The sequence below is a fragment of the Halovibrio variabilis genome (genome assembly GCF_007991175.1).
GTDB classification, from domain to species: Bacteria; Pseudomonadota; Gammaproteobacteria; order Pseudomonadales; family Halomonadaceae; genus Vreelandella; species Vreelandella variabilis.
Genome location: NZ_BJXV01000013.1, coordinates 57,672 through 115,189 on the forward strand (window position 1 = coordinate 57,672; position 57,518 = coordinate 115,189).

General features: G+C 56.5%; 51 protein-coding genes and 1 pseudogene (2 of these 52 cut by a window edge). 28 read left to right on the top strand and 24 right to left on the bottom strand.

Annotated features, from left to right (window positions below; all coding sequences use genetic code 11):
* From prpF to HVA01_RS12475, 5 genes are all read right to left on the bottom strand, one after another.
* Positions 1-158, bottom strand: partial view of a 2-methylaconitate cis-trans isomerase PrpF gene (prpF, locus tag HVA01_RS12455; protein ID WP_146875735.1) — the beginning only. It extends 1,012 nt beyond the left edge of the window; 158 of the gene's 1,170 nt are visible here — the first part of the coding sequence; its start codon is at positions 156-158; the stop codon falls past the left edge of the window.
* Positions 158-2,782, bottom strand: coding sequence for a Fe/S-dependent 2-methylisocitrate dehydratase AcnD (gene acnD / locus HVA01_RS12460; protein WP_146875736.1), 2,625 nt, complete (start codon positions 2,780-2,782; stop codon positions 158-160). The genes prpF and acnD overlap by 1 nt, the downstream gene beginning before the upstream one ends.
* A 66-nt stretch (positions 2,783-2,848) precedes the next feature.
* Positions 2,849-3,976, bottom strand: a complete 1,128-nt coding sequence (gene prpC, locus HVA01_RS12465; protein ID WP_146875737.1) for a bifunctional 2-methylcitrate synthase/citrate synthase — start codon at positions 3,974-3,976, stop codon at positions 2,849-2,851.
* Positions 3,977-4,057: 81 nt separating this feature from the next.
* Positions 4,058-4,948 (bottom strand): methylisocitrate lyase, encoded by an 891-nt coding sequence (prpB, locus tag HVA01_RS12470; RefSeq protein ID WP_146875738.1) that lies wholly within the window; start codon positions 4,946-4,948, stop codon positions 4,058-4,060.
* Between the two features lie 98 nt (positions 4,949-5,046).
* A complete protein-coding gene (locus HVA01_RS12475; RefSeq protein ID WP_146875739.1) occupies positions 5,047-5,784 on the bottom strand; it encodes a GntR family transcriptional regulator in 738 nt (245 codons plus the stop codon).
* A gap of 302 nt (positions 5,785-6,086) precedes the next feature.
* On the opposite strand from HVA01_RS12475, the gene pabB reads away from it, so the two are divergent.
* The gene (gene pabB / locus HVA01_RS12480) at positions 6,087-7,442 is read left to right on the top strand and encodes an aminodeoxychorismate synthase component I (protein WP_146875740.1); all 1,356 of its coding nucleotides are present in this window, start codon (positions 6,087-6,089) and stop codon (positions 7,440-7,442) included.
* A gap of 117 nt (positions 7,443-7,559) precedes the next feature.
* Positions 7,560-8,180 carry a phosphoadenosine phosphosulfate reductase domain-containing protein gene (locus HVA01_RS12485; protein ID WP_146875741.1) on the top strand — a complete coding sequence of 207 codons (621 nt, stop codon included), beginning with the start codon at positions 7,560-7,562 and terminating at the stop codon, positions 8,178-8,180.
* A gap of 13 nt (positions 8,181-8,193) precedes the next feature.
* Here HVA01_RS12485 and cysB read toward each other — a convergent pair whose 3' ends face one another.
* Positions 8,194-9,168, bottom strand: a complete 975-nt coding sequence (gene cysB / locus HVA01_RS12490) for an HTH-type transcriptional regulator CysB (RefSeq protein ID WP_146875742.1) — start codon at positions 9,166-9,168, stop codon at positions 8,194-8,196.
* A 382-nt stretch (positions 9,169-9,550) separates the two neighbouring features.
* Between cysB and trxA the strand changes: the two genes are divergently transcribed.
* Positions 9,551-9,874 carry a thioredoxin gene (gene trxA, locus HVA01_RS12495; RefSeq protein ID WP_146875743.1) on the top strand — a complete coding sequence of 108 codons (324 nt, stop codon included), beginning with the start codon at positions 9,551-9,553 and terminating at the stop codon, positions 9,872-9,874.
* Between the two features lie 44 nt (positions 9,875-9,918).
* Here trxA and HVA01_RS12500 read toward each other — a convergent pair whose 3' ends face one another.
* Positions 9,919-11,028 carry an AI-2E family transporter gene (locus tag HVA01_RS12500; protein WP_146875744.1) on the bottom strand — a complete coding sequence of 370 codons (1,110 nt, stop codon included), beginning with the start codon at positions 11,026-11,028 and terminating at the stop codon, positions 9,919-9,921.
* 219 nt (positions 11,029-11,247) lie between these two features.
* Here HVA01_RS12500 and HVA01_RS12505 point away from each other — a divergent pair, with 219 nt between their 5' ends.
* Positions 11,248-12,117, top strand: a complete 870-nt coding sequence (locus HVA01_RS12505) for an SIMPL domain-containing protein (RefSeq protein ID WP_146875745.1) — start codon at positions 11,248-11,250, stop codon at positions 12,115-12,117.
* Here the strand turns inward: HVA01_RS12505 and serS are convergent.
* On the bottom strand, positions 12,062-13,339 hold the full coding sequence (gene serS / locus HVA01_RS12510; protein WP_146875746.1) for a serine--tRNA ligase: 1,278 nt from the start codon (positions 13,337-13,339) through the stop codon (positions 12,062-12,064). The genes HVA01_RS12505 and serS overlap by 56 nt on opposite strands.
* A gap of 280 nt (positions 13,340-13,619) precedes the next feature.
* Here serS and HVA01_RS12515 point away from each other — a divergent pair, with 280 nt between their 5' ends.
* The 4 genes from HVA01_RS12515 (at position 13,620) to HVA01_RS12530 (ending at position 21,785) form a co-directional block, all read left to right on the top strand.
* Complete coding sequence (locus tag HVA01_RS12515; protein WP_146875796.1) at positions 13,620-14,210, top strand: DUF4202 domain-containing protein; 591 nt, start codon at positions 13,620-13,622, stop codon at positions 14,208-14,210.
* 114 nt (positions 14,211-14,324) lie between these two features.
* The gene (gene ydiJ / locus HVA01_RS12520; protein WP_146875747.1) at positions 14,325-17,426 is read left to right on the top strand and encodes a D-2-hydroxyglutarate dehydrogenase YdiJ; all 3,102 of its coding nucleotides are present in this window, start codon (positions 14,325-14,327) and stop codon (positions 17,424-17,426) included.
* A gap of 133 nt (positions 17,427-17,559) precedes the next feature.
* Positions 17,560-18,621, top strand: coding sequence for an efflux RND transporter periplasmic adaptor subunit (locus HVA01_RS12525; RefSeq protein ID WP_246129609.1), 1,062 nt, complete (start codon positions 17,560-17,562; stop codon positions 18,619-18,621).
* Positions 18,622-18,638: 17 nt separating this feature from the next.
* A complete protein-coding gene (locus tag HVA01_RS12530) occupies positions 18,639-21,785 on the top strand; it encodes an efflux RND transporter permease subunit (RefSeq protein WP_146875748.1) in 3,147 nt (1,048 codons plus the stop codon).
* 11 nt (positions 21,786-21,796) lie between these two features.
* Here HVA01_RS12530 and trpC read toward each other — a convergent pair whose 3' ends face one another.
* From trpC to HVA01_RS12545, 3 genes are all read right to left on the bottom strand, one after another.
* Positions 21,797-22,600: an indole-3-glycerol phosphate synthase TrpC gene (gene trpC, locus HVA01_RS12535; protein WP_146875749.1), complete on the bottom strand. Its 804-nt coding sequence runs from the start codon at positions 22,598-22,600 to the stop codon at positions 21,797-21,799.
* Between the two features lie 98 nt (positions 22,601-22,698).
* Positions 22,699-23,718, bottom strand: a complete 1,020-nt coding sequence (gene trpD, locus HVA01_RS12540; RefSeq protein ID WP_146875750.1) for an anthranilate phosphoribosyltransferase — start codon at positions 23,716-23,718, stop codon at positions 22,699-22,701.
* Between the two features lie 37 nt (positions 23,719-23,755).
* A complete protein-coding gene (locus HVA01_RS12545; RefSeq protein WP_146875798.1) occupies positions 23,756-24,328 on the bottom strand; it encodes an anthranilate synthase component II in 573 nt (190 codons plus the stop codon).
* Between the two features lie 158 nt (positions 24,329-24,486).
* On the opposite strand from HVA01_RS12545, the gene HVA01_RS12550 reads away from it, so the two are divergent.
* Positions 24,487-24,813, top strand: coding sequence for a hypothetical protein (locus HVA01_RS12550; protein ID WP_146875751.1), 327 nt, complete (start codon positions 24,487-24,489; stop codon positions 24,811-24,813).
* On the top strand, positions 24,806-25,735 hold the full coding sequence (locus HVA01_RS12555; RefSeq protein WP_146875752.1) for a metal ABC transporter substrate-binding protein: 930 nt from the start codon (positions 24,806-24,808) through the stop codon (positions 25,733-25,735). Before HVA01_RS12550 ends, HVA01_RS12555 begins: the two co-directional genes overlap by 8 nt.
* Here the strand turns inward: HVA01_RS12555 and HVA01_RS12560 are convergent.
* Positions 25,715-26,428, bottom strand: a complete 714-nt coding sequence (locus tag HVA01_RS12560; protein WP_146875753.1) for a phosphoglycolate phosphatase — start codon at positions 26,426-26,428, stop codon at positions 25,715-25,717. The two genes, HVA01_RS12555 and HVA01_RS12560, sit on opposite strands and share 21 nt — an antisense overlap.
* A 230-nt stretch (positions 26,429-26,658) precedes the next feature.
* Entirely contained in the window at positions 26,659-27,351 is a 693-nt protein-coding gene (gene rpe / locus HVA01_RS12570) for a ribulose-phosphate 3-epimerase (RefSeq protein ID WP_146875755.1), read from the bottom strand.
* 261 nt (positions 27,352-27,612) lie between these two features.
* Here rpe and cysP point away from each other — a divergent pair, with 261 nt between their 5' ends.
* Genes cysP through HVA01_RS12590 form a run of 4 tightly spaced genes read left to right on the top strand, consistent with a single transcriptional unit; the run spans position 27,613 to position 31,418 of the window.
* On the top strand, positions 27,613-28,623 hold the full coding sequence (cysP, locus tag HVA01_RS12575) for a thiosulfate ABC transporter substrate-binding protein CysP (RefSeq protein WP_146875756.1): 1,011 nt from the start codon (positions 27,613-27,615) through the stop codon (positions 28,621-28,623).
* A gap of 22 nt (positions 28,624-28,645) precedes the next feature.
* Positions 28,646-29,500, top strand: a complete 855-nt coding sequence (gene cysT / locus HVA01_RS12580; RefSeq protein WP_146875757.1) for a sulfate ABC transporter permease subunit CysT — start codon at positions 28,646-28,648, stop codon at positions 29,498-29,500.
* Positions 29,500-30,327 (top strand): sulfate ABC transporter permease subunit CysW, encoded by an 828-nt coding sequence (cysW, locus tag HVA01_RS12585; RefSeq protein ID WP_146875758.1) that lies wholly within the window; start codon positions 29,500-29,502, stop codon positions 30,325-30,327. Before cysT ends, cysW begins: the two co-directional genes overlap by 1 nt.
* Positions 30,324-31,418, top strand: coding sequence for a sulfate/molybdate ABC transporter ATP-binding protein (locus HVA01_RS12590; RefSeq protein ID WP_146875759.1), 1,095 nt, complete (start codon positions 30,324-30,326; stop codon positions 31,416-31,418). The genes cysW and HVA01_RS12590 overlap by 4 nt, the downstream gene beginning before the upstream one ends.
* A gap of 71 nt (positions 31,419-31,489) precedes the next feature.
* Here the strand turns inward: HVA01_RS12590 and HVA01_RS12595 are convergent, their stop codons facing one another.
* Positions 31,490-32,098 (bottom strand): alpha-ketoglutarate-dependent dioxygenase AlkB family protein, encoded by a 609-nt coding sequence (locus HVA01_RS12595; protein WP_146875760.1) that lies wholly within the window; start codon positions 32,096-32,098, stop codon positions 31,490-31,492.
* A 945-nt stretch (positions 32,099-33,043) separates the two neighbouring features.
* On the opposite strand from HVA01_RS12595, the gene HVA01_RS12600 reads away from it, so the two are divergent.
* On the top strand, positions 33,044-34,012 hold the full coding sequence (locus tag HVA01_RS12600; RefSeq protein ID WP_246129611.1) for a DMT family transporter: 969 nt from the start codon (positions 33,044-33,046) through the stop codon (positions 34,010-34,012).
* Between the two features lie 111 nt (positions 34,013-34,123).
* Complete coding sequence (locus HVA01_RS12605; RefSeq protein WP_146875761.1) at positions 34,124-34,717, top strand: YajG family lipoprotein; 594 nt, start codon at positions 34,124-34,126, stop codon at positions 34,715-34,717.
* A gap of 10 nt (positions 34,718-34,727) precedes the next feature.
* On the opposite strand, the gene HVA01_RS12610 is transcribed toward HVA01_RS12605, so the two are convergent.
* From HVA01_RS12610 to HVA01_RS12620, 3 genes are all read right to left on the bottom strand, one after another.
* On the bottom strand, positions 34,728-35,360 hold the full coding sequence (locus tag HVA01_RS12610; RefSeq protein ID WP_146875762.1) for a class I SAM-dependent methyltransferase: 633 nt from the start codon (positions 35,358-35,360) through the stop codon (positions 34,728-34,730).
* A gap of 35 nt (positions 35,361-35,395) precedes the next feature.
* The gene (locus HVA01_RS12615) at positions 35,396-36,031 is read right to left on the bottom strand and encodes a TIGR04211 family SH3 domain-containing protein (RefSeq protein WP_146875763.1); all 636 of its coding nucleotides are present in this window, start codon (positions 36,029-36,031) and stop codon (positions 35,396-35,398) included.
* 90 nt (positions 36,032-36,121) lie between these two features.
* Positions 36,122-36,451 carry a DUF1820 family protein gene (locus tag HVA01_RS12620; protein WP_035583969.1) on the bottom strand — a complete coding sequence of 110 codons (330 nt, stop codon included), beginning with the start codon at positions 36,449-36,451 and terminating at the stop codon, positions 36,122-36,124.
* Between the two features lie 171 nt (positions 36,452-36,622).
* Here HVA01_RS12620 and HVA01_RS12625 point away from each other — a divergent pair.
* From HVA01_RS12625 to HVA01_RS12635, 3 genes and pseudogenes are all read left to right on the top strand, one after another.
* Positions 36,623-37,006 (top strand): annotated as a pseudogene (locus HVA01_RS12625) (carboxylate--amine ligase); the annotation flags it as partial.
* A gap of 30 nt (positions 37,007-37,036) precedes the next feature.
* Positions 37,037-39,079, top strand: coding sequence for a hypothetical protein (locus HVA01_RS12630; RefSeq protein WP_146875764.1), 2,043 nt, complete (start codon positions 37,037-37,039; stop codon positions 39,077-39,079).
* 27 nt (positions 39,080-39,106) lie between these two features.
* Positions 39,107-39,865, top strand: a complete 759-nt coding sequence (locus HVA01_RS12635; RefSeq protein WP_146875765.1) for a TlyA family RNA methyltransferase — start codon at positions 39,107-39,109, stop codon at positions 39,863-39,865.
* Positions 39,866-39,871: 6 nt separating this feature from the next.
* Here HVA01_RS12635 and mscK read toward each other — a convergent pair whose 3' ends face one another.
* A complete protein-coding gene (gene mscK, locus HVA01_RS12640; RefSeq protein ID WP_146875800.1) occupies positions 39,872-43,168 on the bottom strand; it encodes a mechanosensitive channel MscK in 3,297 nt (1,098 codons plus the stop codon).
* 195 nt (positions 43,169-43,363) lie between these two features.
* On the opposite strand from mscK, the gene HVA01_RS12645 reads away from it, so the two are divergent.
* From HVA01_RS12645 to HVA01_RS12660, 4 genes are all read left to right on the top strand, one after another.
* Positions 43,364-44,395, top strand: coding sequence for a phospholipase A (locus HVA01_RS12645; RefSeq protein WP_146875801.1), 1,032 nt, complete (start codon positions 43,364-43,366; stop codon positions 44,393-44,395).
* A 78-nt stretch (positions 44,396-44,473) separates the two neighbouring features.
* Positions 44,474-44,806 (top strand): ElaB/YgaM/YqjD family protein, encoded by a 333-nt coding sequence (locus tag HVA01_RS12650; protein ID WP_146875766.1) that lies wholly within the window; start codon positions 44,474-44,476, stop codon positions 44,804-44,806.
* Complete coding sequence (locus tag HVA01_RS12655; protein WP_146875767.1) at positions 44,806-45,210, top strand: phage holin family protein; 405 nt, start codon at positions 44,806-44,808, stop codon at positions 45,208-45,210. The genes HVA01_RS12650 and HVA01_RS12655 overlap by 1 nt, the downstream gene beginning before the upstream one ends.
* Positions 45,185-45,520, top strand: coding sequence for a YqjK-like family protein (locus HVA01_RS12660; protein WP_146875768.1), 336 nt, complete (start codon positions 45,185-45,187; stop codon positions 45,518-45,520). Before HVA01_RS12655 ends, HVA01_RS12660 begins: the two co-directional genes overlap by 26 nt.
* A gap of 33 nt (positions 45,521-45,553) precedes the next feature.
* Here HVA01_RS12660 and HVA01_RS12665 read toward each other — a convergent pair whose 3' ends face one another.
* On the bottom strand, positions 45,554-46,738 hold the full coding sequence (locus HVA01_RS12665) for a BaiN/RdsA family NAD(P)/FAD-dependent oxidoreductase (RefSeq protein ID WP_146875769.1): 1,185 nt from the start codon (positions 46,736-46,738) through the stop codon (positions 45,554-45,556).
* A 135-nt stretch (positions 46,739-46,873) separates the two neighbouring features.
* On the opposite strand from HVA01_RS12665, the gene HVA01_RS12670 reads away from it, so the two are divergent.
* The gene (locus HVA01_RS12670) at positions 46,874-47,956 is read left to right on the top strand and encodes an efflux RND transporter periplasmic adaptor subunit (protein WP_146875770.1); all 1,083 of its coding nucleotides are present in this window, start codon (positions 46,874-46,876) and stop codon (positions 47,954-47,956) included.
* Positions 47,956-51,093, top strand: a complete 3,138-nt coding sequence (locus HVA01_RS12675; protein ID WP_146875771.1) for an efflux RND transporter permease subunit — start codon at positions 47,956-47,958, stop codon at positions 51,091-51,093. The genes HVA01_RS12670 and HVA01_RS12675 overlap by 1 nt, the downstream gene beginning before the upstream one ends.
* An 84-nt stretch (positions 51,094-51,177) precedes the next feature.
* Here the strand turns inward: HVA01_RS12675 and HVA01_RS12680 are convergent, their stop codons facing one another.
* On the bottom strand, positions 51,178-51,606 hold the full coding sequence (locus HVA01_RS12680; protein WP_146875772.1) for a DUF3617 domain-containing protein: 429 nt from the start codon (positions 51,604-51,606) through the stop codon (positions 51,178-51,180).
* Positions 51,607-51,753: 147 nt separating this feature from the next.
* Between HVA01_RS12680 and HVA01_RS12685 the strand changes: the two genes are divergently transcribed.
* On the top strand, positions 51,754-51,963 hold the full coding sequence (locus HVA01_RS12685) for a zinc ribbon domain-containing protein (protein ID WP_146875773.1): 210 nt from the start codon (positions 51,754-51,756) through the stop codon (positions 51,961-51,963).
* A gap of 6 nt (positions 51,964-51,969) precedes the next feature.
* Here HVA01_RS12685 and HVA01_RS12690 read toward each other — a convergent pair whose 3' ends face one another.
* From HVA01_RS12690 to HVA01_RS12705, 4 genes are all read right to left on the bottom strand, one after another.
* A complete protein-coding gene (locus HVA01_RS12690; RefSeq protein WP_174787781.1) occupies positions 51,970-52,818 on the bottom strand; it encodes an ABC transporter permease subunit in 849 nt (282 codons plus the stop codon).
* A 38-nt stretch (positions 52,819-52,856) separates the two neighbouring features.
* Positions 52,857-53,777, bottom strand: a complete 921-nt coding sequence (locus tag HVA01_RS12695) for an ABC transporter permease subunit (RefSeq protein ID WP_146875774.1) — start codon at positions 53,775-53,777, stop codon at positions 52,857-52,859.
* 31 nt (positions 53,778-53,808) lie between these two features.
* Positions 53,809-54,987 carry an ABC transporter ATP-binding protein gene (locus HVA01_RS12700; RefSeq protein WP_146875775.1) on the bottom strand — a complete coding sequence of 393 codons (1,179 nt, stop codon included), beginning with the start codon at positions 54,985-54,987 and terminating at the stop codon, positions 53,809-53,811.
* Between the two features lie 98 nt (positions 54,988-55,085).
* The gene (locus HVA01_RS12705; protein WP_146875776.1) at positions 55,086-56,192 is read right to left on the bottom strand and encodes a polyamine ABC transporter substrate-binding protein; all 1,107 of its coding nucleotides are present in this window, start codon (positions 56,190-56,192) and stop codon (positions 55,086-55,088) included.
* A gap of 331 nt (positions 56,193-56,523) precedes the next feature.
* Here HVA01_RS12705 and ahpC point away from each other — a divergent pair, with 331 nt between their 5' ends.
* Both ahpC and ahpF read left to right on the top strand, forming a co-directional pair.
* Positions 56,524-57,087, top strand: a complete 564-nt coding sequence (gene ahpC / locus HVA01_RS12710) for an alkyl hydroperoxide reductase subunit C (RefSeq protein WP_146875777.1) — start codon at positions 56,524-56,526, stop codon at positions 57,085-57,087.
* A 158-nt stretch (positions 57,088-57,245) separates the two neighbouring features.
* Positions 57,246-57,518: the 5' end (the start) of an alkyl hydroperoxide reductase subunit F gene (gene ahpF, locus HVA01_RS12715; RefSeq protein ID WP_146875778.1), read on the top strand. The gene runs 1,284 nt beyond the window's last position; only the first 273 of its 1,557 coding nucleotides appear in the window; its start codon is at positions 57,246-57,248; its stop codon lies off the right edge, out of view.

Consider the following 57,518-nt stretch of genomic DNA (forward strand, 5'->3'; position numbering starts at 1 on the left):
TTTTCATACGGATCGGGGCTGCCCATCACCCGCAGTAGTAGCTGATCCCGCGCGACACCCGGCTGCCGAGCCGCTTCGGGTAGATCGCTGAGTTTAAAAAACACGCCCTTACTGGTACCGCCACGCATATAGGTGGCGGGGATTTTAATCTGAGGCATTAACTTATCTCCGGCTGGGCCGCTGTGGATTCAAGAAAATCCTGGGCAAAGCGCTGCAGCACGCCGCCAGCAGTGTATATCGACACCTCCTCGGCGGTATCCAAGCGGCATTTCACCGGTACGCGCTCGCTGTCTCCGCTTTGGCGGTGGATTACCAGCGTGAGCTTCGCCCCTGGCGACACAGCGCCTTCGACATCAAACATTTCGGTGCCATCCAAGCCTAATGTTAGACGTGTGGTGCCGGATTCAAACTGCAGCGGCATCACCCCCATACCGATCAGGTTGGTGCGATGAATACGCTCAAAGCCCTCGGCGGCGATTGCCTCCACGCCCGCCAGCGCGACGCCTTTGGCCGCCCAGTCCCGTGATGAGCCCTGGCCGTAATCCGCACCGGCAATAATGATCAGCGGCTGCTTACGCGCCATATAGGTTTCGATCGCTTCCCACATGCGGGTCACGTCGCCTTCCGGCTCTACCCGCGCCAGTGATCCCTGCTTTACCTTGCCGTCGGCGTCGCGCACCATCTCGTTAAACAGCTTGGGGTTGGCGAAGGTGGCACGTTGGGCGGTGAGGTGGTCGCCACGGTGAGTGGCGTAGGAGTTGAAGTCCTCCTCCGGCACGCCCATTTTGGCCAGGTACTCTCCCGATGCGCTGTCAAGCTGAATCGCGTTTGAGGGCGACAGGTGATCGGTGGTGATATTGTCCGGCAGTATCGCCAGCGGGCGCATACCCTTCAGGGTGCGCTCCTTGGCCATATTGCCCTCCCAGTAGGGCGGACGACGGATATAGGTACTCTGCGGCCGCCAGTCATACAGCGGGCTCACCTGAACGCGGGCGCTCTTGTCCAGGTCAAACATGGGAATATAGGTCTGGCGGAACTGTTCAGGCTTCACCGACGCTTTGACAATCGCGTCAATCTCCTCATCGGCGGGCCAGATATCCTTCAAGGTAACGGGGTTACCCGCTTGATCCACACCCAGGACGTCTTTCTCGATATCGAAGCGAATGGTGCCTGCAATCGCGTAGGCAACCACCAGCGGCGGCGAGGCTAGAAAAGCCTGCTGAGCATGCGGGTGAATCCGCCCGTCGAAGTTACGGTTGCCAGAAAGTACCGCCGTCGCGTAAAGGTCACGCTCAATAATCTCCTGCTGGATTTCTGGATCCAGCGCCCCGGACATACCGTTGCAGGTGGTACAGGCGTAGGCCACCACCCCAAAGCCGAGATTTTCCAGCTCGCTCATCAAACCGGCTTCTTCCAGGTACATCTTGACGGTTTTCGAGCCCGGCGCCAGCGACGACTTGACCCACGGCTTGCGCAGCAGACCCAGCCGATTGGCGTTACGCGCGATTAGCCCGGCGGCGACCATATTGCGCGGATTAGAGGTATTGGTGCAGCTGGTGATGGCGGCGATGATCACCGCGCCATCGGGCATTTTGCCTGCTGCCTCCTCTTCTTGTGCCGCTTCAAGCCCCACCGCTATACCGCGCTGAGCAAGTTCCGACGTAGGCAAGTGGGCGTGGGGATTAGAGGGCCCCGCCAGGGTACGGGTGACCGACGATAGGTTGAAGGTCAGCACCCGCTCGTAATCAACCTCGGTCAAGCTATCCGCCCAGAGGCCAGTGTGCTTGGCATAGGTTTCCACCAGCGCTACTTGCTCATCTTCACGACCGGTAATTTTCAAGTAATCGATAGTTTGGCCATCGATATAGAACATCGCCGCCGTGGCGCCGTACTCGGGGGTCATATTGGAGATAGTGGCGCGATCACCCACGGTGAGGGCATCGGCGCCTTCGCCGTAAAACTCCAGGTAAGCCCCTACTACCCGCTCTTTGCGCAAAAATTCGGTAATCGCCAGCACCATATCGGTGCCGGTAATCCCCGGCTGCAGCTTGCCGGTCAGCTCCACGCCGACGATATCCGGCAGGCGCATCATGGAGGCGCGACCCAACATCACGCTTTCGGCTTCCAAGCCACCCACGCCCACCGAGATCACCCCGAGAGCATCCACCATAGGGGTATGGCTATCGGTGCCCACACAGGTATCCGGATAGGCAACGCCGTCACGGTTCTGTACCACCGGTGACATCTTCTCCAGATTAATCTGGTGCATGATGCCGTTACCGGGCGGGATCACATCGACGTTCTCAAAGGCCGTCTTGGTCCAGTTGATAAAGTGAAAGCGATCATCGTTGCGGCGATCTTCAATGGCGCGGTTTTTCTCGAAAGCGCCCTCTTCCGACCCGGCGTGCTCCACCGCCAGCGAGTGGTCGACAATCAGCTGGGTGGGCACCACCGGGTTGACCTTGGCGGGGTCGCCGCCCTTCTCGGCAATGGCGTCGCGCAGTCCGGCAAGATCAACCAGCGCGGTCTGGCCAAGGATGTCGTGACAGACCACACGCGCCGGGTACCAGGGGAAATCCAGGTCGCTCTTGCGCTCGATCAGCTGTTTTAGCGCATCGGTAAGCAGCTCAGGGTCGCAGCGGCGCACCAGCTGCTCCGCCAGCACGCGGGAAGTATAGGGCAGCTTGGCATAGGCTCCGGTTTGGATAGTTTCCACCGCCTCGCGAGCATCGAAAAAATCCAGCGCTGTGCCAGGCAACGGTTTACGGTAATGGGTATTCATAGCAGACAGGCTCACAAGAAGGGGCTGAAAAAAGCCCGGTCGCCAAGCCACCGGGCAGCACGCGGGTCAGTCTCGCGCTTCAATCGGCACCCACTCGCTCTTCTCGGGGCCTGTGTAGTCGGCGCTGGGGCGAATAATGCGGTTGTTGGCGCGTTGCTCGAAGACGTGGGCCGCCCAGCCGGTCAGCCGCGAGCAGACAAAGATTGGCGTGAACAGCTTGGTGGGAATATCCATAAAATGATAAGCGCTGGCGTGGAAGAAGTCCGCGTTACAGAACAGCTTCTTCTCCCGCCACATGACTTCCTCAACCCGCTCGGAAACCGGGTAGAGGACTTTGTCGCCGACATCGTCAGAAAGCTTTTTAGACCAGTGCTTGATAATTGCGTTGCGCGGGTCGGAATCACGATAGATTGCGTGGCCGAAGCCCATGATTTTATCTTTGCGCTCGAGCATGCCCATGATCTTGCTTTCCGCTTCTTCCGGCGACTGCCAATTCTCGATCATCGCCATGGCTGCTTCATTGGCACCGCCATGCAGCGGGCCGCGCAGTGAGCCAATCGCCCCGGTCACGCAGGAGTGCATATCGGAAAGCGTTGAGGCACAGACCCGAGCAGTAAACGTAGAGGCGTTAAACTCGTGCTCGGCGTAGAGAATCAGCGATACGTTCATTACCCGCGCATGTAGTTCCGAGGCGGGCTCGCCGCGCAGCATATGCAGAAAGTGACCGCCTACCGAGTCGTCATCGGTCTCGGTATCGATGCGCATGCCGTCATGGGAGAAGCGGTACCAGTAGCAGATAATCGAGGGCAGCACCGCCAGCAGGCGATCGGCGACGTCTTGCTGCTGATCGAAATTCTCCTCGGTTTCTAGATTGCCTAACATTGAGGCGCCGGTGCGCATTACATCCATCGGGTGGGCGTCTTTGGGAATTTGCTCAAGCACCGTTTTCAGCGCCTCAGGTAGGCCACGCAGGCTTTTGAGCTTGGCGATGTAATGATCTAATTCACCCTGGTTGGGCAGCTTGCCTTTCAACAGCAGGTAAGCGACCTCTTCAAACTTGGCTTTTTCAGCCAGCACTTTGATATCAAAGCCACGGTAGGTCAGGCCTGAACCTGTTTTGCCTACCGTACACAGCGCGGTTGAACCAGCGCTCTGGCCACGCAGTCCTGCACCTGTCACGGGTTTATCAGCCATGGTGTGTCTCCTATCGCTACTTTTTAACTATTGTTTGCTTTTAACTGTTGTTTTCTGAATATTGCCGTTCGGCTGGGGGACTTACTGGTCATCGCCTTTTTCGGCAAACAGGGCGTCGAGCTTCTGCTCGAAGTCGTGGTAGTTCAGAAAGTCGTAGAGCTCGTCGCGGGTCTGCATGATAGGCACCACGTCTTTTTGGTGGCCGTTGTCGAGGATGCTTTGATAGACCTGCAGCGCCGCGGCGTTCATGGCGCGGAAAGCAGAGAGCGGGTAAAGCACCATGCGGCAGCCAACGTCACCAAGCGCCGTTTGCGTAAACAGCGGTGTCGCGCCAAATTCGGTGATATTGGCCAGAATCGGCGCATTAACTCGTTCACAGAAAGCCTTGTAATCATCCAGGGTGTGCACTGCTTCGGCGAAGATGGCATCCGCCCCTGCTTCTACACAGGCGTTAGCCCGCTCAATGGCCGCATCAAGGCCCTCTTTTTGAAACGCATCGGTGCGGGCAATCAAATAAAAGTCGGGATCAATCTTGGCATCCGCGGCGGCCTTAATGCGGTCGACCATCTCCTGTTGCGAGACAATCGCCTTATTGGGGCGGTGACCACAGCGCTTTTGCGCCACCTGGTCTTCCATATGCACGGCGGCCACACCAGCGCGCTGCATCTCTTTGACGGTACGGGCGATATTGAAGGCACCGCCCCAGCCGGTATCGATGTCCACCAGCAGCGGCAGCTCGGTAGCGCCGCAGATACGGTGAGCATCCTCTACCACGTCATTCATGGTCGTTATTCCCAGATCCGGCAAGCCAAACGAGGCGTTGGCCACACCGCCACCGGAAAGGTAAATGGCTTGATGGCCCACTTTTTCGGCCATCAGCGCGGTGTAGGCATTGATGGTGCCTAAGATCGGCAGCGGGCGGTTAGCTTCAAGCGCGGCCCGAAAGCGGGCGCCGGGCGTCATCTGGGACATGGGGCGTTACTCCTGTTGTTCTGGTGTGGCTCTGGCGTAGTTATGGTTAAGTTCTGGTGAAGCGCTGATTCAGTTGACTTTTTAGTTATGTGTTAGCGTTACGATTGGGGCGCTGACTGTTCCAGGGTCGCTGCATAGCGTTCCGCCACATTGGCCCGGGAAGCGCTGACATGGCGGCGCATCAGCAGCTCTGCCAGTTCCGCATCGCCGGCCTCAATGGCATCCACAATACGATGGTGCTCCACAAAGGCGCGCTGGGGCCGCGTACCACTGGCACTGAACTGGGTGCGATAAAGGCGCACAAGGTAGTAAAGGTCATCGCAGAGCAGGTTCATCAACATCTTGTTATGGCTGCCCTGAACGATGCAGTAGTGAAAATCCAGATCGCCTTCACGCTGATAGTAGGCTTCACCGCGCTTTAAGTCGGCCTGGCCTTCGTGCAGCGCCAGCACATCCCTTAAGCCCTGAACCTCTTCTGGCGACATATGCTCGGCGGCAAGTCTGGCGGCCATGCTTTCCAGTGCTTCACGCAGGTCAAACAGCTCCAACAGCTCTTTCATCGAGAGCTGAACCACCCGTGCGCCCACATGGGGAACGCGCTCAATTAGCCGATGCGCTTCCAGACGCCGCATCGCCTCGCGCAGCGGCCCGCGGGAGATACCGTAGGTTTTAGACAGCCCCGGCTCGGTAATTTTACTGCCAGGGGCGAGTTCGCCGCGAACGATGGCATTCTGAAGCTGATTAAATACCCGCTCGGCGAGCGTGCGCACTTCAGAGGAGGTCGATTCGGGCGCCTTGTCAGCGGTGCTTGATGAAAAAGTAGCGAGAGAAGCCATAGTTTATTGTCGACAATTTGAAAGTTAATGAACTTTAGCGCGTGCCAATTGAACCGTCAACTAGCCACGTTTGCTGATTTTATACCCCTTTCGTTGTATCAAACGAGGCAAACAGAGCCTACCTGTCAACAATCAAACGTTTATCAGCACGTCTCCTTTTGCCAGAGGGGTTTTTGATAGGAAGCTGATGAGCACTTGAGCGCTGGATACACTGCGTGAGAAAGGCGTCGAAGCCGTATGCTGGTGTCATTGTCTCCACCTCTCTAAAATGGCATGCCCTTAACTGGCCAGGCGTTTGCTTTATGATCAAGGCGTTATCAATAACGGTCCTGCCCTACTCTTCCGATCCGCTGGGAATCTTCGCTCGCCTGCGTGCCAGGCCCGGCGCGGTGCTACTCGACAGTGGACGCCCAGTCGCCACCGGCCGCTTTGATATCATCAGCAGCGACCCACTGGCGACATTAGAAGTGTCTGGCGATGGCGAACCGCATGTGCTTTCCGACCAGCTTAGTCCGCCGGCATACTTGGCCCAGGACGCGTTTGGCCTCCAGCAATGGCTACTGGATCAGCTCGATATCACCAATACGCCCAGTGAACTGCCTTTTCTGGGCGGGCTGATTGGCTACTGGGGCTACGATTTAGGGCGTAACACCTTGTCAATTCTCAGCGCTCAGGCGAGCCCGGTGGCACTCCCTCAAGCCCGTCTGGGGCTTTACGACTGGTGCATCACGCTAGACCACATGGCCCAGCAGGCGTGGTTAATCGCCACGCCTGAGCGCCGTGAGCAGGTGGAAGACTGGCTTACTCAAACGCCTGCGCCGACCAGCTCGTTTACCCTGGAAGGTGGCTTTAAGCCAGAACTCAGCCACGCCCAATACGCTACCCGCTTCGACGCCGTGCAGCGCTACATTAGGGCGGGCGACTGCTATCAAATCAACCTGGCCCAGCGCTTTTATGCCGACTACCAAGGCGACGAGTGGCAGGCTTATCTACGCTTGCGCCAGGCGACCCCCACGCCCTTTTCCGCTTTTATGGCCTGGGGCGACAAGGCCGTTCTCTCGCTGTCACCGGAGCGCTTTATTCAGTGCCGTGATAGACAAGTGGAAACTCGCCCCATTAAAGGTACCCGGCCACGTGGCGCAACGCCTGAAGACGATCAGGCGCTGGCTGAGCAGCTATTAAGCAGCCCTAAAGATCGCGCCGAAAACGTCATGATCGTCGATCTGCTACGCAATGACTTAGGCCGGGTCTGCCAGCCGGGCTCCATCCGCGTGCCGCAATTGTGCCAATTGGAAAGCTACCCGAACGTACACCATCTGGTTAGTGTTGTGCAGGGAACGCTGGCCGATCGCTATACGCCGTTAGCACTGCTTAAAGCCGCGTTTCCCGGCGGTTCAATTACCGGTGCGCCCAAAATTCGCGCCATGCAAATCATCGATGAACTGGAGCCCTGCCTGCGCAGCGTGTATTGCGGCAGCCTTGGCTATGTCGATGTGCGCGGCAGCATGGATACCTCGATTGCCATTCGCACCATGGTGGCCGAGGCGGGCAGACTGCATGTATGGGGCGGCGGGGGCTTGGTCGCCGACTCCCAAGCGGACGAAGAGTACACCGAGACGCTGGATAAAATTCGCCACCTAATTGGCGCTTTGGAATAAAAAGCGCGAGCTCTATATCAAAAAGGAATATAAAAGCCAAACTAAACGGTATTGGGGTTCGCTGCCTCCTGTTTGGTAGCCTAGTCAATATTATTTAATTTCCAATTAGGAGGCAGCATGTCCTCAGAGCTTGCAGCGATTAATAGAGATTTCGCCAATAATCCTCAAGGGTTAGTTGAGTGGGCGTTAGCCCAGGGCGCACGACCTATTTGCACCACCAACTTCCGCCCCTTTGAGGCGGTGATTCTGCATATGGTGAGTCAGGTGCGTCCGGATATCCCGATTGTGTGGATGGACAGCGGCTACAATACCGAGGCGACCTATCAATTTGCCGATGCGGTCATTAAACAGCTCAATCTCAATCTGGTGAGCTTTATTCCCCAGCGCACCCGCGCCCATCGCGAAGCGCTGGAAGGCCCGATGCCTGGCATCGACGACCCGCGCCACGCGGCCTTTACCCAGGAAGTTAAAATCGAGCCCTTCGAGCGCGCGCTGCGTGAAATGCAGCCCGACGTGTGGTTCACCGCGCTGCGCGCCGAAGACACGCCCGAGCGCGCCCAAATGCTGCCGGTTAGCCGCAATAGCGACGGTCTATTGAAAGTCGCCCCACTGCTACAGTGGAGCGCAAAGGATATGTACCAGTATCTTCAGGCGCACAACCTGCCCAACAACTTTGACTACTTCGACCCCACCAAGGTGGAAGAGAAGCGCGAATGCGGGCTGCATTTACAGCATTAATTCACACTACGGATTAATACTCGGGCAGGTCCAAGCCATCAAACAACGACTGTTCATGGCGCGGACCTGCGGTTAGCGCTTCGTCTACGCGGTCGCGGGTTAAATGAGGCGCAAAGCGCTCGAGAAAATCATACATATAGCCACGCATAAAGGTGCCACGCCGAATACCGATTTTGGTCGTGGAACTGGCAAATAAGTGGCTAGCATCCAGCGCGACGAGGTCATCATCGAGCGTTTCGTCCACGGCCATGTGCGCCACAATGCCGACCCCCATACCCAGCCGAACGTAAGTCTTAATAACGTCGGCATCGGCCGCCGTCAGCACCACATTAGGCGTCAGCCCCTTGGCCTTGAAGGCGTCGTCTAACTGGGAACGACCGGTAAACCCAAACACGTAGGTGACCAGCGGGTGTTCAGCCAGTGCTTCCAGCGTTAACGGGCCTTGATGGGTAGCCAAGGCGTGGTCCTTGGGCACTAGAACGCAGCGGTTCCAGCGATAACACGGCAGCAATATCAAGTCGGTAAACAGCTCTAGCGACTCAGTGGCGATGGCAAAATCCGCCTGCCCTTCACTGACCATCTGCGCGATCTGCTTGGGCGTGCCCTGCTGCATATGCAACGCCACATCCGGATATTTCAGGGTGAATTCGCTGATAATGGGTGGCAGCGCATAGCGGGCCTGGGTGTGGGTGGTGGCAATGGCAAGGCTACCGCGACGCTCATCGCTATGCTCTTGGGCCACTTGCTTGATGTTATCGGTGAGGCGCAGCACCTGACCGGCCAGCGCGATAATTGATTGGCCAGCGGGCGTTACACGCGTTAAATGCTTACCGCTGCGGGCAAAAATTTCCACACCCAGCTCATCTTCCAGCAAGCGAATCTGTTTTGAAATACCCGGCTGTGAGGTAAATAGACTTTGTGCGGTGGCTGAGACATTCAGGTTATGTCGATTGACTTCCCAGATATAGCGTAGCTGCTGTAGCTTCATATCCTCACCTTGATTATTGTCTATACAGGTCTGTGCGGAGCGCGCTGAAACACCCTCATGCATGGCCAGTCAAAGCGTTTGATGGGCGGCAGTGGCGATTTGGCGCCACACAGCACCGGATAGAATAAAAAACACCTTTATAATACTTATATATTATAAAAAAATCTTCCTAACGGCATCCTTTAATTTCTGCTATTCAGATAACTCACCCGGTAGGAAATTTGCCAGCAACCTTCGCGCCCGCTACCATCTGCTCACGACTTGTCGCGGTAAACACAAGGCGCGGTGAAACTAAGCGCGGTGAAAGAGCGCTAGTCCGCGCAATGACCGTTGCTCCATTTGAGGCAACGAAACAGTAAGAGCAACGCAAACGGAGAATCAAATGGCTAATAATGTTGATGTCACCAACGCCAATTTTGAGCAAGAAGTCCTCAACGCTGAACAGCCTGTGCTAATGAAATTCTGGGCGCCCTGGTGCGGCCCATGCAAAGTGATGGCCCCGGTCGTTGATGAAGTCGCTGACGAACGTCAGGACAACCTGAAAGTCGTTAGCGTTAATGTGGACGACGCACCTGAGATTGCCGCCGAACAAGGCGTACGCGGTGTGCCTACCGTTATGCTGTTTAAATCCGGCACCAAAGTCGCTTCCCTGGTTGGCGCGCAATCTAAATCGCAACTGACGCAGTTCATCGAACAAAACGCCTGATGTGTAAAAATAGCCGCCGACCCTGTCGGCGGCTATTTTCCTGCTTATGATTTGCCTCTGCGCTTCCAGGGCGGCAGGCTGGCATCACTCATCTGAGCGTCGTCCTTGTGGCGCTTGCCTGGCCCTAAAAGCCGAGCGATCCAACGCGTTTGCGGGTGGCTATCCAAGGCAATCTTCAGTGTCATCGTCAGCACTACCGACAGCAGCATCCCCGCCGCACCAAAGATCCACCCCCACACCACCAGCGATAAAAACGCCACGAACGTTGAGAGCCCCAGCGCCTGCCCCATTACCCGAGGCTCAATCAGGTTGCCGAGCACAAAGTTGATGCCCAGATAGGCCGCCGCCAATAGTAACGCTTGAAAAACGCCGCCATCTTGAGCGACCAGCAGCAACAGCACTGGGGGAATGGCAGCAATGGCTGAGCCAATATTGGGTATAAAGTTGAGCGCAAAGGCCAACACCCCCCACAGCAGTGGGAACTCCACACCCACAATCAGGCATGAAAGCCACACCAATGCCCCGGTTGCCAAACTAATCATGGTCTTAACGGCCAGATAGCGCTTCAGCGTTAAGCTAAATTCACTAAAGCGTTTCAAGCTAGGCGCAGGATTTTCCAGTGCCCGAGAGATTTTGTCGCGCATGTTGAGTGTTTCAAACATCATGAAGATGACCAGCAGCACGACAATGATGCTCTGCATAAACAGGTTGCCAAGCTGGCTCAACACCTCTGGCATCCAAGAGCTTCCATCTTCCATCTCGAACAGCGAGTTGATCTGCTCGGGATTAATCGCTAACCCGCGCGAAGAAAGCGCATTAAGCACGTTCCAATACTGCTCATAAAGCCGCGACTCAATTTCCGGTAGCGCGGACACAAAAGTACTAAAGCTATTGACCACCAGTAGGCCAATCAGCGATATAAACGCCAGCAACACCATTAAGGTTAGAAAAGCCGAGGCCCGCAGGCTCAAACCACAGCGATGCAGCCACTGCACCGGCGAAGTGCATACAACGGCAATAAAGGTCGCTAGCAGCAACGGTACTAACAAATCAGCGCCCGCCTTCATTCCCGCAATAATGACGACCAACGCGGCAAGTGCCAGGGTGGCGTTAAGGGGAACACTGCGGTAATCCTCATCCGACAATTTCGACATACACCTATCCCTAGTCTGTTGTCATATTCATATTGGCTGTCAACGCACTATTTCACAAACCGTGCAAACAATAAGCAACTGTTTTACTTCGACTCTTATGAGCTGAACTTTCCTGGCTAGCGCGCTTCCAAGCTCCGTCTGCACTATTTTCTGAAAACAGCTGTTAAAAATCAGGTATTAGCTTGGCGGACTCCCGCCTACTCATTAAGGAAGCCATTTATGACCGCAATACTACCTACCTATCAAAGACCATGCGTTCAAAGGCTACGTACTCAACTGCTCGGCTACGGCTTGCTAGGCGGCGCCTTACTTGCCCTACTTAGCGCCCCTTTCGCGCACGCTGCGTCTTTGCCTCCATCGCAGCCTAGCCTACATGTTCAAGCGCAGTCGTGGGTAGAAGTCGCGCCCGATAAAGCCACCCTGAATGCACGGCTGTGGGAAAACACGCCCGCCCTTTCCACCTTGGAAGAGAGCGATAGTAGCTCACTTAGCGATGCCCGAGAGCGTTTAGAGGCTCGTGCCAGCGAATTAATCGAGCAGATGGAAGCCACCGGCCTTGAACGCAGCGCTATTAATGCGGGCTCACTGAATGTCTATCCCGAACATGTTCAAGGGCCACGCAACGAAGACGGCGAACATGAAAGCCTGCAGCGCACGCGGCTTGAGCGCCCGATCACCGTTGAACTCACCGATCTGGATCAGTTAGGCGAAGTGTTAGACGCGCTAATCGCCGCTGGGGTTAATGCATTGGATGGCGTGCAGTTCGACCTGCAAGACCGCGACGCGGCCACCGATGAAGCGCTGGTTAAAGCGCTAGAAAAAGCCCAGCACAAAGCGAATCTCATGGCCGACAGCTTAGATACTGAGCTAGGCCATGTGCAGCGCATTGAAGAAACCCAATCGCCAATCTTCCAGCCGCGCATGATGGCGATGCGGGCAGAAAGCGATACCGCCGCTGGTCAATCCGGTGCTGCCAGTGATTACAACCCCGGCACCATTCGCATTGATGCCGGGGTGAGCGTTGAGTGGGCGCTTAAAGGGCCAGACGCTCCACGCCGCCCAGGTAGCGACGCAGCGGCTCAGGAATAGTCACCGAGCCATCCGCCTGCTGGTGGTTTTCAAGCACCGCCAGCAGGCAGCGACCAACGGCCAGCCCTGAGCCGTTCAAAGTATGCAGTAACAGCGGCTTTTTGGATTCCGGATGGCGATAGCGCGCCTGCATCCGCCGCGCCTGGAAATCCTCGCAGTTAGACACCGACGAAATCTCCCGGTAGGTTTCCTGGCTCGGCAGCCATACTTCTAAATCGTAGGTTTTCGCCGCCCCAAAGCCCATGTCGCCGGTGCACAGTGTCACTACGCGATACGGCAACTCCAACGCCTGCAGGATCGCCTCGGCATGACCGCGCATATCTTCCAAGGCCTCGTAACTCTTTTCCGGCTCCACGATCTGTACCATTTCGACTTTATCGAACTGATGCTGGCGGATCATGCCACGGGTATCGCGCCCATACGCACCAGCCTCGCTGCGGAAACAGGGCGTATGCGCGGTGAGTTTCATCGGCAGCGCCGCCTGCTCAACGATTTCATCGCGCACAAAGTTGGTCAGCGGTACTTCTGAAGTGGGAATCAAGTGGTACTCGCGCTCATCGTCCAACTTGAACAGATCTTCGCCAAACTTCGGCAGCTGGCCGGTACCCATTAGCGAATCGCGGTTGACCATATACGGCACGTAGCACTCTTCGTAGCCGTGCTGCTCGGTTTGGGTATCCAGCATAAACTGCGCCAGTGCCCGGTGCAGGCGCGCAATCGGCCCGCGCATTACGGCAAAGCGCGCGCCGGTGATTTTCGCCGCCAGCTCGAAATCGAGATACCCCGACTGCTTGCCCAGGTCAACGTGATCCAGCACCTTAAAATCAAATTCTCGCGGCGTGCCCCAGCGGTGCAGCTCAACGTTATCGTCTTCGCTTTTGCCTTCCGGCACGCTCTCGTGGGGAAGATTGGGAATACCGCTAATGACGTCGTCCCACTCTTCCTGCACATCGGCCAGCTCGCGCTTGGCTTTATCCAAGCGCTCGCCTAAATCGCTGACTTCATCCAGCAGCGGCTGAATGTCTTCACCATTGGCCTTGGCCTTACCAATCGCCTTGGAGCGCATATTGCGCTCATTTTGCAGCTGCTCGGTTTGCGTTTGCAGCTCGCGGCGACGCGACTCCAGCGCCTGCAACTCCGCTTTATCAAGCACAAAGCCCCGGCGGGCCAGTTGATGAGCGACCGTGTCAAGATCACCGCGCAGCAGTTTCGGATCGAGCATGAATCCTGTCCCTTGGCCTGAAAACAATAAGAGCAACGCGCTGATGCACGTGCATAAAAACACCTATTGTAGGCAAAAGCGCTGGGCGGGGCTATGGGTGGTGTGAGGTGGTATTCGTTTAGGTAGGTTGGAGGAGGGATCGGCAAACTATTTTACAGCGCCACTGCTCCGGCAAAACTGTAACTTGACCATAGCAATACTCCAGTTGTGATTCACAACGTTTCTCGGCAACCTAGTGGTTATTGTCAACGTCACCCCTTTATTAGCCGAGCACGCTGCTATGCCTACCGCTTTTGATCAAACACTCGCCGCCATCGATGCGCTGCACGCCGAGGATCCGCGTTCCACCACCCTCGCCGATGGTACTTCCATGCCCAAAGAGCTGGCCTACGCTCAGCGTATGAGTGGCTGGCTGGACAACGTTCACGAGGCGCCCGATGACGTGTTGCGACTCGCGGTTCGCGCCCAGCACTTGCAGCGCTGGTTAGTGCCACGCGAGGATTATCCCGAAGGGCGCGTGGGCTACTTAACCTGGCGGCGCGACCAGGGCAAGCGCGCGGGCGAGACAACCGCCCAGCTAATGCGCGATGCAGGCTATAGCGAGGAAGACGCGAACCGAGCGGCAACCATTATTGGCAAAAAAGGCCTCGGCCGCGACCCTGACGTGCAGGCGCTGGAAGATTGCGCTTGTTTGGTATTTCTAGAGAACTACTTTGCTGATTTCTCGCGCAAGATCGAGCACGACCATTTGGTGCGGATTGTGCAGATGACCTGGCGCAAAATGTCACCTCGCGCCCACGAACTGGCCTTAACACTGCCGATGTCGGACGCCTCGTTAGCCTTGGTTAAAGAAGCCCTGGGTGCGGAATAAGAGTCAGCCTAAGACACCGCGTAAAACGCTACCGTTAGATGCAGCCGATCAGTTGCTGCGGTAAAGTAGTGGTCTTCCTTTATCGCGCTCCCGGCACTGACGGCTAAATCACCTATGATTGCATCCCTAGACACACGTACCGCCCCCTTTGAACGCCTGGGCAGCGACTATGTACGGTTTCTACAAGCCCTCAAAACGCGGGGCTTTGAAGGCGAAATCGCCCCCGATTACGCTAACCGTACCGTGCTGGCGACGGATAACTCGATTTACCAGCGCCTGCCCCAAGCGGCGGTCTACCCCAAGCATGGCGAAGATATCGAGCGCCTCACCCGGCTTGCCGCGCAAACCACCCACCGGGGTATTGTGTTAACACCCCGCGGTGGCGGTACCGGCACCAATGGCCAGTCGTTAACCGACGGCATTGTGGTTGATGTCTCTCGTCACATGAACCGGATTGTCGAAATCGACGTTGAGAACCGCCGCGTGCGTGTCCAGGCGGGCGTGATCAAAGACCAGCTCAACGCCGCGCTCAAACCCCACGGGCTATTCTTTGCGCCGGAGCTTTCGACCTCTAACCGCGCCACCATTGGCGGCATGATCGCTACCGACTCCAGTGGCCAAGGTAGCTGCGAATACGGTAAAACCCGCGACCACGTGCTGGAACTCGACACCGTTCTAATCGGCGGAAAGCACCTGCACAGCCACGCCTTAACGCCGGACGAAGAGCAGTCGGAGCGCCAGCAGGAAGGCATTATCGGCCGTGTGCACACCACCGCCGCCGAGATTATCGACCAGCAGCGCGACTTGATTGCGGCCAAGTTCCCACCGCTCAACCGCTGCTTGACCGGCTACGACCTGGCTCACCTTCGCAATGGCGACGGTCAACTGAACCTCAATAGCCTGCTGTGCGGCTCAGAAGGCTCGCTGGGTTTCTTGAATGAAGCGGTACTCAATGTACTGCCGATTCCCAAGCACTCAACGCTGGTTAACGTGCGCTATGTCAGCTTTATGGACGCACTGCGCGATGCCAACGCCTTAAAGGCCAGCCCGGCGCTGCCCACCTCTATCGAAACCGTGGATGACACCGTGCTGCAACTGGCCATGGAGGATTTTGTCTGGGACAGCGTGGCCGAGTTTTTCCCGGCAACCGGAACGGCGCCCATTCGCGGCATTAACCTGATCGAGTTTAATGACGACGATGAGAGCGCCCTCGCCAAGCGGGTGCGCGCCTTCACCGAACACCTAGGCCAAGACGCCACCGTTGAGCGCCTGGGTTACACCCTGGCCGAAGGGCGCAGGCAGATTCAGAAAGTCTACGCCATGCGCAAACGCTCGGTGGGTTTGCTCGGCAATGTGCAGGGCGAGAAGCGCCCCATTGCTTTTGTGGAAGACACCGCCGTGCCGCCGGAACATCTGGCGGATTTTATCGCTGAGTTCCGCGCCGCGCTGGACGCCCGCGGCCTCGCCTACGGTATGTTCGGCCATGTGGATGCCGGGGTGTTACATGTGCGCCCAGCGCTGGATATGAAAGACCCCGCCCAGGAAGCGCTGATTCGCGATATCTCCGATGAAGTCGTCGCGCTGACCCAGAAATATGGTGGCCTGCTGTGGGGCGAGCACGGCAAGGGCGTACGCTCTGAGTACGGCCCCAAATTTTTTGGCGAGTTATACCCTAGCCTTCAGCGGGTCAAAGCAGCGTTTGACCCTTACAACCAGCTTAACCCTGGCAAAATAGCATCGCCTGCCGAAAGCGGCGGGCTGATCGCCAAGGATAGCGACCCCAATCTGCTTACCATTGACGGCGTTCCCATGCGCGGTCAGTTTGATCGCACCATTGATGAGCGCGCTTGGCAGGCTTACGACGCGGCGGTGTACTGCAACGGCAACGGCGCCTGCTACAACTACGACGTTGACGACCCCATGTGCCCTTCCTGGAAAGCCACGCGGGATCGCCGCCACTCGCCCAATGGCCGTGCCAGCCTGATCCGCGAGTGGCTGCGCCTGCAGTCACAGGCGGGTATCGACGTGGTCGAGGAATCGCGTAAGGAAAAAGCCGAAGGCAGCTGGGGCTTTATGAAACGCTTCCCGCGGCGGGTGGCGAACACCTTCAGCCGCAAGCAGCACCACGACTACTCCCATGAGGTTTACGACGCCATGGCGGGCTGTTTGGCGTGTAAGTCCTGTGCGGGGCAGTGTCCGATCAAGGTCAACGTGCCGCAATTCCGCTCTCAGTTCTTGGAGGTCTACCACGGCCGCTACCTGCGCCCAGTACGGGACTACGTGATTGGCGGCACTGAGTTGTTGCTGCCCACGCTGGCTAACGTAGCGCCGCTGTACAACGCGGTGATTGGCCAGCGCTGGGTGGAAAAACTAATGCGCCGCACCCTGGGCATGAGCGACTCCCCGGCGCTCTCACGCAGCAGTGTTAAAAAGCAGCTAAACGCCTGGGGGGTTGCCGAGGCAACGCCGCTCTCGCTGGCCTTGTTGACCGAACAGCAGCGCGCCAACAGCGTGATACTTGTTCAGGATGCCTTTACCACCCACTTTGAAGCCAAGCTGGTGATGGATGTGGTAGAGCTACTATCGCGCCTCAATCTACGCGTGTTTGTGATGCCTTTTTCTGTTAACGGCAAACCGCTCCAGGTGCAGGGCTTTTTGGGCGCCTTTGAGCGCGCTGCCGCCAAGCAGGCCGAGCGGCTTCGCACCCTCGCCCGCTTTGAGATTCCCATGGTGGGTATCGACCCAGCGATGACCCTCACCTACCGCCAAGAGTATGTGAAAGCGCTAGGCGAAGACGCGGTGCCAGCGGTGCTGATGCTGCAAGAGTGGCTCGCGACCCGCATCAATACCCTGGCGCCCAGCCAGCTTAAGCTCACCGACCCGGGCTTTAAGTTGCTTTCCCACTGCACCGAGAAAACCAATGCACCGGGCAGCCCAAAAGCCTGGCAGCAGGTGTTTGCCGCCTTTGGCTTAGAGCTCGAGCTAATGGCCAGCGGCTGCTGCGGTATGTCGGGTACCTACGGCCACGAAACCCGCAACGCCGCCACCTCAAAAACGATCTATGCCCAATCCTGGCAGCCCCAGGTGGAAGCCGACGAGAACGCAGGCAAACTGCTGGCTACCGGCTACTCTTGCCGCAGCCAGGTGAAGCGCTACTCGGAACAAGTGCTGCCGCACCCTTTGCAAGCTCTGTTAGCGGCATTGAAACGGCATTAGGTTGTCATAAACGCATGACGAGCAAGAAGCCGTTGTACTCAACTAGATTCTTGTCTAACGTTGATACAATTATTGGTGTGCAGTGCAAAAAACTGTCACGCTCACTATCAACGTGTACTTTTCAGGAGCCACTTTGCTGCCGCTACTCCCCTCCCTGGCCCGCTTAGGGGCAAGCGTTGTTTTAGTTCTGAGCCTCTCGGCCATGGCTGCCGCTCAGGAAAACCGCGTAGAGACGCAGCTGGTCGAAGACTCTGCGCGGATAGAGATACTGCCGCTCACAGGCAGCGTCAGCGCCCCGCGCACCTCACTGCTTTCCAGCGCTGAAGCGGGCCAGGTGAGTGAGCTAACGGTTGAGATGGGCGACATGGTCACTCAAGGCCAGCCGCTACTCTCCCTGGATACCCGCGATATTCGCCTGGAAAGCCAGCGCGCCCGCGCCGATTTGGCCCAGGCCGAAGCCGAGCGCGACGAAGCCCAGCGCTTGGTCAACGAAGCCAACCAGCTCTCGGCACAAAGTATTGCCGCCAGCGAGCGCCGCCAGCGTGAAAGCACACTGGCCGCCGCTCAAGCCACGCTGGAGGCGCGTAGAGCGGACCACCAGCTCACTCAACTGCAGCTTGAGCGTCACCAAGTGCGTGCGCCTTTTGACGCCATGGTCACCCAGCGCGAAAGCGACGTCGGCGAGTGGGTAGACCCCGGCGATACGCTACTCACTTTGGTCGATTTGTCCGCGCTTAGGCTAGATTTTTCAGTGCCGCTCTCCGCCTACCAACGCTTTGAAGGCTCTCAGCTAGAAGTGCGCTTAGAAGGCAGTGATCAATGGCACCCGGCGCGTACTCTCGCCCGCATTCCGCTCGATGTGAGCTCACGGCAGTTTCTGCTCCGCGCAACGCCGCAAGCGCCGTTGGCAATGCTCCCCGGCATGGCCGTGGAAGGCCGTTTACAGCTCATCGGCGAAAGCGGCCCCAGCGTGCCTCGCGATGCGCTGGTTCGCCGTCCGGATGGTAGCGTCAGCGTTTGGCTGGCCCGCCAACGCGATGACACTTGGCAAGCGTTTGAGCAGCGGGTTGAAATCGGCAGCAGTTACCAGGGAGAGGTCGCCGTCAATGAGGGCCTATCCGCGGGAGACCGCGTGATCGTCGTCGGCAACGAACGTCTTGAAGAGGGGCAGAATGTGTCCCTCATCGACGACTAAAGGAGCGATAGCCGCGTATGTTTGCCGCCATTATTCGTCACGGCATCTTGGTTAGCGTGATTACACTAATCCTGCTGATTCTCGGCATTGCCGCCATTTGGCGCATTCCCGTGCAGATGATCCCCGACCTGGAAACCCGGGTCGTGGGTATCGAAACCCAGTGGCCGGGGGCCACCCCCCAGGATATTGAAAAGGATATATTGATCGAGCAGGAGGAGTTCCTGCGCAACGTGCCCAACCTGCAGCGCATGGAGTCCACCGCCAGCAGCGGCAGCGCCGAAATCGAGCTGGAGTTTCCGTTTGGCGTGGATCTCACCGAAACCTTGATCCGGGTTAACAACGCGCTTAGCCAGGTGCCTTCCTACCCCAACAATGTCGACCAGCCGCGCATCGTCGCCAACTCCTTTTCCGCCAACGCCTTTATGTACTTTAACGTTGGGCCCCGGGAAGGCAATCCGCGCCAGCTCGATATGCCCGCCATGCGCGACTATCTGGAAGACAACGTACGCCCGCGCCTGGAGGGGGTCGCCGGGGTCTCGGAAGTCACGGTTTCCGGGGGCGCCGAACGCCAGATGCAGCTGCTGATCGACCCCGAGGCGCTGGCCGCCCGCGAGCTAAGCATCAGCGATATTCAAGCGGCGCTAAGGGCGCGCAATCAGGATGTTTCCGGCGGCCACCTGGAGAGCGGCAAGCGACGCTACCTGCTGCGCACCGTGGGCCGTTTTGAGGACATTCAGAGCCTTGAATCGATGATTTTACGCCGTGACGGCGACGCGATTACCCGGCTAAGCGATGTCGCCGAGGCGCGCCAGTCCTATGCCGAACTTAGCTCCCGAGCGTACAACTCAGCGGGAGACCCCGTACTGAGCGTGCAGGTACGCCGGGAGCCGGGCGCCAATGTGATTGATATCAAGCGCGCCATGCTCGACGAGGTCGCGGCGCTGAATGAAGGCCTGCTGGCTCAGCAGGGCATGCGCATGACGCTCTCCAGCGACGACGTCCGCTACGTGGAGTCGTCAATTGCCAATGTGTGGTTCAACCTGGGCCTGGGTGCGCTGTTTGCCACCCTGGTGATGTACGCCTTCTTGCGCTCGGCCCGCGCGACGTTAGCCGGGGTCATCGGCATCCCTATCTGTACCATCGCCGCCTTTTTAGGCCTGCTGCTGGCAGGGCGCACGCTCAACGTTATTTCCCTGGCGGGTGTCGCGTTCGCCATTGGCATGACCATTGATAACACCATCGTGGTACTGGAGAGCGTTGAGACCCAGCGCCGCCGCGGCTTAGCGCGTTTTGAAGCCGCATTAGAGGGGGTCAAACAGGTGTGGCCCGCCGTGCTCGCCTCAACGATGACCACTGTTTTGGTTTTTGTACCGATCTTTTTTATTCAGCAAGAGGCCGGGCAGCTCTACTCCGATATCGCCGTGGCTATCTCGACGTCGATTATTGTCTCAATGGTGGTCGCGATTACCGTTATTCCCACCTTGGGTGCGCATATCGATTTTCGCGGCAAGGAGGGCGCCTCAACGTCATCATCGCGCTGGATACGCAGCTGCCTGTGGATCGTTGAAGGCATCATTCGCACCGCTACGCGGCGATTGATTGCCATTGTGCTGGGGATCGCGGGAGGGATCGCGATATTTGTTGGCCTGACACCCCCGGCGGAGTACCTGCCGGAAGGCGAAGAGGCCAAGACCTTTGCCAGCATGAACGCCCCGGCGAGCTACAATCTGGCCACCATGGACGCGATTGCGAAAACCCTGCAGCGGGAGCTTGAACCCCATGTGGGCGCAAACCCTGAGCGGTTTGAGCGCGGCGATACCGACGTGCCGCCGATTCTCACCATGGGCATTCAGGCCGAGGCGCAAAGTGTGCGCATCATTGCCGAAACCATCGACCCCAATCATATTGAGGCGCTGATGGACGCGCTCACCGAGCGCTATAGAGCCTACCCGGACATGCGCGCCTTCGCCGCCCGCGGCTCGATTATTTCCAGCAATGACGGCGGCACGCGCAGCATCACCCTGGATATTGCCGGCAACGATTTAGACGAGCTTTACACTACCGCCAATACGATTTATCAGCGCGCCCAAACGGTCTTCGATAACCCCCGCATTCAGTCGCAGCCCTCGGCATTGGATCTGGGCCAGCCGCTGATTGAGGTCTACCCGAACTGGGAGCGCGCCGCCGAAGTCGGCTTGGACACCGATGCCCTGGGCATCGCCGTGGCGGTACTGACCAACGGGGCTTATCTGGATGATTTTTATCTCGACGATGAAAAAATCGATCTTTACGGCTACGGGCCCAATGCGGGCGATATTGACCTGGATGCCCTCGCCACCCTGCCCATCCACACACCGTCAGGGATTAACGTGCCACTCAATACCCTGGCTGAGATTCGCGAGACGGTGGGAACGGCCACGCTACGGCGGGTGGACGGTCGTCGCAGCGTTACCCTGGACGTCATTCCGCCGCGCAGCGTGGCGCTGGAAGCAGGCATTGAACGCATGCAGCGCGAGGTAATCGATGCCTTGAGCGATGAGGGCGAACTCCCCGCTAACATCAATGTCACGTTGAGCGGGGCGGGCGACCAACTGGATGCCACTCGCCAGGCGCTAACCGGCAATGCATTGATTGCGCTGGCGATTGTGTATCTGCTGCTGGTGGCGATTTTTGCCCACTGGGGCTACCCGCTGCTGATTCTTGCCACTATTCCGTTAGGTGCCGCTGGCGGGATTGTCGGGCTATGGCTGATGAATACCGTGGGCGCTCTGCTGCCGAAAATTGGTTTAAATGCCATCAGCCAGCCGTTTGATATGATCACCATGCTGGGCTTTTTGATTTTGATGGGAACGGTAGTCAATAACCCGATACTGGTGGTTCATCAGGCGAGGGAGAATTTACGCACGGCGAGCATGGGCGTTCGCGAGGCCGTTCAACGGGCAGTGGAGAGCCGTTTACGGCCTATCGCCATGACCACGCTTACCACCCTGTGCGGCCTTTCACCGCTGGTGTTTTTGCCGGGGGAAGGCACCGAGCTTTACCGCGGCGTCGGTGCCATTGTGCTGTTCGGGCTGCTTGGCACGGCGATTGTTACCGTTACCTTCCTGCCCGCTCTAACGGTTGCCGTGCTGAGTTGGAAAGGCAAAAGAGTGGCAAACAACTAAGAGTGGGCAGGTTAGAAAAACAGCTGCTTAAGCGCTAGGCCTGGGTCGCTTTCGCGCATAAAGACCTCGCCCACCAAGAAGCCGTTGACGTTATGGTCGCGCATTAGCTCAACGTCATCGCGGGTATGGATGCCCGACTCGGTAATCACCGTTACGCTGTCAGGGAGACGCGGTAGTAGCTCAAGCGTGGTGTTCAAGCTGGTTTCAAAGGTATGCAAATCGCGGTTATTGATGCCCACCAGTTTGAGATCCAGCGCCAGAGCGCGTTCCAATTCATTGGCGTCGTGAACTTCCACCAACACATCCATCCCCAGCTGTTTGGCTTGCTGATTCAGGTCACGTAGCTGCGCGTCATCCAGGGCAGCCACAATGAGCAGAATGCAGTCCGCGCCAATCGCCCGGGCTTCACACACTTGGTAGCCATGGGTGATAAAGTCCTTGCGAATCACCGGCAGCGTGCAGACATCCCGGGCCGCTATCAAATAGTCTTCATGGCCCTGAAAAAAATCAGCGTCGGTGAGCACCGACAGGCAAGCCGCACCGCCTTGCGCATAGCTTTGAGCAATATCCGCCGGATGAAAGTCTTCGCGAATCACGCCTTTTGACGGCGAGGCCTTTTTGATCTCGGCGATAATCGCCGGATCACCGGTGGCAATGCAGGTGTTCAGGGCTTCGATAAAACCACGCGGAGCGCTCTGCTTATCGCCCAGGGCGAGCAGATCGGCTTCTGAAACGGCCTGGCGGCGTTCAGCCACTTCCTGCTCTTTGCGGGCCAGAATGCGCGTTAAAATCGTCGGGGTTGCTTGTTGCGTCATGATGATCTCTTATTGTTTAAAGCTATAATTTTAAAAGCTGTCAATTTAAAAACTGTCGATTTAAAAGCGATCTGTTTACAAACTGTCTGCGTAAAAAATTACTGCTTAAAAACGCTGGTGAAATGCGAAAGCTCTTTGAGCTTCTCTAGCGGCAGCTTGGAAGCCTGGGCATCCTGGGCCACCATCACGCCCTCTTTCAACGTATCGGCCACCCCCGAACAGTAAATGGCGGCGCCTGCGTTTAGCGCTACAATATCGGCGGCAGCGCCCTCCCCGGCCAACGCGGCTTTCACCAAGCGCAGGCTGTCTTCCGCGCTGGCGGCTTTTAGCGTTGCCAAGCTCTGGCGCTCAATACCCAGCTGTTCCGGGGTAATCGTATACTGGGTAATTTCGCCATCCTTAAGCTCAGCCACCAAGGTCGGCATCGCCAGGGAAATCTCGTCCAGCCCGTCCTCCGAGTGCACCACCATCACGTGGCGGCTACCCAGAGTTTGCAGCACGTCCGCCATCAGCGGCACCAGCTCCGGCGCGTAAACGCCCAGCACTTGATTGGGCGCGCCCGCAGGGTTGGTTAACGGCCCCAAAATATTAAACAGCGTGCGCACGCCCATTTCACGCCGCGGGCCAATCGCGTGGCGCATGGCCGGGTGATGATTGGGGGCAAACATAAAGCCTACGCCCACCTGTTCGATACAGCGCGCCACTTCTTCCGGTTTAAGGTCCAGGTAAATACCCGCCACATCAAATAAATCCGCACTGCCTGACGACGACGACACACTACGGTTGCCGTGTTTAGCCACGTGGGCACCTGCGGCCGCGGCGACAAAGCTGGCGGCAGTGGAAACATTAAACAAATTAGCGCCATCGCCGCCGGTGCCGACGATATCCACCACGTTTTCGGCATCCAGTTCAACGCGCTTCATCAGCTCGCGCATCACCTCAGCGGCGGCACTAATTTCAACGGCGCTTTCACCCTTCATGGCCAAACCGACCAGCAGGCCACCAATTTGCGCGTCACTGGCATCGCCGGTCATGATCTGTCGCATCAAGGCGTGCATGGCATCGAAAGAGAGGTCTTCGCGGCGCATCACCGCATTAATCGCGTCTCGCATTTGCATGAGCAGAAGGGCCCCTAAAAGCGTGTGAAACCGGCCATTAGCCGCGTTTTAAAAAGTTGGCCAACAGCGCATGGCCTTGGCGGGTAAGAATCGACTCGGGGTGAAACTGCACCCCTTCGATGTTCAATTCGCGGTGGCGTAAGCCCATCACCAATCCGGGCGTTACGTCGTCATCGCCTGTCCAGGCAGTGACTTCTAAACAGTCGGGCAGGCTGGCTTTATCGACCACCAGCGAGTGATAACGGGTGACTTCCACGGGGCTATTTAGCCCCTCGAAGACCCCTAGGTTCGCGTGCAACACCGCCGACGTTTTACCGTGCATGACGACTGGGGCACGCACGACGTTGCCACCGTAGACTTGGCCAATGGCCTGATGGCCCAGGCAAACGCCTAAAATTGGCAGCTTGCCGGCAAAGTGTTCGATGGCAGCCATGGAGATGCCGGCCTCGTTGGGCGTGCAGGGCCCTGGCGACACAATCAGGTGCGTTGGCGCCAGCGCTTCAATTTGCTCAATGGTGATGGCGTCGTTGAGGTAAGTGACCACTTCAGCGCCCAGCTCACCCAGGTACTGGACGATATTGAACGTGAAGCTGTCGTAATTATCGATCATCAAAACCTTGTGCACTGACCGCTCCTGCAACGACTAAGTTTTTGCACCAACTGAGCTTGCGCCATTGCCTCACCTACTCCATTGCATCATGTCGACCACAGACGAAACCGCTAATACAGCGATGATACCGCAACCGAGCACTGCCTTGCAGGGGTTAAGTGTCGCGCTGGGTGAGCCGACCAGCCAATGCCTTAAGTAAACGCTTGGAAATTGCTGCGGCGAAACTAAAAAAAGAAACCGGTGGGTCAGTCATAGGGCACGCTATGCTTAAGGGTGTAATACTGTTCAGCATAGTGGCGATTGCCGATGAAGGAAATCTTCACCAGGGTCATATCACTGTCGCCGACGCTGCATGGGAGCCGGGAAATGGGAACTGGCAACGGGCTACTGCCGTCTTTATTGTCTGCCGTCTTTTTTCGCTAGCTGTTTTAAACTCAACAGCTTTAAAACAGCTATCAAGACAGTTAGGAGAGTGGGATGTTTAAGCGGGTTACCTGGTGGATGGGTACGCTGTTCTTTTTCGTATTGATGAGCGCCGTAATGATGAGCGCTGCGCCAGCCTATGCCAACCCGACGCTACGCGTCATGACGTCTTTCTCAGTCATGGAAGAGTTCGTCAAACGGGTGGCGGGTGACACGGTAAACGTCAACGCGATTGTGCCCCGGGGAGAGGATGTGCACCGCTGGGAGTTAACGCCACCCGACGTGCTCGCCCTGGAAGAGACCCGTATTGTGTTTTACAACGGCTTGGGCTTAGAACCGTGGATACGCCACATTGAAGCGATGTCAGACGACCAGCTTACCCTGGTGGCAGTGGCTGAAAAAGCCGACTACCCAGTGCTGACAATACCCAACGGCGAGTATGAAGGAGGGCCTGACCCGCATATGTGGATGGACCCACTGGGGGCTGCCGCTTATATCGATGTAATTGCTGAGACCTTGGCTGAACACCTACCCGACCAGGCCGATGCCTTTTATGCCCGCGCTGAGCAGGCCCGCGAAGCGCTGACAGTACTCAACCAGGCGATAAAAGAGCGGCTAGACGGCATCCCCCAAACCAACCGCTCCCTGCTAACCAGTGAAGCCGGCTTTGGCTATTTTGCCCGCGCCTTCGCCTTTGAGACCCTGAGTATTTGGGGCGTCAACCATGAGACCCAAGGCAGCGCCCAGGCCATGGCGAATATGAGCGAATACCTGGCCGAAGAGCGCCCGCTAGCGCTGTTTTATGAAAGCACCACCCCCGACATTCATATGGATGCCTTGGCGCGGGAGGCGTCAATCTCCCTGGCAGGCCCTCTTTATGTCGATTCACTGAGTGGCACAGAGGGCCCGGCGGCCAATTACGCCGCCATGCTGCGCCACAACGCTGAGGTGATGCATGCCGCCTTAGGCGGCGCTACCCAATAGTGCCGATAACGAAGCCAGCAGCAGGTCCGGCTGACTGTTTTCAATCGGCTCGCCATGATTGTAGCCATAGGGCAGTGCCACTGTCGCAAAGCCCGCCGCTTTACCGGCGGCAATATCGTGGCGGGAATCACCCACCATCACACACGCAGCGGGTGGAACCTGGCAGGTTTGGGCGGCGTGAAGCAGTGGCAAAGGATGCGGCTTTTTCTCCGCCAGCGAATCGCCGCCGACCCAAAGGGTAAAATAGGCCAGCAGCTCGAAGTGAGCTAACAACGGCTTAATAAAGCGCTCAGGTTTATTGGTGATCAACACTAAGATCATGCCCTGCTGATGCAGCGTCTGAAGCGCTTGCTTGACTCCCGGATAGAGCGTTGTCAGGGTGTTCGGTGCTGCGCTGTAGTGCGCTATAAACGCATCGTAGGCGCGCTTTTGGAGCTCTGCTTCTGGCTGCGTTTTTAGCGCCCAGGTGAGGGCTCTTTCGACGAGTACCGGTGCGCCATTGCCAACCCAATCACGCACCTCAGCTTCTTTCGGCGTGGGCAACCCCAGCGCTTCCAGCGCCTTTTGCACGGCCACCGCCAAGTCCGGCACGGAATCGATCAGCGTGCCATCCAAGTCAAACGCAATCAGCTGTTTATCTTGGAGTACTGAATGAAGTGCTGAATGGAGTACTGAATAAGGTTTTGTATTCACCTTCAATGTCCTCTGCGTGTGTCGCGTTAGCCTTTTTATGCCTGCCTTGTGTTAGCGCTTCTAACGACTGTTTTTAGAGGACTTACTAGCGTGAAAACGTATGCGTCGCTCTACCGTATGCACCAGCTGTCTATTCATGGAGCGCCAAAGACGGCACTCGCATGGCTCATGGATAAGCTAAACCGGCACTTCAAACCGCGTGTGAAGCTTCACTCAACAGGGCGTGCCGGTTACTTCGCCAGCGCCGCCCGCATTTGTTTGATAACGGTGTCATAGCCATGGGGGTCGCTGGCCTGGTGGGCGCTAAAAATGGCAGACCCGGCAACAAAGGTATCGGCACCCGCGGCGGCAATCTCAGCGATGTTATCCACTTTGACGCCGCCGTCGATTTCTAACCGAATAGCGAAGTCTGAGGCATCAATGCGCGCTCGCGCTTCGCGCAGCTTGTTGAGCGTGCCGGGAATAAACGACTGGCCGCCAAAGCCGGGGTTGACGCTCATCAGTAACACCATATCGACTTTATCCATGACATAATCGAGGTAGGAAAGCGGCGTAGCGGGGTTAAATACCAAGCCTGCTTTACAGCCGCCATCACGAATGAGCTGCAGCGAACGGTCAACGTGCTCAGAGGCCTCGGGGTGAAAGGTGATATAGCTGGCGCCCGCCTCAATAAAGTCGCTGATCATGCGGTCGACCGGCTTGACCATTAAATGCACGTCAATCGGCGCCGTCACACCGTGCTTGCGCAACGCTTTGCACACCATCGGGCCCATGGTGAGGTTGGGCACATAATGATTGTCCATCACATCGAAGTGGACAATATCGGCACCCGCAGCCAACACGTTGTCCACTTCTTCGCCCAGCCGAGCAAAATCAGCCGATAAAATCGACGGGGCGATCAAACAATCCTGCGCAGCGGTCATATTGCATTCCTACGTATTAAACCAGTCAACGGATACAAACGCCCCGCTCTCAACCACATTACCGCTAAGCAACAGCGGGGGCTTGCAATAACTTGGCCTATCTTACCAGAGCCTTAGCGCCAACAAACTACCCGGCGTTGCTGAACAGGTCACACTCATATTCTAAAAAAGAATATCAAACATGATTGTAATTCCACATTGTTCGATCTAACCTTGGCGGTATTGCCACATGGTGCACTTATTATTCTAAGGAGTTTACTCATGGCCTTACCTGTTATGTTTCGCCGCAGCCTACTGGCGATTGCCCTAGGCGTCGGTGTTAGCGGCACTGCAGCTGCACAAGAGCGAGAACTGCTCAACTCATCTTACGATATCGCTCGCGAACTGTTTGCCGCGATTAACCCCGAGTTCCAAGCCTGGTGGCAAGAAGAGCACGGTGAAGAGATTGAGATTAGCCAATCTCACGGCGGCTCCTCTGCCCAGGCACGTGCCCTCCTGCAGGGCTTGCGCGCCGATGTGGTGACCTTTAACCAGGTGACCGATGTGCAAGTACTCGCAGATGCGGGGCTAGTGGCGGAAGACTGGCAGGATGCGTTCGACAACAACGCGTCGCCCTACTATTCCACTACTGCCTTCCTAGTCCGTAAGGACAACCCCAAAGGTATCGAAAGCTGGGACGACTTGGTTGAAGAAGATGTCGAACTGGTTTTCCCCAACCCGAAAACGTCGGGTAACGGTCGCTACACTTATCTAGCCGCCTGGGGCTTCGCCGATAACGAATTCGACGGCGATGAAGAACAGATTAAAGACTTCATGCGCACCTTCTTAGCCAATGTGGAGGTGTTTGATACTGGCGGCCGCGGGGCGACCACCAGCTTTATCGAGCGCGGAATTGGCGATGTGCTGATTAGCTTTGAGTCGGAAGTGAACAATATCCGTAGCGAATACGGCAGCGATGATTACGAAGTGATTGTACCGCCGGTGAGTATCCTGGCCGAGTTCCCCGTTGCGGTGGTCGAGGAATACGCTGAGCGCAACGGCAACAGCGATTTGGCCCAGAGCTACCTTGAGTATCTCTACACCGAAGAAATCCAGCGCCTGCTCGCGGGCTTTAACTACCGCGTGCACAACGAGGCCGTGGTCGAAGAGTTCGCCGACCAGTACCCGGAAACCGAATTGCTCGAAGTAGATGACGTATTTGGTAGCTGGGATGAGGCCATGGAGACCCACTTTGAGGGTGGTGCGCTTCTCGATCAGTTACAGCGTCGTTAACCCCCATGAGCCAGACTGAACTATGAGTCAACTCGCATTCCGGCGCTCCGGCAGCACTCACGTGCTGCCGGGTTTTGGCCTATCCATGGGTATCAGCGTGCTGTTTATTTCGCTGGTGCTGCTGTTGCCGCTAACCGGCCTGTTCGGGCAGTTAGCGGGGCTTAGCTTCGCCGAATACTGGGCGATCATCACTGAAGGCCGCGTGGTGGCAAGCTATATGGTTACCATTGGGGCCGCGGCCGTGGCGGCGCTAGTTAACGCCGTGTTTGGCCTGCTGCTGGCCTGGGTTTTGGTGCGCTACGAGTTCCCCGGCAGGCGGCTGCTGGACGCGCTAATGGATCTGCCCTTTGCGCTGCCCACCGCCGTGGCGGGTATTACCCTGGCAACCATGTACGCCAGCAGTGGCTGGATGGGCCGTTTGCTGGAGCCATTAGGGTTTCAAGTCGCCTATACCTGGGTGGGTATTGCCCTGGCCATGGCGTTTACCAGCATCCCTTTTGTCGTGCGTACGGTGCAGCCGGTATTAGAAGACTTACCCGCCGAGGTCGACGAAGCTGCGATGACGCTGGGCGCAACCGATGGTGTGGGCTTTCGCCGCGTCATCCTGCCCCACATTTGGCCTGCCCTGGTGACCGGTACCGGGCTTGCGTTTGTGCGCTCATTAGGCGAGTTCGGCGCGATTATCTTTATCGCTGGCAATATGCCTTACGAAACGGAGATCACCGCACTGATGATTTTCGTCAAGCTGCAAGAGTATGACTACGTCGGGGCGTCGGCGATTGCGTCGGTGGTGCTGTTTGTCTCACTGACACTGTTGCTGGTTATCAACATTTGGCAGGGACGTTTCATTCGTCGCCTACACGGAGGTAAGGGGTAATGCGTCGAATTGGTGATGCACCGCTTATTAGGCGCCTACTGATAGGCGCCGCCCTGGTGCTGTCAGCGCTGTTCCTGTTGCTACCGCTGGTGGCCATTTTTGCCCAGGCGTTTTCCCAGGGCATGTTGGTGTTCTGGGAGAATGTCAGCAACACCTTTACGCTGCATGCGATTGGGTTAACGCTGATGATCGCCCTGTTAACCATTCCAGTTTGCCTGGTTTTCGGTGTTGCGCTGGCGTGGCTGGTCACTCGCTTCAGTTTTCCAGGTAGGCGCATTCTGCAAACGCTGATCGATATTCCCTTCGCCGTATCGCCTGTGGTGGCGGGGCTTATTTATCTGCTGCTGTACGGCCGCAATGGCTGGATCGGCAGCTGGTTGGACAGTTACGACATCCAGCTAATGTTCTCCTGGCCGGGCATTTTAATGGTGACCATTTTTGTCACCTGCCCCTTTGTGGCTCGCGAATTAATCCCGTTGATGCAGGCCCAGGGCTCCCGGGAAGAGGAAGCGGCCGTGACACTCGGCGCCTCCGGCTGGACCATGTTCCGCCGCGTTACGCTGCCCAATATTCGCTGGGCACTGCTTTACGGTGTCATCCTCACCAATGCCCGGGCGGTGGGTGAATTTGGTGCTGTTTCAGTCGTTTCAGGGGCCATTCGGGGTAAAACCAACACGCTACCCCTGCATCTTGAGCAGCTTTATCAGGACTATAATGCCGTGGGGGCTTTCGCCTGCGCGGCCTTACTCGCATTGATTGCCCTACTCACGCTTGCAGCTAAGGCGGGGCTGGAATGGCGCGCAGCGCACCAGGAGGCATTTGCATGAGCATTCGCTTACAAAACATTGCTAAACACTTTGGCAATACGCAAGCGCTGGAGCCGATCAACCTGGATATTCACCAAGGTGAATTAGTAGGTCTTCTCGGCCCGTCAGGCTCCGGTAAAACCACATTGCTGCGCATTATTGCCGGCTTGGAAAATCCCGATCTCGCCACTCAATCTGGCAAGATTTTGTTTGGCGACCGCGATGTCACTAACGTGCATGTGCGCGACCGGCGCATTGGCTTTGTGTTCCAGCACTATGCGCTGTTCCACCACATGAGCGTGTACGATAACGTGGCCTTTGGGCTGACCGTACTCTCGCGCAAACGCCGCCCCAGTAGCGGTGAGATTCGCGCTCGGGTGCATAGGCTGCTCGAAATGGTCAAGCTGGAGCACCTGGCTAATCGCTACCCGGCCCAACTTTCAGGCGGCCAGCAGCAGCGGGTGTCGCTGGCCCGCGCTTTGGCCGTCGAGCCGGAGGTGCTACTGCTGGATGAGCCCTTTGGCGCGCTGGACGCCAAGGTGCGTCAAGAGTTACGCCGCTGGCTGCGCCACCTGCATGACGAGTTCAATTTCACCAGCGTCTTTGTCACCCACGACCAGGAAGAAGCGCTGGAGCTATCTGACCGCGTGGTGGTAATGAGCGACGGCCGGATTGAGCAGATTGACACCCCCGATGAGCTCTACCGTGAACCCAAAAATCGCTTTGTGTTTGAATTTTTAGGCGACGTGAACCATCTGGAAGGCAAAGTAACGAACGGTGTCCTCACCTGCGGCGACGCCTACTGGCACGTTGACCTGCCCGATGGGCATCAAGAGTTACTGCTTCGTCCTCACGAAGTGCGTCTTACTGAACAACCGACGTCAGAGAGCCACCTGCCGGTAACAATCACGGCGATCTCGCCGGTAGGTGCGGAAGTCCGCGTGGAACTGGAGGCGGATTGGCTCGCCCAGCCCTGGCTGGCGACCGTACGCCACACTGACTTTGAGCACATGGCACTACGCCGCGGTCAGCGTTTATATGCCCACCCCCGCCACTGGCGGCGCTTCCCTGAAACCGAGTCGAAAACGGCAGAACAAAGCCGCGTCGCTTAGGGGCAAGATAGTTAAAACCTCAGCACTTAAAGCCCAGCAGCTAACGCTGCTGGGGCTTTAATCGGGTTAGCTCAAAAACTCATTTGCCTAAAGGTGAGACTCACCCTTGGCTCAACATCTTTCTTGGTTTTAGGCAGGCTATGCAGCCAGTTTTTCTGCGTGGTGCCTTTCATAATCAACAGGCTACCGTGCTCTAAAGTAAGCGACACACTCTCGCCTGATTGTTTATGCTTAAATGAAAACCGCCTCTCCCCGCCTAAGGTCAACGCCCCGATCGATCCATTTTCCACCAGCTCTTTCTCGGCATCGCTGTGCCAACCCATGCCTTCGTCACCCGCGCTATAAACATTACACAGGCACGAATTAAAGCTTTCTCCACAGCTGCTTTCTACTGCCTGCTTAAGCTCACCTAAAAAATCCGGCCAGACGAGCGCCACCTTGGTATACCCCGAGTACCTGTAGGCAACCGGCTCATCCGCATACCACGCCATCTTTCGCTTGGTGACAATCTCTTTCCCATAAATAAACGCACGGTCATGCTCCCAGCTCAGTTCACGGATGCACTTATCTAAGTACATAGCAGCTGTAGCAGCATCCAGGATATTGCCGTAGTAGTAGACCTCCCCATCCCGTGGCAGCAGATTAATCGACTTCATATCGTCGTTTTCAAACAGATCCATAGAAATGCCTCTTTAACATCTCCCATGCGCGAAGCCGCTTGCCATGGCCCCTCGAACCGCTAAACGACGCGTTCACGCGCCGCCTTCGTCAAGGGAGCACAGGGGCTCACGCCGATTAAATAAACCCTAACTACAATTCCATGCACGCGCCGTAGCGCGTGGTAACGAGTATGTGAGAGGAACGAACGTAACGAGGCACCCGCGGGAGGCGGCGCCAGCCGCCCCATGGCACCACACCAACCCCAGCACCGCTGCGCTGCTTTCGCACCGGGCCGCCGTCGCGGGTGCGCCGTAGGGTTACCACGCCTACAAACCCACCGATGCAGCTTCGTGGCAACCGTAGCGCGTGGTAACGAGAACGCGAGTTCAGCGAGCGTTTGAGGCACCCGCGGGAGGCGGCGGCACGACGCCCAGTGGCACCACACCAACCCCGGCACCGCTTCGCGCTGCTCCCGCGGGTGCGCTGACGCTTACACCGCGCTACCAAAACCCACCGATTAAACTCGGTGCATGTACTCGTAGCGTGTGGTAACGAGAACGCGAGTTCAGCGAGCGTTTGAGGCATCCGCGAGAGGCGGCGGCACGACGCCCAGTGGTACCACGCCAACCCCGGCACCGCTTCGCGCTGCTCCCGCGGGTGCGCTGACGCTTACGCCGCGCTACCAACCACCCGAGAGATTCCACATATCGTAAACGAGTCTGTGAGAGCCACGAACATAACACGGCACCCAAAAGGCGTGCACTAGTCACCCCGTAGCATATAACCAACCAGACACCGACAGCCGCGGCTTAATCAGGTTGGTTCACAGCATTAGCAATAGCAAGTAAGGCCAAGCTGATCCACTCAACCATGGCTAAAAGCTGCTACTTATCCAGTTTAAAAATAACCAAAGAGAGCAAGAAACGGGTTTTTCCATCGCTATCAAAAGCCAATACTGCATTGCCATGGCGCAAAAAAATCAACCATCACTTGGCGGTTACTGGCTAAGAGAAAACCTTGAAAAGGGACATAAAATGAGAGCAATAGACTATGTACGACTACTGTCGCTAGCCGCTATTTGGGGAGCAAGTTTTCTATTTATGCGAATAGCCTCACCGGCGATAGGGGCAATCAACACAGCTTTTTTTAGGGTCTTTTTCGGATTTATTGGTTTAGCTGTCATTATATTTTTTATACGCAAAAGCCTGGCGTTTCGGGGAAAGCTAAGCAAAATCTTGATATTGGGTGCCGTCAACTCAGGTATCCCTTTTCTCATGTACAGCATAGCAGCTACATTACTACCGGCTGGCTACTCGGCGATTTTAAACGCCACAACCCCCTTAATGGGTGCCATGATTGGCTTTTTCGTCTTTAGCGAGAGTTTATCTATAAGAAAATTGGTCGGTATAGCGCTGGGTATTGTCGGTATTACGATCATTACCTCTGTGGGTGATTCAAATATTGCTGGTAACACCTATATTGGCGTTGCTGCCTGTATCATAGCCACTATTGGTTACGGCTTTGCGGGATTTCTTACCCGAAAATGGATAACCCAACAGGGCGGCCTGGATGCAACGCTGGTGGCGTTTGGCAGTCAATTAGGCGCGACCCTATTTCTAGCCCCTTTTTTAGTGTGGACGATTGCAACTGGCCCAAAAGTCGACTGGCTCCAAGGTGATATTTGGCTCAGCTTACTGGCAGTCGGTTTTATATGCACCTCACTGGCTTATATCCTTTATTTTAGATTGATCGCGGATATTGGACCATTACGGTCACTCACCGTTACATTTCTGGTGCCGCCCTTTGCTGTGCTATGGGGCTACTTAGTCCTCGACGAAACGATTTCCAGGGGCTTTTTGCTGGGGTCCCTTATCGTTTTGCTTTCAGTCTGGTTAATCGTTGCTCCTGAGTCTCAAAAGCAAAAAATAGCATAGTACGTTTTAGCCAGTTGCCACGGATGAGATTGAAGCCAGGTTCAACAAACCCGTGTCACCTGAGCCGCTACCCGCGTTATACTGGCGTTTTAGCCATCGCGGAGGAAGACCATGCTTCGGCGTCATTTTTTACGGATTTCAGGCGTACTGCTAGCCAGCGCTTGGCTTGTCGGCTGTGCCAGCCCGCAATATTTGCAGCTTAGCCCCCAGCGCAGCGCAGCGGTACCGCAGGTCGGTTCAGGCCAGCAGGTCACGGTGATTGCCCAGGATGGCCGCGAGAGCGACATTATCGGCAACCGTGCTGGCGGCGGCATGTCGACGGCGCATATTACCGTGAGCAGCCACGAGCTGATTCCACGCTTACAGCAAGAAGCTGAGCGCGCCGTGCGGGACATGGGCTTTAACCCCACGAGTGAACAGGCCGAGGGTCGCCCGAGCTTAACGCTGGAACTTGCCAACCTGAACTACGCCCGTGGCGATAGCGGTCAGCCGCTGGTAGCTGAAGCGCGTCTTGAAGGTGTTTTCCGCGCTACCGCCCGTAATCAGGGCACCACCTATACCGGCACCTATACCTCGCGGCGTACCCAGGGTTATGCCTTAAAGCCCGACGCTGATAGCAACACACGTATGCTCAGTGACCTACTTAGCGATGGTTTAAACCGCGCCTTTAGCGACCCGGAACTGGGTCGGCTATTAGCACGTTAGGCCTCTTGGCTTAAAAGCGCGGCCCGCGCCGTTCGAGTGCCCACACGCTCTCCGTTCGGCCACGCTCATCCGGGCTGCCCTGCTCTAAAAAGGTGAGCGTGAAATTAGGTGTGAACAGGCTTTCAATTTCACTGGCGGGCACACTGTAAGGCGGGCCTGAGGCATCATCTCCATGGGCTAAACTAATCAGTAAGCCTTTAGCACCGGGCGGCACCAACTGCGCAAGGTGAAACGCGTAGCGCTGCCGGGTCGCCGGTGGCAGCGCTATCAGCGAAGCGCGATCATAAAAAGCGCCAATTTCAGCGGCCTGCTGAATATGCAAATGAAAAAAATCCCCGCACCACAACTCCACACTGCCCTGACGGGAAATATTGAAACCCGCCTGACGGTAACGTGACACGGGGAAGCGGCGCTGGTCTAAAAACTGTTCTATCGCCTCGGGGGCAAATTCAATCCCCAGCACTGGGTGCCCCTTATCCGCTAGCCAGCGCATATCAAGGCTCATGCCACATAATGGCACCAGCACCTTGGTGTGCGTGGCAACGCCAAGCGACTCCCAATGACGCAGCAGTGCCGGGTGTGCCTGCTGCAGGTGAAAGCCAATACGCCCCTCTTGCCAGCGCTTGCGCCACTGATCACTCATTACTCGGCTGCCTTTAGCTAGTGGTAGACGCGTTTTTAGAACCAGCGATCACGCTTTTTACGCCGACGTGGCAGGTGCGGGACAATTAACCCCACCAATAAACCTGCGCCAGCGACACCGCCGCCATACATGAAGTAACGCATCAAAAGGTCTTCTTCCTGGGTCTCAAGGCGCGCTTGAAGCCCTCTGACCTGCTGGCGAGACGCTTCTGCCTGGCTATCCAACTCTTGATTTCTCGCTTCAAGCTCTTCAATGCGGCGTTGGCGAACCTCCAGCGTTTCCGTCATTGAGGCAACACGCTGCTCCCAGGCATCGTTGATACCTTCAAGCTCGGCGGTTAGCTCTTCTACCTGGGCTTCTAACGCGGGCAGTTGCTCAACGGCGCTGGGGGTTTGCTGAAGCTCTTCGCTCAACACCCAAACCGTATTGCCGTCGCTATTGCGTACCCGGGTGTAGTTGCCGCTGGTTTCCAGCACTTCCACCTGCTCACCCGCATTCAAGGTGCCAATAATGCGGTAGCCATCGGTAGGGCCACTGCGCACATAGGTGCTAAGCTCATCGGTCACCCACGCCTGATTATCTGACTGGGCAAGGGCATCCATACTCGCCACACTGAGCAAAACGCCAGCCGCGGCGGCGTAAGATCGAAAACGAATTCTAGTTACGTGCATGACATCATGTCCTGATTAAAAACGCTGCAAGGCGGACGGAGCCAACAGCGCTTATCGCTTGGTTCAGCGGTGCGCGCCTGTCTCAAACGCTTACCCTTCTCCGCGCGGAGGCAACGGAAAGGGACGAGGAAATTCCGCTACACGGGCATCGGTTTTGACCGCTTTCAATGGCCCTTCACGCTCAACTTCGTCAATGCGCACAATGGCGTTTAACGGTAAGTAGCTACGCTTAACACCATCAAAGGTCCGCTGCAATTTTTCAGTCGCAGGATCAACGACCACCCGTGAAGCATCTTCAAAGACAAACTCCTCGACTTCAATAAAGCCCCAGAGTTCGCTCTGAAATATTTCTCTGACGTATAAATCCCAAATTTCACCCTGCTGGTGAACCACTACACGGTAGATCGGTTTGGCCGCCATCTTGGCCTTTTCCTCTTGCCATTTGTACATGAAGTTGAACCGCCTAGCTTACCATATCCGCGCCAGCGCGCCTCTAGGCAAACCTGCGTTAATGCGACGCCCAGTGCATCGGTTGGCCGACTGTACGCACCTTGGTGTATGGTGAAGAAACTGGTCAACACATTCTGTTTACCGTCCAGCTTCAAGGCATTTGACCTGTTAGCTGGCGTATACGGCTTCAACGCTTATCAAAGCTCTATGGTAGTATTCGATCTGAACACAACTAAAAGGGAACTTACTCACGTTTTCCCGAAAGAAGTGGTCGATGCCAATGGCTTTGCGGGTTGCTTTGGCGCTTGCCCACCCTGCCAGGTGGTGGGCCGTTTGGAAATTCCCGAAGAAACTGAAAATCATCCCTACTTTGAATCTCATGAGCTAACCACACCCGTAGAAGAAACCGCCACTAAACGCACCGCGTTGGGTACCCATTGGGGTATGGCCTACTTCAAAGGCGAGGATACACATACGATTCGTGATCTACTCGAACGCTCAGAAGGTCTCGACTTCTATGTATAATTCCCGTTAACGCAGGGATAAGGAGTCACCGTGAAGACAGATCAGCTCACGTCTTCTCAAGAAGATAACAAGCTCAACGAGTTATTGAGCAAATTTGATGAGGCCGTACGCCTGCTGATGCAGTCGCCCGATTTCTCAAAGGCCGCCGAACTGCCGCAAGTGCTAGACACTGCGCGGCTTGTCCTGTTGCAGGATGGCGGTTGCGAAGCATTAGAAAAGCGTACGCAAGCCTATGAACAGGCAGGCGTATTTTTAGGCTCTGACTGGGAAACGCCCCAGTATTTAGTGCCCACCCTGACGCCCTTCGCGCTCAAAAGCGCGGATGCTAACGTGGTCGTCATCGAGGCATTAAGCGAGCTTAGACTGCTGTCTGTCGCTAAAGGCGAACATGCCCATTCGCTCGTGTCTGCGGAGCATGCTCACCATTATCTCACCCAGGTGATGGCGATTAATCTCTGGCTGCTGTTCTTGCCGCCCAGCGAGGCGGAGCGCGAAACCCAGGGCCAACTTGCCACCATTCCCCGCCAGCTTTTTCAGCACTTAGCTGAGCGGATTGGCTACGAACACATTGTTGATCAGCTGATCGATGAGATTTGGCGCATTTTAAAGCAGCGTCCTATCCAGGTAGACGCGATTAAACAGATGATCACCCAGATCGCGCTGTGCCAAGCCAATCCGGCGATTGACCTTGGCGCCAGCGGCCAGGGCGCCGATCGGCTGGTTAGTTCGCTTTACGGCCCCACCCAGGCCTGCCGCGAAGACCCCGGCGTGGACATTTATCGCGATCGCTTGGAGCGCATGGACCAAGCCGCCCTGCAGGCTGAATCCACAGGGTTTGCGCGGGCCATGCACGATACCGGCTTGGTATCGCCTTATCATGCAGTGTTGCTGCGCTATCTGCTTGAAGAGGGTGATCACCTGGTCTCCGAAGCGTTGGGGCTTTCTTCGACCGGCCGTGACTGCCTGCTCTGCTACCGAGAGTTGGTCCACGCCCTGATTCGTAGCGGCGTTTACCCTGCCACTTCGCAAGCGGTCTATGGTTTGGCGCTGATGCTTGAACGCGGCATTCTCTATCAGCCACCGGTCGCACCGGCAATGTGGCGACAGCTTAATCTGCCGCTCTCCGAGTGGGCGCAGTCGCGACTTAACATGGCCTATGGCGAGAGCGTCTCGGCACGCGCCCGTTTGATAGAAGGCGTGCTGTGTATGCTGGGCCTGCCGCTGGGGGTTGGCCAAGGCAATAACCCGACTTGCCAGTCCGCCCGGGCGTTGTCTATGTGGGCGTATAACGACCCGGACTATTTGTTGCAAATGGTCGCTTGGGCGGCGCGTGACGATGAAATCGTTATGCATTTCGAAGGCCAGGCCATCTCATCAATGGCAAGCCTCTCCGGCGTTGCCACCGCTTTACCCATGGACCTCGACCCCGTTTCGCTGATCGTTGTGCCCCACCTGGACCGTATCTATGCAGAAATGGGCCGACGCTGCATTGGCCGCGAAGGCGACCCTCACCGCTGGGTGAATCCCGAGTTCCACGGCTGGTGGTCGGGCCGCGGCTTTCGTATCAATGTTGATGTTGCCACTGGCCAGCTCTTTGAGGTCGACGATTTTGTGCGTCACTTCTTCGCTTGCTACCACCCTTACTACAATGGCAACCAGCCGCTGATTCATCCGCAACCGGCGGGGATTGCGGTCACCGACAGCGCCGCGCGTTTTATCGGCTGGCACGCGATTACCATTCTGCGGGTATCGCTCGATCCGACTGACGTGATGCGGGTGTATTTCTATAACCCCAACAACGATAGCGGTCAGGATTGGGGCGATGGCGCGATAGTCAGCACTTCGGGCAACGGCGAGCGGTTTGGCGAAGCCTCGCTGACTTTTGAACGCTTTGCGTCGCGGCTGTATATCTATCACTATGACCCGCTCGAGCGCGGTGAGCTGGTGTCTGTTACTAGCGACGAGCTGGAAAACGTTAAACACTACCTGCACCGTAGCTGGGGAGCCTCGCGCCTGCCGCCTGCCGAACTTCAGGCAGACCAAGGCCCTAGTGCGCCGCCTGACCTGGGGTAACCGAACCGCTTAGCGACCTACATACTGATGATGCGACTTGACCAGCTGTTGGTCAGCCAAGGGCTGGCCAACTCGCGTACCCGCTCCCAGCGGCTGATCCGCCATGGGCGGATACGCCTCGCCGATGGCGGCTCCCCCTTAACCAAAGCGTCCGCAAAATGGCCTGACGATACCCGTTTTGCGGTAGAAGACGACCCTGAAGAACGTTATGCATCCCGGGCTGGCTTAAAGCTTGAGGCCGTGCTGACAACGCTCGCGATGCGCTTTGACGACTGCGTTGTGCTGGATATTGGTCAATCGACAGGCGGCTTCACCGACTGTGCGCTGCGTTACGGCGCACGGCATGTGATAGGCGTGGAAGTTGGCCACGGCCAACTCGCCGCTGAACTGCACGGCGACCCGCGCGTCACCTGCCTGGAAGGCTTAAACGCGCGTGCGATGAGCTGTGACGACACGCTTAACAAGGTGCTTTCCACGCAGCCCATTAATAGCGCCATCATGGACGTTTCGTTTATTTCCCAAACGTTGATTTTGCCCGAAATCGCCGCCTTGCTACCCACCGGCGGCCACCTGATCTCGCTGGTAAAACCCCAGTTTGAGCTGAATGCCGACGCGCTGGATAAGCGCGGCGTGGTTCGCGACGTCAAACGTTTTAGCCAAGTAGAAGCCAATATTCGCCGCGTTTGTGACGACTGCGGGCTGACCCTGCGCCATTGGCAGGAGAGCCCGATTACCGGCGGCGACGGCAACCGCGAATTTCTCCTTCACGCGGTAAGAGAGGCTTAAAAAACATTAATTAGCCGACTGCACGTTTACCGCCTCGCCCTGATCTGGGTGTAACCACACATCCATCTGCTCGAACGCCACGCGCACGCCCGCTTCACGGAAAAGCGCATCGACTCGGCCGTTAATCTCATCGGCGGCATACAAACGATCCATGACGTCGTTGACGAAGATCCGCAGCTCAAAATTAAGGCTGTGCTGGCCATAACTGAGGCAGAAAACCTGGGGTTCTGGGTCGGTTAGCACGCGGGGGTTTTCATCCGCCACCTGGCGTAACAGCTGGTGCACTTTGGCCATATCCGAGCCGTGGGCAACGCCGTAAGTGAGTATCACCCGCGTAATATTGTCCGACAATGACCAGTTAATCAGCTGGTCGGTGACAAAGGTTTTATTGGGAATAATGATCTCTTTACGATCGAAATCAATGACGGTCGTGGCGCGAATACGAATACGGCTGACGGTACCGTGCAAATTGCCCAGGGTAATGGTGTCGCCAATCCGAATGGGACGCTCAAACAGGATAATCAAGCCCGAGATAAAGTTAGCGAAAATCTCCTGCAGGCCAAACCCCAAGCCCACACTCAAGGCCGCCACCAGCCACTGCAGCTTGTCCCAAGACACGCCCAGCGTCGCCAGCCCCATCACGATCCCGGTGCCCACAATGGTGTACGAGAGTAGCGAGCTAATGGCGTAGGCGCTGCCCTGCTTCAACGTCAGCCGTGATAGCACCATCACTTCCAGAAGGCCGGGCAAATTGCGCGCCATAATGAAGGTAATGGCGACCACCAACAGGGCGGTAAACACATCAGAAATCGACAGCACGCTGCCTACCAAGTCGCCCTCTTGCGCCTCCCACAGCGATACATTGTCTAAATAACTCAGCACTGAGAGTAAATCCGACCAAACCAGGTAAAGCAGCACGCTGAAGCCAATTAAGACAATCAGCTTGGAAAGCCGCAGCGACTGACTATTGATCTGTTGCATATCGAGCGGCGGCTCCTCGACTACTTCAAGCCCGCCTTCGGCGCCTTCCTGAAATTGCGCATGGCGGCGAGCTAACGCACGGCGATAGGCCAGCCGTCGCGCGGCAACTGCCAGGCTTCTCACCAAGGTGGCTTCCACCACTACCCATAAGCCGAGTAGATAAAGCGTAATGGCAAACCGGCCGATTAGGCGCAGCGCGGTATATTCGTACCCCCAGACTACTAACCCAAGTAGAAACAACGGCACTGACGCCATGGTCAGCCCTAACAATAAGCGAAATAAGTGCACGCCAAATACCGGCACATGCGCCAGTATCAACTGGGCTAGCATCCAGCTCATGGCCAGCAACCCCGTTGCAAAAAGGCCTAACGCGACGGGACGCAGCGCTAACGGCGTTTCCATCTCACCCGACAACGCCGCAATTCCAATCACCGGCACAATAGCGATACCTAAGCCACCTAAGAGCTGCCTCAAACGAGCAGTGTATACAGGCGACCAGGTGAAATGGCGGACGGCTACGCCATCGTCGACTAGCAGCCTGCGCCCCCACGCCACCACTGCCCAGCTAAGCGCTAACTGCAGCAGTGCCGGGGCAACGCTGTTAGCCAGCGGCTCTGCCGTGGCCAGCAGCCCAACGCCAACGCCCGCCAGCGCCAGCGGTCCCGGCAGCGCTAATAGCACATTCAGCAGCACAGCTTTGGGGGTATGGAGCTGCGTATCGCTCTTGAGTCGCCCAATTTGCGAATGTAGCTTGGCCAAGCGCTGCTTAATCGGTCGTCGCAGCCCGATGAGTACTAGGCTAAGCACCACAAGCGGTGCCCCTTTTAGCACTTCCCACGAGAACCCTTGCCAGCGCGTAGGCAAAATGGCGCGCCACTCGCCTTCTCGCCACTCAGTGCGCAGGTTGTGAGGCAGCTGGCGCAGCCAGTTAACATCGAGAGGGCGGCTGTTAGCGACCCAAAACAGCTGTTCATCGATGGTTTCACGCAGCTCGCTGGTGATGGTTAATAGCTGCTGCTGATTAAGCTGTAGCTCGATAGCCGTGCTTAATAAGCTGCTGTAAGTCTGTTCCAACTGCTCGACCAGCTCTCGACGCGATTGATAGAGCCGCGTGAGCGAGTCCACGAGTCCTGGCGTGGCTTCGACACCCGCCGCTTCTAAACGCCGGGTGGCAAACTGTTCGCTTTGGCGTAGCTGGTCTCGCTGGCGTACCAAATCAAACTGCTTTAAGCGCAGGTCAGCGATTTCGTCCTGTAAATCTCGCCGTGCCGCCAAAGGCGGCAGTGATTGGCGCTGTTCGCGCAAAATACGCGACAGCAGCTGACTGCCGCGTATGGCGTCAATTTGTTCGTTAAGGCTGCGCTGCAACTGCCGCACATGCTCCAACTGGCGCTGGGCTTCAATGTTTTCGCGCACAATGCTGTTGGAACGATCTGTCGCTCGCAGTAGCTCAAGGCTTAATGACTCATTGGTTTGTTGTGCTTGCACCACCACCGGATGACCGGCGGCAATCAACGGGTTATCCCGAGCGGCGTCGGCAATGGCCTGCTCAGAGGCCAGTCGCCGTTGTCGGTCAATCACCCCCTGTAGCATGTTGAGCTGCTGCTCTTGATAATCGATTTGCGTCAACAGCATATCGCGGCGCTGCTGAGCCAGCTCGCGTAGGCGGCTATTTGCGCTTAATTCGCGCTGGTAAAAGCTCACTTCGCGTTCAGCGACTGCTCGCTCAAGGCGTAGTTGGATCAACCGCGCATCGCTTAGCGCGGAAAGCTGTCGATCCGACAGCAAAGCCTCGCGCTCATCGTGCTGTCGGCGTAAACTCTCGGCACGCTGGAGGGTTTCAGCAATCGATTGTTGGGCACGCTCAGGCAACGTTTGAGCGGCGAGCAACTGCGAGCTAGCCTCCGCTAGCTGGCTTTGTAACTGCTGGAGTTCGACCACGGCTTGGGTTTGTAATGTTTCTAGCTCGTCGAGAGGACGATCACTCAAGTCAGCCACCGACAGCTGCTGCGATTCCTCCTCGGCCTCGCTCAGCTCACGCTCTAGCCGGGCTAGCTGCTCAGGGGCTTGATCAATACGCGCTTCTAACGCAGCGAGCCGTTCAGTCACCGATGCAAGCCTTGCATAAGCGTCTAACGCGGCTTCTAAGGCTTCTTTGTCGCTGGCTTGCTCGGCCGTCAGCGCGTCGGCTTCAATGGCTTCGAGCTCCGCAAGCCTTGAGGCCAGTTCGGCCCGTTCAGGCACGCGTTCTAGTACCTGGGCGTAAGCTGTATTAGGCGTAAAACTGCCGTTGATAAGCAGCAGGAACAAACACGTTACGATCCACTGGCTGGCGCATCTCACCACGTTACTTATGCCTCGTTGACATCAAAAACTCCGCAGACACGGATAAAGGCGTATTGTCAGACGTTCTGATAGCCAGCGCAATCAGCGCTGTTGACTTCCGCAGGCAGCCTGATAGAAACAGCCTCGACATTTGTCGATTCATTCATTTTGCGAGCCACCCTGATGGTCACCATGATCACCCGAAAACTGCTGTTCACGAAGCTTCTCGCCCTACTCAGTCTTGCCGCCTTTAGCGCGGATGCCCTAGCACAAACACAAGCAGAGATTAAGGCGCGGATACGCGCACTCGACGCTGAACTTTACCAGCTGCATCAACAGCTTCAGCAAGTCGAACAACCTAATGACGCCTTACAAGGCTTACCCTTTGACGCGCTACCGGAAGAGACTGCTCGGGAAGATTTAAGCGAGCGCCGTGAGCTGGAGCAGGAGTCAAGTCGGAACCCTTTTTCAATCACTACCCACCGCACCAATTATCTATTTCCGATCAGCTATAACGACAACCAAAATCGTGAAAACTTTCGCAGTATTTCTGACGACACGCCGGTGGATGGCACAGAGCTAAAATTCCAGCTTAGTGTCAAAGTTAACCTTGCGGAACAATTATTCGGTGACTACGGTGACCTCTATTTTGGCTATACCCAGCGCAGCTGGTGGCAGGCCTACAACACAGATGCCTCGTCGCCATTCCGCGAGACCAATTACGAACCCGAAGTGTTTATCGACTTTGACAATGCCTGGGGGGCGTTAGGCTGGGTGAATACCCGTAATCGGGTGGCTTTCAACCATCAATCTAACGGCCGTTCTGCCCCGCTCTCCCGCAGTTGGAACCGGGTCTACCTTGAAAGCATCTTCCAACGCGGCGACTGGGCATTCATCTTGGCGCCGCATTGGCGCGTGCCAGAATCCGCCGGCGATGACGATAATCCCGATATTGAGCGCTTTATGGGCTACGGCGATATCCGCTTGGCAAAGCGGCTTAACAATAATCATGAAGTGAGTGCTCAGCTGCGTGGCAACCCCAGTGCCGGCAATATCGGCACCCAAATCGATTACAGCTGGCCCGCCTTCAACAGCTTGCGAGCCCATGTTCAGTACTATTATGGCTACGGTGAGAGCTTGATCGATTACGATCATCGCGTAAGCCGCCTCAGCATTGGGTTTAGTTTAAACCCTTTATTTAGTGCCTCAGGGCTGAACCGATAGGCGCATTCGCTTGTCTGTTCGTACGTGACTGCTATGCTAATAGCAGTCACGTACACTCATTCGTCAAAGGAAGACTTCATGGCTAAACGTCAACCAACGTATTCTACTCAAGCCGATCAACTCAAAGATGATCTGCGCCACTTAAGCGAAACCGTTGAAGAGCTGGTCAACGCGACGGCCAAGGACGCCAGCGGCGAGATGAACGACCTGCGTAGCCGCGCCGAGCGCCGCTTGAAAGATACCCGTGAGCGTCTTGAAGCACGCGGTGAACGTATTTATGACGACACCCGCGACTCATTGACCTATCAAGCCGATGCGTGTGACCGCTATGTGCGCGACAACCCTTGGACAAGCATTGGCATTGGTGCCGCTGCAGGCATGGTGATCGGCTTGCTGCTCGGTCGTCGCTAATGGCTTTGGGTCCGACCCAACGCGTCTTCTCTGCCGCCAAACGTTTGCTGAACTCGCTGATTGCTAATAGCGAAACTCGCCTGCGTTTGGCGGTGTTTGAGTTAGAGGAAGAACGTGCTCGCTTAATGGTCTTGCTGCTTCTCGCCGGGGCAAGCCTGCTGTTGCTTTTATTAGGTATCGCAACGCTGACCGCCTTGGTCGTGGTGCTTTTCTGGGACAGCTATCGCTTAATCGCGATTGCGATTAGTGCGGGCGTGCTGATAGGGGCAAGTTTACTGCTAGCGTGGATCGCGATTCGCCAATCAAAGCGCCACTCGCTTTTAAAAGAAACACTCAAACAGCTTGCCGCTGATCGAGCACTGCTTGAGGAACCAAGTGATGAAACCATCCGCAGACACCGCTAAACCATCCACGAAACCATCCACGAAACCATCCACGAAACCACCCAGCCGTGCCGAGCGCAAAGCGCAAATATTAGCCGAGCTTGAGCAGCAGCGCGTCGACATCTTGGTGGATAGCGACTACCTGCAACAAGTCGCGTCACCACTGGATAGAAACTGGCAAAGTTTCAAGCTGCCGCTCTACGCTGTCGGTGGCTTTACCGCCTACAAGCTGATGCGCCACCCTGGTGGCGCAATGGCGGCAGGCAGAAAAATTCTGGCGGGCTATATGCTACTCAAGAAATTGAAATTATTAGCCAAAGCAGCTAATTAATTTTAACGCTATTGCATGGGCGAGAGGCGTTGCCTAGCAGGACTGCCCGCAGGCTACGCCACTCGCCCACGCCCACTGAAAGTTATACCCGCCAAGCTCTCCCGTTACATCCAACACCTCACCAATAAAGCGCAGCTGCGGCAGGCCTTTAACCTCAAAGGTCTTGGACGACACCGCATCGGTATTGACCCCGCCCATGGTGACCTCGGCCGTACGCCAGCCTTCGGTTCCCGCTGGCTTTAATTGCCAAGTGTTAAGTCTTGCCCCCCACTCATCCAGTGCCGCGTTGGCGTATTGCGCCAGTGGGCGTGCCGGGTCATGGTCGGGATACCATTCCAATAGCGCTTGCGCCAAGCGTTTCGGGAAGCGCTCGCCAAGCCAGGTAGACAGCTGGCGTTTGGGCGTTGCCTGACGCGCCTCACGCAGCGATTCCGCCACGCTCTCACCAGGCAACAGGTCAACCGTAAGGTTCTCGCCCGGCTGCCAAACGCTGGATATCTGCAGCATCGCCGGGCCTGACAAGCCACGGTGGGTAAATAGCATCGGCTCTACGAAGCGGCGGCTATTTGCGCTAACGGCCACGGGTACGCTGACGCCGGAAAGCTCTGCTGCGCGTGCCTTCCAGGTATCGCTCAAGGTAAACGGCACCAGCCCTGGGCGGGTAGCAAACACTTCTAAACCAAATTGGCGGGCAATATCGTAACCAAACCCTGTCGCCCCCATACTCGGAATGGAAAGGCCGCCGCATGCCACCACTACCACGCCTGCATCGATGTTACCTATCGAAGTGCTCAGCCGCATGGCACTGCCCTGCTGCGCCACGCGGGTAATCTGGGTGCTGAGCTTTATGTCGGCTCCCGCCCATTCACACTCGGTGAGTAGCGCACGTACGATCTCTTTTGCCGAGGTGGCGCAGAACAGCTGCCCCGGCGTTTTTTCGACGTGTTCAACGCCGTGGCGCTCCACCAGTTCGACAAAGTGTTCAGGCCGGTAGCGTTTGAGGGCCGAAATACAAAAGTAAGGATTTGACGAGTAAAAGTGCTGTGGCGTGGTACCCAGATTGGTAAAATTGCAGCGCCCGCCCCCGGACATCAGAATCTTCTTGCCTGCTTTATTAGCATGATCAAGCACTAACACCCGCTTACCGGCATAGCCTGCTTGCGCCGCGCACATTAAGCCAGCCGCACCAGCACCGATGATGACAACGTCATAGATCATAATGGACAGCTCATAATGAGGGCGACTCCCGCTGTAAAAAGCAGGCATTCTAACAGGGTCAGGCTTAAAAATTACTATATGATCAGATTACCCTATACAATTATTGTATAAATAATATCTAACGCTGGGAACACTATGCTTTTGCCCTTTCATCGACAACAGCTGTTGCGAATCACACTGGTGCCCCTCACCCTACTGCTGGCCAGTGTGGCGATTGCCCAATCGGCGCCCTCGGTCATCGGCACACGGGCGGTGCTAACCACCTGGTCGGATCCAATTGAAGCGTTAGGGACGCTTAGCGCGGATGAGAGCGTCACGCTATCCGCCACCGTCACGGAAATCGTGGCCGATATCAATTTCCGCGACGGCGAGCAGGTCGAAGAGGGGCAACTGCTGATTCGCCTGGAGGATGGCGAAGAACAGGCGCAACTAAGAGCCTCTCAGGCACTTCGCGAAGAACGCCGCAACGCCTCAAATCGCGCTTCGCAGCTTCAAGAGCGCAACCTGGCGGCCCGCGCCGACGTGGAAGATAGCCAGTCGCGTTTACGCCAAGCAGACGCAGACATTCAAGCCATTGAAGCTCAGCTGGCCAACTACCAAATAAAAGCCCCCTTCAGCGGCCGTGTTGGATTCCGCAATATCAGCATTGGCGCCCTGGTCACCCCAGGAATGGAGCTGGTGACGCTGGATAAACTGGACGTGATGCAGCTCGACTTCAGCGTGCCTGAGATGTATCTCGGCCGGCTGACGCCTGGGCTAACGCTGAACACCACCACGGCTGCCTACTTCGATGAGGTGTTTAGCGGCGAAATTGCCACCCTCGGCACGCGCATCGACCCTATAACGCGCAGCGTAAGCGTCCGCGCTGAACTCGATAATGCCGATGGGCGCCTGCGCCCCGGCATGCTAATGGAAGTGACCATTCAGCAGCGTGTACGCGACACTATTGTAATTCCCGAAGCGGCGATTGAGCCCAGCGGAGATCGTCACTTTGTGATGCTGATTAAACAGAGCGACGAAACCACCCGATTAGCTCAGCAAGAGGTCGAGATCGGCGAACGACGCCAGGGTGACGTGGAAATTGTCGAGGGACTCGCGGCGGGCGATTTAGTTGTTTTTCACGGCCTGCAGCTGGCCCGGGATGGCCTAGCAGTCAGGTTAATCGGCATTGCCGACGACGAAACCGATATCCGCGCGTTACTGGAGGCTGACCGCTAATGCGCTTATCGGATATCTCCGTTCAGCGCCCGGTGCTGGCGATGGTCATCGCGGCGCTGATTATTGCCTTTGGCCTACTGGCGCTCAATCGTCTGCCGCTGCAAGAGTACCCCACCATCGACCCGCCGGTGGTCACCATCGATACCCGCTATCCCGGCGCCTCGGCTAGCGTGGTGGAAACGCGCATTACCCAAGTATTAGAAGACCGGATTGCGGGCGTTGAAGGCATAGAGCTGATCACCTCAGAAAGCGAAGACGGCCGTTCTCAAATTGAGATCGAGTTTGGCATTGATAGCGATATCAACGCCGCCGCCAACGATATTCGCGATCGTATTGCCGGGGCGCTGCGCAACCTGCCCGACGACGCTGACAACCCCGAGGTGACCAAAGCCGATAGCAGTGGAGAAGTGGTCGTGTGGCTAAGCCTTTCTGGCGAAGACTACTCAATCACCGAACTGACCGACTACGCTAATCGCTTTCTGGTCGACAGCCTTTCCGTTCAGCCTGGCGTTGCTCGAGTGCGTGTCGGCGGCGGTAGCGACTATGCCATGCGCGTCTGGCTGGACCGCAATGCAATGGCCGCCCGCGGACTCACCGTCAGCGATATAGAAGCGGCACTACGCGCCGAGAACGTGGAACTCCCGGCGGGGTCGCTTGAGTCCGAAGATCGTCAGTTCATTGTGCGCCTGCCCCGTAGCTTTGCCAGTGCCGAAGATTTTCAACGCTTGGCGCTGAACCCGCCCGCCCTCAATCAGGGCGACAGCGGCTATCTGGTACGCCTTGCCGATGTGGCACGGGTAGAAGTCGGCGCGGTAGAGGATCGCTCGGTCTTTCGTTCTAACGGCATGCCCATGGTTGGCCTGGGCATGATCATGCAGTCGACAGCCAATGTGATCGAGCTTTCCGATGCCGTACAGGTAGAGCTTGAACGCCTGCAGGGCACTCTGCCCGACGGCATGTCCTTGAGCCTGAACTACGACGCCTCACTGTTTGTCGCTGGCGCCATTAAGCAGGTCGTTATGACACTGTTTATCGCCATGGGCTTGGTCGTGGTGGTGATCTTTATGTTCCTGGGTAATTTGCGTACCACTCTGGTACCCGCGGTGACCGTACCGATTGCGGTTATTGGCGCTTTTACTGCCCTGGCGGTGATGAATTTTTCGATCAACCTGTTAACGCTGTTAGCGCTGGTACTCGCTATTGGTCTGATCGTCGATGACGCCATCGTGGTACTGGAAAACATTAACCGACGCATGCACGACTACGGCGAAACCCCGCTCGTTGCGGCTTTTCGCGGTACCCGACAGATCGCCTTTGCAGTCATCGCCACCACCCTGGTGTTGGTGGCAGTCTTTGTGCCACTCAGCATGCTGCAAGGCGATATTGGCCGACTGTTTTCCGAGTTCGCACTGACCATGGCCGCTGCGGTCGTGGTTTCGACCCTGCTGGCGCTGACGCTCACGCCCATGATGGCCTCGAAAATCCTTAAGCCGGGCATGCACGACAGCCGCATTGGCAACGCCGTGCAGTGGTTGCTCGGCGGTACTCAGCGCCGCTATCAGGCGTCGCTAGAGTGGATGCTTAAACTGCGCTGGCTCGTCGTCGCTCTGTTTGCGTTGCTAATTGCCGCCACCGCCTGGCTGGCCACGGCGCTGCCCACCGAATACACCCCGCAGGAGGATCGCGGCAACTTTATCGTGTTAGTGAATGGCCCTGAAGGTGCCACCTTCGACTACATGATGGACTATATGGATGAGATCGAAGCGCGCATGACACCACTGGTGGAAAGCGGCGAGTTAGAGCGCGTGGTGGTTCGCGCCCCGCGTGGCTACGGCAACATTGAAAACTTTAACAGCGGCTTTATTATCGTCAATATGGCCGACTGGGGCAGCCGCCGCAGTGCTTGGGAGATTATATCGGAGGTGCGTCAAAGCTTAAGTACCCTGCCAGGCGTGCAGGCCTTCCCTGTAATGCGCCAAGGCTTTGGTCAACGCACCCAAAAACCGCTGCAGTTTGTGCTGGGGGGCGGCACTTACCAGCAAATTGCCCAGTGGCGCGACACCTTGATTGATCATGTGCGCGCCAACAACCCCCGCTTGATGGCGCTGGAGAGCAACTACAACGAAACCCAGCCGCAGTTGCGGGTAGACATCAACTATGAGCGCGCCGCTTCGCTAGGCGTGACTGTGACAGAAATTGGCCGTACGCTCGAAGTTCTGTTAGGCGGCCGCAACGTCACCCGCTATGTGGACGACGGCGAAGAATACGATGTGATTTTAGAAGGTGACCGGAGCCGCCAGAATAGCCCACGGGCGCTGGATAACATTCAGGTGCGCTCAGCACGTAGCGGGGAATTGATTCCTCTGGCAAGCCTGGTCACCCTTTCCGACTTTGCCGGTGCCAGCACCCTGAACCGCTTTGACCGCATACGGGCGATTACCATTGAAGCCAACCTGGCAGATGACTACCCGCTTGGTGAAGCGTTGGCATATTTAGAACAGATAGCCGCCGACCTGTTACCCGAAGAGGCGCAAACCAATGTGGCGGGTGCCTCGCGGGACTTCCAACAGGCCAGCGGCGCCACCGCGTTTCTGCTGATTCTCGGCGCGCTGGTGGTCTTTTTGGTTTTGGCGGCGCAGTTTGAGAGCCTGATTCACCCCTTTGTGATCATGCTGACAGTGCCGTTAGCCATGAGTGGCGCCCTGCTTGCGCTGTTGCTAAGCGGTCAATCGCTGAATATCTACAGCCAAGTTGGCTTGGTGCTGCTGATTGGCCTAGCGGCGAAAAACGGCATTCTGATTGTCGAGTTTGCCAACCAACTACGCGACGAGGGTAAAGCGTTTCGAACGGCGTTGATTGAAGCCTCGGTGACGCGCCTGCGTCCTATCTTGATGACCGCGGTGACAACGATGGCGGGCGCTATTCCGTTGATCGTCTCGACAGGGCCAGGGGCTGAGTCGCGCCTGGTCATCGGCACCGTGATTATGGCGGGGGTAGGCTCGGCAACGCTGTTTACGCTGTTTGTGGTGCCTGTGGCTTACGACTTGCTGGCGCGCCACACCGGCTCGCCTGGGGCGGTCAAGCAACAGCTGGAAGAGGAAATAGCCAACGCACCAAGCGGCGCCTCAGACGTTTAACCACGGCAATGCCTGAACCCAACTAGCAAGGCCGCCCCGGCGAGGGCGGCCTTGCAGTGCTTACTTGCTTACTTGCTTGCTTACTTACTCGCATTCGCCGAGGTATTCACCCTCGATGACGGTGTTCATATTCAGTTCGCCAATGGGTGACTGGGTAAGGATATCCACGCTGCCTTCAATGCGCTCGCCCATAAAACGCATTTCGCCGTCGATAGTCGCCTCGCCACCCTCGGCGCGGCATACCATGCTGTAGCTTAGGCCGTCCGCGTTCATGTCCTGGTCAAGCAACTCGCAGCCTTCTTCTTCCTCAATGAAGCCAAATTCACTTCCATCAAGCTCTTCCTGAGTAATGCATTGACGCTCGGTTTCGGTTTGATCCGGAATTTCCATTTCGCCGCTGACGCTGGTTTTACTCACGAACTCCCACTCACCAGCGGCCACATTGGGGGTTTCAGCCAACGCGACCATCGGAAAGGCCACCAGGGCCGCTACTGCCATGTTACGTAACATCATCGCTACTCTCACTGCGTTGCTTTAGGAATTTTAGCGCCTGGATATCCTACCTGATTCAATCCCACGATGCCCTACCCGACGGCGACACTGCTACACTGAGGGGGTAACAAACCGATTCAGCGCACCCGCAATACAAGGTAGCCAACAATGCAAGATGACGCCCTGGTCAACTATGACTTTCACTGCCCTTACTGCGATTCGCCGCTGACTTTTCTGATCGACACGTCTCAGGGCAGCCACGACACCTGGGAAGATTGCCATCAGTGCTGCGCACCCATCCAGCTACAAATTATCATCTCGCCCATCACCGGCGAGCTTGAGAGCGTGGTGGCTGGACGCGACGACGACGTTTTATAGCTTGAATTAGTCGTCATGCAGGGCGGCTTCCTGTAGGGCGGCCCCCCGCTTCGTTTCGCTGCGGCGCATAAAAAACCAAGCCAATAACGTCGCCAGCGACACCGTCAGGATAATCAAGGTGGCCAGCGCATTGATCTTCGGCGACACGCCCATGCGCACCGACGAAAACACCACCATCGGCAGCGTATTGGCCCCTGGCCCTGAGACAAAGCTGGCTATTACCAGGTCATCCAGGGAAAGCGTAAACGCCAACAGCCAACCGGCGACCAGCGCGGGGGTAATAATGGGTAGCGTAATGGAGAAGAAGGTTTTCAACGGCGGCGAGCCCAAATCCATCGCCGCCTCTTCAATCGAGTGGTCCACTTCTCGTAGACGCGCAGCCACCACCACCGCCACATAGGCACTGCAAAAAGTGGTGTGGGCAATCCAGATCGTCGCCATGCCCCGGTCGGCAGGCCAACCGGTTATCTGCGCCATTTGTACAAACAGCAACAGCAGCGAGAGGCCCGTTATGACTTCGGGCATCACCAGCGGCGCCGTCACCATACTCGAAAGCGCCGTTTTGCCACGGAAATGGCCGAAGCGGGTCATCACAAAGGCGGCCACGGTGCCCAAGCACACCGCCATGCTGGCCGCGAAAAACGCGATGCGCAGGCTCGTCCATACCGCGGAGAGTATCTGCTGGTCGCGAAACAGTTCGCCGTACCACTGAGTGGAAAACCCCGCCCACACCGTGACCAGTTTTGAGGCGTTAAACGAATACACCACCAGCACCACCATCGGCAGGTAGAGAAACAGCAGGCCCAGCACCAGCATGACCGTGGAGAAGTTAAATCGCCGCAGGGTACGCATCATTTAGCCCTCATGACTTAGCCCTCATCACTCTGGCCTCACTATTCAAGTTCGCGGGACTGGTAGCGATGGAACCAGACAATCGGCACCAGTAACAGCAGCAGCATCACCATCGCCAGCGCGGACGCCACGGGCCAGTCGCGATTGAGGAAAAACTCCTCCCACAGCACCTTGCCGATCATGAGCGTATCGGGGCCGCCAAGCAGTTCAGGAATCACAAATTCGCCTACCGCCGGGATAAACACCAGCATCGAACCCGCCACAATACCGCCCATGGAAAGCGGTAAAGTGACTTTGATAAAGGTATTGAGTTTACGCGAGCCAAGATCCGACGCGGCTTCTAACAGCGAGTTGTCCATGCGTGTTAAGTGGGCATACAGGGGCAGCACCATAAACGGCAAATAGGCGTAGACAATGCCAATAGTCACCGCAAACTGGGTGTTCATCATGCGCAGCGGTGTATCAATCAGACCCAGCCCTATCAATAGGTTATTGATTAACCCGTTGTTACTGAGAATCCCCATCCAGGCGTAGACGCGAATCAAAAACGACGTCCACGACGGCAGCATCACCAGCAGCAGTAATAGCAGCTGCCAGCGCGCTGACGCCCGGGCCATGGCATAAGCCATCGGGTAGCCCAGTAGCAAACAGGCTGCTGTGGCGATAAACGCGGTTTTTACCGACCCCCAGTAGGCGGCGATATACAGCGAATCTGAAAGCAGAAAGAGATAGTTGCCCAGATTAAGAAAGACATGCAGCGTTTGGTCGGCGTACTCAAGCAGCGGGCCATAAGGCGGAATGGCAATCGCCGCCTCGGACAAACTGATTTTGAGCACCAGCGCAAAGGGCAGTAAAAAGAACAGCGTTAGCCACACAAGCGGTAACGCGATCACGGCCCGGCGCCCTAACTGCCAACGCTTGAGCATTGTTGCAGGACGTGCTGACAAACGAGATGGCTTCATTTAAGGCAGTCTCCGGTACAAAGCCCGTACATCAACGGTTTAAAACAATGGTGCTGTGGTCTTCCCAGTAGACATACACACTGTCTTCCCAGGTAGGCCGATCACCGCGCCGCTTGGTATTGGCCATACTGACCTTGATGATCTGACCCGAGGGCGTGCGCACGTAGTAAAGTGAGAACCCCCCTAGGTAGGCGATATCATCGACCTTACCTTCCGCCCAGTTATACTCAGCGGTGGGTTTTTCCCGGGTTAGCCAAATCTTCTCTGGCCGAAGGGCCACCCAAACGCGTCGATTCGTCGCCTGGGTCGTAATACCGTGGTCAATGTAGATAGGTCGCTCAAGCGCGGGCGCGACGATGCGGCAATGGTCGGCAGCATCGTCGACAATCTCGCCTTCGAACAAATTCACCGTGCCGACGAATTCCGCCACCATGCGGCTGACCGGGCTTTCATAAATATCCACCGGTGAACCCACCTGCTCAATCCAGCCGTCGGCCATGATCGCCACACGGTCGGCCATGGTCATGGCCTCTTCCTGATCGTGGGTCACCATTATGCAGGTCACGCCGACCTGCTCGATGATTTCGACCACCTCCAACTGCATTTCAGTGCGCAGTTTTTTATCCAGCGCGCCCATGGGCTCGTCTAGCAGCAGCAGTTTGGGACGTTTGGCCAGCGAGCGGGCCAGCGCCACCCGCTGGCGTTGACCACCGGACAGCTGGTGCGGTTTGCGCCTGGCAAAGCGCTCCATATGCACCAGCTTGAGCATTTGGGTCACGCGGGCATCGACATCGGCCTTAGGCAGTTTGTCCTGCTTTAAACCAAAGGCAATATTCTGGGCCACCGTCATATGCGGAAACAGCGCGTAGGACTGGAACATCATATTGATGGGCCGCTTGTGCGGAGGCATCGCGGTGATGTTGTCACCGTCTAATAAAATGCTGCCCTCAGACGGCGTTTCAAACCCCGCCAACATACGCAGCAGGGTTGATTTGCCCGACCCGGACCCCCCTAAAAGCGCGAAAATTTCGCCGCGCTTAACCTGCAAGTTGACATCATCCACCGCCAGCGCATCGTCAAACCGTTTGCTTAAGCGCTTCACTTCCAGCACTACATCCTCAGCAAACCGCGGGGTTTTACCCTGGGGCCGCGAGGAAGGGACAGCTGGCGAAGCAGATGAAGACGCGTTCGACAGGGGCGTAGTGACCATTCGCCACTCCCATCAAAAGGCCCGGAACGCCGGGCATTGAAAAAACATGAAGCGAGCCGGTGAGAAAGTGTTGGGCTCGCTGTCGGGTAAGTATCTGCTTAACGGCCGGATTTTACGCGGTTCCAAATACGTGTACGGGCGCGCAATACATCTTGAGGCTTTTCAGCCTGGACGTATAGGTTTTGCATGACCTCGGTTTCCGGGTAGATCGCCGGATCGTTAAGAATTTCGTCAGAAAGATACTCATTAGCCGCCGCGTTGGGGTTGGCGTACCGCACGTACTCGGTAATTTCAGCGGCGATTTCCGGGTCGAGGATAAAGTTGATAAACGCATGGGCGTTTTCAGTATTCGGCGCATCAGCGGGAACCGCCATCATATCAAACCAGAGGGCCGCACCTTCTTTGGGAATGCTGTAACCGATACTGAAATCACGCCCCGCTTCTTCGGTACGCTCGGCGGCTTGGAACACATCCCCCGAGTAACCAGCGGCCACGCAGATATTACCGTTGGCGAGGTCGGACACATAGCGCGAGGAGTGGAAGTAGGTCATATCGTCGCGAACATCGGCAAGCAGTTCACCAGCGGCTTCCAGGTCGTCAATACGTTCACTCTGCGGGTTTAAGCCTAAATACGCCATGGCGGGCGAGAGCATCTCATCACCGGAGTCCAACATCGACAAGCCACAGCCCGCTTCGCTTAATGCCGCGGTGATTTCAGGGTCAAACAGCAGCGCCCAGCTATCCACTGGCGCGTCGTCCCCCAAAATTTCTGTCACACGGTCAATGTTATAACCGATTCCGTTGGTCCCCCACATATAGGGCACCGAGTACTCACTGCCTTCGTCAATGGCTTCCAAATTATCCATCAGGTCGGGATTAAGGTTATCTAAATTAGGCAGTAACTCATGATTGAGCGGCTGATAAACACCGGCTTTTAATTGACGGGTAAAATAGTAGGTAGAGGGCACCACCACATCGTAGCCGGAACGCCCGGCAAGTAGCGCCGCATCAAGAATCTCATTGCTGTCATAAACGTCGTAGGTCACGTCAATGCCGGTTCGCTCGGTGAACTTTTCCAGCGTTTCCGGGGCAATGTAGTCTGACCAGTTATACACCCGCACCTCTTCTTGGGCGTGGGCAGCGCTAGCCGCTGCGACAAACGAAATGGCCGCAACGGCCGCGGAAAGTTTGTGGATGTTCCCCATTCGATGACTCCTATCGTCTTCACTGTTTTGCGTTATGTGCGTTTGCGTTATGTACCGCCGGTTGCTTGCGAGCCAACGGCTAACATCAGCTTAGGTTATATGACTGAGCGTGCGAATTTTGCGGTGCCGCACGCCCTACCGCAAGGCACTTTAAGAAAAACGTGCATTTCGCCCTTCCGACGCCATGACACCGGCGGAAAAAACCACTCATTAGCTAATATATAAATACTATTGATTCGATGGCTTTTTTTAATTTTAGACATTAGTCGCTAGCCATTAGTCTTATTCTGGTTTATATACCCTTCACCCATGACAACTGGAGATTAGTCTTATGTCCTTGATCAACACTGAAGTAAAGCCGTTTAAAGCGACGGCTTACCTGAATGGCGAATTCGTCGATGTGACTGAAGCGGACATGCAAGGCCAGTGGTCTATTTTCTTCTTCTACCCGGCTGACTTTACCTTTGTCTGCCCTACCGAACTTGGCGATTTGGCTGACTACTATGCCGAGTTCAAAAAGCTGGGCGTTGAAATTTACAGTGTTTCTACCGACACCCACTTTACCCACAAAGCGTGGCACGACAGCTCTGAGACCATCGGCAAACTGCAGTACCCGATGATTGCTGATCCGACGTTGCGTATTTCCCGCAATTTCGAAGTTTTGATCGAAGATGCCGGTCTTGCTGAGCGCGGCACTTTCGTTGTCGATCCCGATGGCAAGATCCAAATTGTGGAAATCAACGCGGGCAACATTGGCCGTAACGCCGAAGAGCTGCTGCGTAAAGTCAAAGCTGCACAATACGTTCGTGAAAACCCCAACGAAGTGTGCCCGGCTAAATGGAAAGAAGGCGAAGAAACACTCGCGCCTTCACTGGACCTGGTCGGCAAAATCTAAATAGCCCACGGCTGCCAAACGGATATTTTTTAACTCTGTTGCCCCTCTTGGCAGCGCGACACCCGGGCACCCGCTCGGGTGTCTTGTTTTAAGCGCACGGTTTTACTGTGCGCCCTGTGACCCAACACCGACATGCTAATTACCAGGAGGCGACTGTCATGCTGGACGCCAATTTAAAATCTCAGTTAAAAACCTACCTAGAAAAAGTGACGCAGCCGTTCGAGATCGTTGCCTCCCTTGATGACGGTGCCAAGTCACAAGAACTTTTCGGCCTGCTGGAAGAAATCAGCAGCCTAAGCGACAAAATCACCCTGCACAGCGACGGTCAAGCGTCGCGTAAACCGTCGTTTGCAATCAACCGCCCCGGCGAAGACACCGGCGTGGTGTTTGCGGGCATCCCCATGGGCCACGAATTTACCTCGCTGGTGCTG

Excerpts from the sequence above, each read along its gene's own strand:
- HVA01_RS12695 (WP_146875774.1), bottom strand. The coding sequence starts at position 53,777 with ATGAAGCCATCTCGTTTGTCAGCACGTCCTGCAACAATGCTCAAGCGT.
- HVA01_RS12620 (WP_035583969.1), bottom strand. The coding sequence starts at position 36,451 with ATGGCGGCCAAACCGATCTACCGTGTAGTGGTTCACCAGCAGGGTGAA.
- ydiJ (WP_146875747.1), top strand. The coding sequence starts at position 14,325 with ATGATTGCATCCCTAGACACACGTACCGCCCCCTTTGAACGCCTGGGC.
- HVA01_RS12475 (WP_146875739.1), bottom strand. The coding sequence starts at position 5,784 with ATGGCTTCTCTCGCTACTTTTTCATCAAGCACCGCTGACAAGGCGCCC.
- HVA01_RS12680 (WP_146875772.1), bottom strand. The coding sequence starts at position 51,606 with ATGATGTTACGTAACATGGCAGTAGCGGCCCTGGTGGCCTTTCCGATG.
- cysB (WP_146875742.1), bottom strand. The coding sequence starts at position 9,168 with ATGAAGCTACAGCAGCTACGCTATATCTGGGAAGTCAATCGACATAAC.
- HVA01_RS12635 (WP_146875765.1), top strand. The coding sequence starts at position 39,107 with ATGATGCGACTTGACCAGCTGTTGGTCAGCCAAGGGCTGGCCAACTCG.
- HVA01_RS12505 (WP_146875745.1), top strand. The coding sequence starts at position 11,248 with ATGACCGCAATACTACCTACCTATCAAAGACCATGCGTTCAAAGGCTA.
- trxA (WP_146875743.1), top strand. The coding sequence starts at position 9,551 with ATGGCTAATAATGTTGATGTCACCAACGCCAATTTTGAGCAAGAAGTC.
- ahpC (WP_146875777.1), top strand. The coding sequence starts at position 56,524 with ATGTCCTTGATCAACACTGAAGTAAAGCCGTTTAAAGCGACGGCTTAC.
- HVA01_RS12515 (WP_146875796.1), top strand. The coding sequence starts at position 13,620 with ATGCCTACCGCTTTTGATCAAACACTCGCCGCCATCGATGCGCTGCAC.
- HVA01_RS12615 (WP_146875763.1), bottom strand. The coding sequence starts at position 36,031 with ATGCACGTAACTAGAATTCGTTTTCGATCTTACGCCGCCGCGGCTGGC.
- HVA01_RS12500 (WP_146875744.1), bottom strand. The coding sequence starts at position 11,028 with ATGTCGAAATTGTCGGATGAGGATTACCGCAGTGTTCCCCTTAACGCC.
- trpD (WP_146875750.1), bottom strand. The coding sequence starts at position 23,718 with ATGCAAATGCGAGACGCGATTAATGCGGTGATGCGCCGCGAAGACCTC.
- HVA01_RS12665 (WP_146875769.1), bottom strand. The coding sequence starts at position 46,738 with ATGATCTATGACGTTGTCATCATCGGTGCTGGTGCGGCTGGCTTAATG.
- HVA01_RS12610 (WP_146875762.1), bottom strand. The coding sequence starts at position 35,360 with ATGAGTGATCAGTGGCGCAAGCGCTGGCAAGAGGGGCGTATTGGCTTT.
- trpC (WP_146875749.1), bottom strand. The coding sequence starts at position 22,600 with ATGACGCAACAAGCAACCCCGACGATTTTAACGCGCATTCTGGCCCGC.
- pabB (WP_146875740.1), top strand. The coding sequence starts at position 6,087 with ATGATCAAGGCGTTATCAATAACGGTCCTGCCCTACTCTTCCGATCCG.
- cysP (WP_146875756.1), top strand. The coding sequence starts at position 27,613 with ATGGCCTTACCTGTTATGTTTCGCCGCAGCCTACTGGCGATTGCCCTA.
- HVA01_RS12645 (WP_146875801.1), top strand. The coding sequence starts at position 43,364 with ATGATCACCCGAAAACTGCTGTTCACGAAGCTTCTCGCCCTACTCAGT.
- HVA01_RS12650 (WP_146875766.1), top strand. The coding sequence starts at position 44,474 with ATGGCTAAACGTCAACCAACGTATTCTACTCAAGCCGATCAACTCAAA.
- HVA01_RS12485 (WP_146875741.1), top strand. The coding sequence starts at position 7,560 with ATGTCCTCAGAGCTTGCAGCGATTAATAGAGATTTCGCCAATAATCCT.
- HVA01_RS12700 (WP_146875775.1), bottom strand. The coding sequence starts at position 54,987 with ATGGTCACTACGCCCCTGTCGAACGCGTCTTCATCTGCTTCGCCAGCT.
- rpe (WP_146875755.1), bottom strand. The coding sequence starts at position 27,351 with ATGACCGCTGCGCAGGATTGTTTGATCGCCCCGTCGATTTTATCGGCT.
- HVA01_RS12670 (WP_146875770.1), top strand. The coding sequence starts at position 46,874 with ATGCTTTTGCCCTTTCATCGACAACAGCTGTTGCGAATCACACTGGTG.
- HVA01_RS12545 (WP_146875798.1), bottom strand. The coding sequence starts at position 24,328 with ATGATCGATAATTACGACAGCTTCACGTTCAATATCGTCCAGTACCTG.
- prpB (WP_146875738.1), bottom strand. The coding sequence starts at position 4,948 with ATGTCCCAGATGACGCCCGGCGCCCGCTTTCGGGCCGCGCTTGAAGCT.
- HVA01_RS12685 (WP_146875773.1), top strand. The coding sequence starts at position 51,754 with ATGCAAGATGACGCCCTGGTCAACTATGACTTTCACTGCCCTTACTGC.
- serS (WP_146875746.1), bottom strand. The coding sequence starts at position 13,339 with ATGCTCGATCCGAAACTGCTGCGCGGTGATCTTGACACGGTCGCTCAT.
- HVA01_RS12605 (WP_146875761.1), top strand. The coding sequence starts at position 34,124 with ATGCTTCGGCGTCATTTTTTACGGATTTCAGGCGTACTGCTAGCCAGC.
- HVA01_RS12675 (WP_146875771.1), top strand. The coding sequence starts at position 47,956 with ATGCGCTTATCGGATATCTCCGTTCAGCGCCCGGTGCTGGCGATGGTC.
- HVA01_RS12595 (WP_146875760.1), bottom strand. The coding sequence starts at position 32,098 with ATGGATCTGTTTGAAAACGACGATATGAAGTCGATTAATCTGCTGCCA.
- HVA01_RS12660 (WP_146875768.1), top strand. The coding sequence starts at position 45,185 with ATGAAACCATCCGCAGACACCGCTAAACCATCCACGAAACCATCCACG.
- HVA01_RS12590 (WP_146875759.1), top strand. The coding sequence starts at position 30,324 with ATGAGCATTCGCTTACAAAACATTGCTAAACACTTTGGCAATACGCAA.
- cysW (WP_146875758.1), top strand. The coding sequence starts at position 29,500 with ATGCGTCGAATTGGTGATGCACCGCTTATTAGGCGCCTACTGATAGGC.
- HVA01_RS12705 (WP_146875776.1), bottom strand. The coding sequence starts at position 56,192 with ATGGGGAACATCCACAAACTTTCCGCGGCCGTTGCGGCCATTTCGTTT.
- HVA01_RS12690 (WP_174787781.1), bottom strand. The coding sequence starts at position 52,818 with ATGATGCGTACCCTGCGGCGATTTAACTTCTCCACGGTCATGCTGGTG.
- cysT (WP_146875757.1), top strand. The coding sequence starts at position 28,646 with ATGAGTCAACTCGCATTCCGGCGCTCCGGCAGCACTCACGTGCTGCCG.
- HVA01_RS12655 (WP_146875767.1), top strand. The coding sequence starts at position 44,806 with ATGGCTTTGGGTCCGACCCAACGCGTCTTCTCTGCCGCCAAACGTTTG.
- prpC (WP_146875737.1), bottom strand. The coding sequence starts at position 3,976 with ATGGCTGATAAACCCGTGACAGGTGCAGGACTGCGTGGCCAGAGCGCT.
- acnD (WP_146875736.1), bottom strand. The coding sequence starts at position 2,782 with ATGAATACCCATTACCGTAAACCGTTGCCTGGCACAGCGCTGGATTTT.
- HVA01_RS12600 (WP_246129611.1), top strand. The coding sequence starts at position 33,044 with ATGGCGCAAAAAAATCAACCATCACTTGGCGGTTACTGGCTAAGAGAA.
- HVA01_RS12530 (WP_146875748.1), top strand. The coding sequence starts at position 18,639 with ATGTTTGCCGCCATTATTCGTCACGGCATCTTGGTTAGCGTGATTACA.
- HVA01_RS12555 (WP_146875752.1), top strand. The coding sequence starts at position 24,806 with ATGTTTAAGCGGGTTACCTGGTGGATGGGTACGCTGTTCTTTTTCGTA.